Source organism: Streptosporangium sp. NPDC049078 (assembly GCF_040648855.1).
Classification (GTDB): domain Bacteria; phylum Actinomycetota; class Actinomycetes; order Streptosporangiales; family Streptosporangiaceae; genus Streptosporangium.
The window spans coordinates 269,398-327,068 of sequence record NZ_JBEZEL010000009.1 but is presented as its reverse complement, the minus strand read 5'-3'; the positions used below and the strand labels follow the sequence as shown (position 1 = coordinate 327,068).

The window sequence follows — 57,671 nt, the reverse complement described above, 5'->3', positions numbered from 1 at the left end:
TAATAACCCAACTACTCGACTTGTCGTCAGCATAGATGCGAACTCTTCGCTTGAAAAGCGAACGCTCTCTCGCAGGTCAGGAGTGTGGCGGTGCGAGACCTCCGGCGCCCTCCGCAGCCAGTCACCGCACCACCACACTCGTCTACCGAGCCCGCCCAGCCAGCAGCGCCGACCAGACGGCCCGAGCTTCGGTGACCCCCCACACTCGACTGTCATGGACTTGATGATTACCGTCGCGCCGGACGGTCCGCCGGATGAATCCTTGCCCGGCACCAACGTGAAGTTCGTAGATCGTGGCCCGGCACACGCACGTCCACGCCTCCGGGTGCGCCCGCCCCAGAGCCCCGTTCGGCTTCCGCCACTCCAAACGATCATGATCACGCTGGGCCATGACCACGTGCGGACTGATGCCGACGCACTCATCAGACAGGATCGGCACGATGAGCCCCCGCCATCACATCGGGCAGGGGATGAGCCCTCCGAAGGTCGGTGTAGCGGAACGCCACCCGCCGCGCGGCCCGGTCAGGCTCCGCCGCAGCGTGCCAGGCATACAGCACCCGGCCGTGCCTGGCATCCAAGCGCCCCGTACTCCACCAGAAGACCAAGCCGTCCGACCAGACGGTCAATCCCGTCCAGACCGACACCACGGCCAGCCCGTAACCGCCGTTGACGTCGGCATCGATCCCGCACCGCTCCAGCTCCACCTTCAAGGACTCCGCCGCGCCCACCGGAGAACAGACGTCGCCGAGGACGAGGCGTCCCGCAGGTGGTAGGGCGTTCATGCGCGGGAGTTCGTGATCGGAGCGGGGGCGACTGCCTGCCCCTGGCACAGGGAGCAGTCGTCTCGGACACGGATGAAGGACAGGGCCGATCCGCGCGGACCGCCGATCAGGGCACGCCGCTGGCTTACGTACTTCCACCCTTTGCCGTCGCATGAAATGCATGCCTGCCCGGTCATGACGTGTGCCCCTCAAGTCGATGCTTCGCGCTCAGTGGACCCGCCTCCAGTAGACGTCTGCTCGACTAGAGGAGTAAGCGCGTAAGACAGTTATGACTCCTCTAGAGGAGTTCGTCAAGCGTTATCGCGCAGGCAGCTCATACGAGAGCACATAGGCATCACTCGACATCACCGTGTCGCACACCTCCACCGCACGACCATCAGCGGCATAAGCCGTACGCACCAGGTGAAACACCGGAACACCCGGCGCCAGCTTCAACGCCCGCACCTCATCCCGCAACGGCATCCGAGACCGAATCTCCTCCACGAAACGATCCAGCCGAAACCCCAACTCCTCCAGCCGCGCGTAGATCCCACCCGGACCACTGTCCGGCTGCGCGATCCGCGTATCCCGCGCGATCTCCGCCGGAATGTACGACACAGCCGTCTCCACCGGCTGACCGTTGATCAGATACCGGCGCGACCGGACGATCACCTGATCTTCCGAGCCGATCCCGAGCAGTCCGGCGACCTCCGCAGAAGGCCGCCCCTCGGTGATCTCGATGGAATCGACGGTCGGCCTCCCACCCGCACCCTCGGTCTCCACGATGAACGCGGCCTTGCCCTGCTCACGATGACGACGCGCGAACCGGTCAGAAGCCAGCCGCCGCACCGGAGGATGAGAGCGGACGAAGACCCCGCGCCCATGCTCGGCCACTGTCAGCCCTTCGCCCTGGAGGACCTGGAGCGCGTTGCGAATGGTCATCCGCGCGACGCCGTAGTGTTGCATGAGCCGAGCTTCCGAGGGCACCTTGTCACCTTCGGCCAGAGTGCCTTGCTCGATCGCCTGCCTGATGTGATCGGCGATCTGCCGGAAGACGGCCCGATCGCTGGTCGGGTCCAGATCCGGAAACGGCAGCTCGGCCACGACCAACAACTCCTCAACTCGTACATACGTGTACCGCAGTCCGAGAATAGCGATCAGCAGCCCCGGAGGACATCCGATGGATCACCACCACCCGCAGCACTCCGTCAGCGTGGCAGGCGTGATCATCGACGACCAGGGCCGCGCCCTCCTCACCCAACGCCGAGACAACGACCACTGGGAAGCACCCGGCGGAGTCCTGGAGCGCGACGAGGACATCACCACCGGCCTACTCCGAGAGATCCACGAAGAGACCGGCCTGCACGTCGAGCCCGTCACCCTCACCGGCGTCTACAAGAACATGACACGCGGCATCATCGCCCTCGTCTTCCGCTGCAAAGTCATCGGCGGCCACCTCACCGAAACCGACGAAACCCGCGCGTTCCGCTGGGTTACCGCGGACGAGGTCCAAGAACTCGCCTCCGAGGCATTCGCCATCCGCGTCCTCGACGCCATGCACCACGACCACCCGCCAGCCGTACGCCAGCACGATGGGGTCCACCTGCTTGAGCCCCTCTAATCTGCGGGTATCCCCACGAGGCACCAAAACCGTGGCCCTGGCGCTCTACACCCGGGAGCGATCCAAAACACCTTCCGCACCGATAAGATCTCTTTGTGAGCAAGCCAATACACTACGGCCTGAGCCAGACTGACGGCGGGGTTGCCGAGCACCTCGTCCTGGACTTGCTTTTCGAGTACGACTCGAAGCACCGCGGCCGCCCAATCCGGCTTCGAGAGCTGGCGGAGGCGACGAACCGCACCGGAGATATTCCACTGTTCGAAGAGAACGCAAGGCTCATCATCGAGGGCCTGCACAGTCGGCACACCATCGTGGTAGAGCCCACGACCACCACCATCCAGGACTGTCGCCTGAGCCTGACCCACAACGGCAGACGAGAAGCGGAACGCGCCCGTACTCAGCGCGAAACCCGTGATGCGAACCGCGACGCCTGCCGTCATGCTCTCCTCCACTGGCTGGACCAGGAGGAATACGACGACTCATATATCAACCTGGCTAGATTCTTCACGCACCCGTTGTCTCATTTCTGGGGTTACCCCTTCGAAATCAAGCACTTCGACCATGCGTTGAGCTGGCTAAGCGACAAGGGGCTGGTCGTGCCCTATGCCGCGCTTGGCCCGAACTCAACGGCGCGGATCACTATTGAAGGCGCCGACTGTGTCCAGCAGCACCCATGGAACATCTACGCATACCTGAAGGGGAAGACCGTGAGCGGTAACCAGAACATCCACGTCGGCGGGGACTTCACTGGCCAACTCGGCGTGACCGGGCACGGAAACGTCACGCAGACGCAGGACCAGAAGGTCGATATAAAAAAGATCATGGAAGTGCTTGAAGGGGTTCGATCCCAGATCCCATCGCTGGGTCTAGAAGAGCAGGACGCCAAGGGGCTACACGAGACCATCGATGAGATCGAGGAGAAGGGGAATAACGGCACCTTGGATCAAGAGGAAAAAGGATCTCTCCTGAAGCGCATCACAGGCTATCTCAGCAACGCGTCGGCGGTGCTCGGGCCGATTTTCTTGGCAGGCGTCCAGAACCTGCTCGATTCCGGAGCGTAGCCGCTGATACGTGTCGTACCGCGATCACTGCCGAATTGTTCTTAGTAGGTATCAAGCGGCGGCGCACCGCGCCGCCGTACGCCCCGCGCCGGCGCTCCCGCGCCGCGCATGCGGCCTGGGGGCCGGTCACGGCGCGGGCGCCGCGCGGGGCATCGCCATGGGCACACCCCGCCGTACGTCAGTGCCTCGCCAACCACCGGCCCGCCGCCGCCCAAGCACTACGAGCAGGTTCCCCCTCATGCTGCTCGCGCCGGTTGCGTTCCGCATTCGCATGGTGCACCCCCCAGACTCCGAAGCCAAGTGCTATGAGCATGGCCAGTATCAGCAGAGCGAACCCGAGCGTGAGTGACGAACTCATGAATACCGCTGCCCCCATAGATAGGGCTGCCGGAATGAAGAGGAGGAACTTCCGCTCACGCATGAGGTAATTGTGCACCTTGGTCGCTTTCGTCGGACAAGCTTCTTCGCTTTCGGCGGGGTTTCAGCTCCAGGATGATTGGGGCTCATGGGGAGAGGGTCTGAGTGTGGTTGAGGTAAGGATGGGCCATCACACCACTACAGGTTCCGATCGCGCTGTGGTTGATCACCACACGGGGTTGAGGGCGATCGACGGGCCGGGACTTCGTTCCTCAGCCCCGGCCCACCGAGCACCGCGCAGAAGATCGGCGGCCGTGCCCGTTGCGTGCCCGTCAGGAGGGTCACCAAGGGGGAATCACGGGGACTCGCGGGCAAGACGAAACCGCCCCTGACCTGGAACGCGGCAGGTCAGAGGGTCGCGTACCGAGATCTTGTAAACTGTTGTACAGCGTTGAAGCTGGTACCGCCCTTGAACGATCCGGTGCTTGGTTCCTCAATACCGGCTCGCCGGATCGGCAAGAATTCTTCTTTGATTATCCTCACGGGTCGTCACAAGGAGCGCCACCGGTCGGCGCTGAGCCGATAGAGCACCGCATGGCGGACCGGACTCTCCGCCGGAACGAGCGGGTAATCGAAGTCATCCGCCGGATCTCGGGTCATTCCCAGCCGCTCCATCACCGCACGGGAACGGATATTGGACACGGTGGTCATGGACACGATCTCCGTCAGTTCCGCCACCTCGAAACCGTGGGCCAGTGCCGCGCGGGCCGCTTCCGTGGCGTAACCATGGCCCCACGCGGAACGGGCCAGCCGCCAGCCAATCTCGACCGCCGGCGTGAAGTGCGCCTCGAAGGTCTGCACCGCCAAACCGGTCCAGCCGATGAACTGTCGCGTCTCGCGGACTTCGAGCGCCCACAACCCATAGCCGTACCTATCGAATCCCGCCTCGATGCGATCGACCATTCGATCGCTCTGCTCCGGGGTGAGAGCCGAGGAGAGAAACTCCGTGACCTCAGGGTCGGCGTTCAACGCCGCGTAAGGCTCCCGGTCGGTCTCCTGCCACCGACGCATGACCAAGCGTTGGGTCTCCAGCATGAAACTCTCCATCGACGTGATCGGATCCAGCATGAGTCGCACATCCTAGGAGGCAACGGAAGGTTTCAAGATCCGGACTATGTGCGGATTGCCCGCGCTGGACCCGACGAGGCATCGCTCGAAGGCGCCAGGTCAGAGCACTGAGAAAGCCAATAAGCGCCCTCCACTTTTAATCCGTAGGTTCTGGGTTCGAGTCCCAGGCGCCCTACCCCAATGAACTGGGCAGACTTCCCATTTTCCATGATCGGGAAGCCTGCCCAGTTGCATTTCCAGTTGCAGTTACGACCAGTTCGTTGCCGTCAGCCGTCCCACAGTGCCCGCCGCCTCGATCGCCAGTGCCTCCGTGATGTGGGTATACCGCTTGGTCGTGGTCAGCTGGGAATGGCCGAGGACCGCCTGAATCACTCGGATGTCCACCCCTTGTTCAAGCAGGAGTGTCGCGGCCGTATGACGCGCGTCGCGAACGCGGGCGTCCTTGTCGATCTCGGCGAGTCGCAGGACTTCCTGCCAGCCGTCCCAGTCGTCCCCGGCATCGATCGGGCTTCCGTCCGGCGTGCACCACACGAGATCCCAGTCTTTCCAGCTTCCCCGCCGCTTCCCGTTCGAGCCTCTGAGACTCCTTGTGGCGCTTGAGAAGGATGATCAGGGTAGGAGGTAAGGCGATGGACCGTTTGCCCTTGCCCTTCGGCTTGGTGAACGTCCGCCCCCGGCACGGTTCGGGCAGGCAAGAGTGGGGTGCCCCGATCTTCCCGGACACGGACCCAAGTAGGGGGCGCTCGATGAAAAACAGAACGTAGAGCCTCTTGAGGAAGACCGTGTCGACGTGGAACAGATCGCATGCCCAGATGCCCTTGGCCCGCGCCTTCACGGTGCCGGCGCAGCAACGTCACATTCCGGCTCGTGATCGGCCCATCGGAGAACAGCCGGGCCGCCGCCGAAATCGAACGCTCGGCCCCCAATCTGGCCCATGCGCCGTTGCTCCGGCGGGCACTCACCCGGCCTGGCGGCCGCTCCTATCATGGAAACGAGGAGGCGAAAGACGTCGCGGCCCTTGTCGTACCCCCGCGTAGGGACCGTCTGGGAAGGAGATCGACATGTCAGTGCGGTTGAACCACACTATCGTGGCAGCCCGTGACCGCGAGGAGACCGCCGCGTTTCTGGTGGAGATTCTCGGTCTGCCGCCCGCGACGGCCTTCGGGCCGTTCCTCGTCGTCGATCTCGGCAACGAAGTGTCTCTCGACGTCGCCGGAGCCGATGGTCCCGTGCATCCCCAGCACTATGCCTTCCTGGTCACTGAGGAGGAGTTCGACCAGATCTGGGGCCGGATCAAGGACCGCGGACTCACCTTCTGGGCCGACCCGTTCCACCAGCGGCCGGGTCAGATCAACACCAACGACGGCGGTCGCGGCCTGTACTGGTCCGACCCCAACGGCCACAACCTGGAGATCATCACTCGCCCGTATGGAGGGTGAGCGGAATCTGAGAGATTGGGTCCGACATAGATCCTCACGACTTTTAATCCGTGGGTTCAGGGTTCGAATCCCTGGCGCCCCACCACTTATGACCTAATTTGACCGGTGGTTTTGGGCCGGTTTGGGGCCTCGGCGGCGAGGCGAGATCGGCCGTGGTTGCTCGCCGGTTACTCATTGGTACGTCCCCGCGCAGCGGGAACATCGCCGCGGGCCCTCACACGAAGCCGGACGCGCATGACGGCCACAGAACAACCCTCGAGAGCGACCCGGCGGGGCTCTCTCCTCTCTGAACAGCCCGGCTAAGGGTCAATCCCTGGCCAAAGACGGTCGGCAGAGGCGATCTCAGCGGTACGGAACTGCACCGGCGCGGAACGCGATGATGACCGCATGCACCCGGTCGCGAGCTCCGATCTTCGCGAACACCCGCCCTACGTAGTCCTTCACAGTCGACTCCGCGAGATGCAGGCGCGTGGCGATCTCCGCGTTCGTGGCGCCCTCGCCGATTGCCACGAGGATCTCGCGTTCCCGGTCCGTCAAGGCCGTGACCGCGGCGAGCGCCAATGACCGATCCTCGTTGTCGCGCCACGACAGGGGTGTCGCGGCGAGCCGGTCGAGCAGACGCCGAGTGGCGCTCGGCGCTATCACCGCATCTCCAGCGGCGATGGCCCGGATCGCAGAAAGGATCTCCGTCGGCTCCGCGTCCTTGGTCAGGAACCCGCTCGCGCCCGCCTCCAGCCCCGCGATCACGTACTCGTCGACGTCGAACGTCGTGAGGAGAAGGACTCTGGTCTCGCGTAGGCCGGCAATGATCTGCCGGGTGGCCTCGATGCCGTCTGTCCCGGGCATCCGCACGTCCATGATGACCAGGTCCGGGCGCAGCCGCTCCGCCTGACGGATCGCATCGTCGTCGATTTCCCCGCGCCGTTCGGCCCGAGGAATCCGGTCACCACCCCGGGACGGACGGTGAACGACAGGTCGTCGACGACGGTCTTCTCGCCGTAGCGTTTGGTCAGATCCTGAGAAACGATCACCCCCCACGCCAGGAATCCGTCGACGGTGTGACATCTGCCCTCAGTACCAACATGGGTGTGTCCGTGGTACCGACCTCCGATGACCGCAGTACCGGTGATGACGCTCGGCGCGTTCCCGACTCACGTCCCGGTGGGCTCGAGACCCGCGCGCAACGCCTCATGTGAGAGTTGACCGAGGTGAGGTCCCGTGACGACGTCGACGACGGTGAGAGCCATCGCCAGGGCGCCGTCGATGGCGGCGCGTTCCGCGGCCGGGCCTGTCGCGTCCGCGGTGAACTCGGGGGTGTGCGGCCAGGACGTACTCCCGAGGACCGCGATAAGAGGGTGAATCGATGGCACCGCGTGCGACACGTTTCCCATGTCGGTGGACCCGGCCGCGGGGCGCGGCCGTTCGCGTATTTCGCGGCCGAGCGATGCAAGGCTGCGGTCCCATGCGGCTGCCAGGATCGGATCCTGCCGCATGTCGGCGTATGTCGGCTCCGCTTCATCCCAGCTCCATGTGCATCCCGCCGCCGTCGCTCCTCCCTCGAAGCAGGTGAGAATTCGTCGTCGTGTCTCCTGCAGGTCCTCAAGGGTGTCGGCCCGAACCTCGACACGCACGGCGGCCGCGGCGGGGACGACATTGGTCGTCTGCCCGCCCTCGGAAACGAACGCATTGGCGCGAACGCCGTCGGGGAGATGCTGGCGGAGCAGACCGAGGGCGACGAGTCCGATTGTCGCCGCGTTTGAGGCGTTGTCGCTGCTCGGAGTAGGCCCGCCCGTATGCCCCGGCCGGCCTTGGAACATGATGTGCAATCGGCACACGGCCTGCGTGCGGACATCGAGGCAGCGGACGTCCTCGCCGGGAGCACCGTGCACCATGAGGGAGAACGTGACGTCGTCCCACGCGCCCGCATCCAGCATGATCACCTTTCCGCCGCCGTGCTCCTCCGCGGGGGTGCCGAGCAGCTTGATACGGAGGCCGATTCGATCGGCGACAGCCGTCAGTGCGATGGCCGCGCCGACGGCTGCCGCGCCGATGATGTTGTGACCGCACGCGTGACCGATGCCGGGGAGCGCGTCGTACTCGGCGCAGATCGCCACGGTCACGTCGCCGCTCCCATAGGTCGCCTCGACCGCGGTGTCGAGTCCATACGCGCCGATCGCGACGTCGAAGCCCGCGGCCTCGAGCTCTCGCGCGACGAGGGTCGACGCGTGGCGCTCCTGGAAGGCGATCTCGGGAACTCGGTGTATCTCTCGGCTGAGTGCGATCGCGGACTCCTCCCATTCCGTCCGGGAGGCGAGGATCGCCTCCCGGACAGAGTTGGACGATTCCGGATGGGAAGGGCGTTTTGCGATGGTCATCTTTCCTCGATCGGCTCGGCGGTGGGGGATTCGACGGTGGATGTCTCGTCGGTGTCAGGTTCTCTCGCCACGCGCATCCGCAGGGCGAGGGCGGAGAGCGCCAGGGAGATCACCAGGCAGATCCCCCAGACGGCGAAGAACGACAGGGGCGTCGAACTCACCGCGGTCGATCCTTCGACGCTCCGCGTGGTGACGAAGAGGGACATCACCAGCGCGAAGACGGCGCCCGCGACCGCGCCCGCCGCAGTGCGCGCGGTGTTGAACAACGCCGAGGCGATGCCCACGGAATCGGCGGGTGCGTTGCGCACCACGATCGAGGGGAGGACGGCGAGGAGGACACCGGCGGAAAGACCGCCCAAGGCCATCCAACCGATGAACATCGCCGTCGATCCGGAGAAGATGATCATGAGGGCGAAGCTCGCCCCCGCGACGACGCCGGCCAGCGCGACGGCTCTCGGCGGGGTGACCCACCGCGCAAGGCGTTCGCCGAGCAGCGTCCCGGCGAACGCGGCGATCGCGTAGAGCACGATGATGGCGCCGGCACCGGCCGGGGGCAGACCGAGTCCGTACCCCTCCCGGGCCGGATCGCTGAGAAGCCAGAGGAAGCTCGCGGTCTGCCCGCCGTAGGTCTGCGCCCCGAAGAGGGCGGATACGACGATCGGCAGGCCGATGCCGCTCTTCGCCAGCATCGACAGATCGACCAGGGGGTTCTCCACCCGGCGCTCCACGAACACCCAGAGCGTGAGCACGACGACGCCGCCGAGCACCAGAGAGAGGGTCCTCGCCTCGAGCCAGCCCCAGGCGCCGCCGTTCGAAATTCCCGTGAGGGTGGCGAGGAGACCGGCCGTGAGCAGGATCGCGCCCGCCCAGTCGATACGGCCTTTCTTGCGCACGGTCGTCTCGGGCACGAGAAAGATCACCACCGGAACGCACAGGGCGATGAAGATCGCGGGGAACAGCAGGACCACGTTCAGGTTCTGCGTCGAGGCGTACAGCAGGCCAGAGGCGAGTGAGCCGACAGCCGCGCCGAGAGTGAGGGCACCGACCAGGACGCCGATGTTCCTGCTTGCCGACTTCACGTCGCGGGAGCGGACGATCGCGAACTCAAGCGGCAGGAAAGCCGCCAGCGGCGCCTGAAGCGCGCGACCGAGAAGGAACAGCTCGAAGGTCGGCGCGAAGGCGACGACCAGCGAGCCGACGGCAACGAGTGCCGCCGCGACGACGAGGAGCCGCTTGTGGCCGAACATGTCCCCGAGCTTCGCCAGGATCGGGACACACGCGACCGTGACCAGCATGTACATCGCGTTGACCCAGTTGAGGGAGCCCGCGCTGACGGAGAACTGCTGCCCGATCGCCGCGAGCAGAGGCGAGAACCACCCCTGCAGCATGCCGCTCCCCAGCTCCATGACGACCAGAAAGCCCACGACACCGAACGGCGATCGGGAGCGGAAGGCGAATCGCATCATCAATGACTCCAGTGTCAGCGCGGACATAGACGCTTCGTCTCACGCAGGCGCTCGCGCACGCCGTCGCGCAGGTTCACGGGGCGGTGCCGCGTGTCACGGTGACGGTGGAGCCGATGCCGCCACCGGCCGCGGTGATCGCGCTCGGCGTCGCGGTTGCCCGGGTAGACGAGGTGGGTGCGGGCGTCGATCAGGCCCGGCGTAACAAGCGTGCCGCCGAGGTTCTCCACGTCCTCGCGGTGACCGTATCGCCGAGATCATGATCAAACTATTTCAGTCCGGTTATGTGCTGATAGTCGTGCACCAACGACACTAAAGTGACAGTTTATGGACAAAAAAGACATTAATCCGCAGATTCGCGGCCTGGATGAGATCGACAGGCGACTGATCCACGCGCTTCAGATCCATCCTCGGGCGCGATGGGCGGCGATCGCACCAATCGTGGGGGTGGATTCGGTGACGCTTTCCCGCCGCTGGGAACGCTTGTCCGGCGACGGTCTTGCCTGGGTCGCCGGGCATCCGGGGGCTGACGCTCGCGGACCCTCCGCGATCCTCGAAGTGGAATCCCACCCTGGTTCGACCCTTGAGATCGCTCGGGCATTGGCGGCCGACCGGGAGGCGTTCACCGTCGACCTCACAGCAGGCGGCCGCGACATGCTGGTCATCGCGGGCGCCGAGAGCCTGGACGCCCTCGGCGAATACGTCATGACCCGGATGCGTCGGCTTGAGGGCGTCCGCGCGACGCGGACACATCTCCTCTCCTCGCCGTTCACCGACGCGGGTCAGTGGCGACTCCGCTCGCTGAGCGCCGCCGAGACCGCCGCGGTCAAACGCACGGTCTCGGCCGACGCGCCCGAACCGGCGCGCATCGACTCCCAACTTGAGCGTGAGCTCCTGAAACTGCTCGGTGTGAACGGGCGTGTGACCATCGCCTCGATGGCGAGGGTTCTCGATGTCAGTGAGCGGCGCGTGCGGGAGACCATGGCTTCGATGGCGAGCAGCGGCCGCCTGGTGGTTCGTCTCGACCTCGCGCGGGCGCACTCCGGCTGGCCCGTGCACGCATGGTATTTCCTGCGGGTCCCTGCCAGGTTGACCGCTCGGGCGGGGACGGCCCTCGCCGGCATCAGCGAGGTCCGCCTCGCCGCCTCGACAATCGGCCCGTCCAATCTCGTCCTCTCCGTCTGGATGAAGACGCTGGCTGACATTCAGCGGCTCGAGGTGGCGATCGAGGAGAACATCCCGGAAGTGGCTATCGCGGATCGATCGTTGGTGCTGCGGACGCTCAAGAAGGAGGGGCGCCACCTCGACGCGAACGGGAACGCAACCGGCGATTTCACGCCGCTTCCGATGTTTTTCCCGCATGCGGGAGCGCCTCTGCGATAGAAACCTGCATCGGATGGATCGGGGACGCCATGGTGCGTACGGTCCTCATTCATGACTGTCTCGGAGCCAACTGTCGGCGTGTTCGACCTTTTCACGATCGGTATCGGCCCTTCGAGTTCGCACACGGTGGGCCCCATGAGAGCCGCCGCCGAGTTCGTTGATCGTCTCACCGGCGAGACGATCATCGATCGGGTGGACAAGGTACGCGTGGAGATCTTCGGTTCCCTCGCCGCGACCGGTGCCGGACATGGCACATTCAGTGCCGTGCTCCTCGGGCTGGAGGGAGTCCGGCCCGATGCGGTGACCCCAGCGGAGATCACCGCAAAGCTCGCCGTGATCGAAGACACAGGGTTTGTCGCTCTCGGCGGCCGTCATCGCATCCACTGCCGCGTCGAAGACTTCGTCCTCCGCCCGCTGACGGTCCGCGCCCGGCACAGCAACGCGCTGTCCTTCACCGCGTTCGACTCCACCGGCGCGGAGCTTGCCACGGATACGTACTACTCGATCGGTGGCGGCTTCGTCGTGCGTGACGGTGACGAGAAAAACGCCGGACCTCCGGCGGCGCGTCGGCCCTTTCCGTTCCGCACCGCGGCCGAGCTGCTCACCGTCTGCGAGGAGACCGGGTTCAGCATCGCCGAGGTAATGATGGCGAACGAACGTGTCCTGCGCTCGGAAACCGACATCCGGCACTTACTGCGAGGTCTGTGGGATGTCATGGAGTCGTGTGTCCGCTCGTCGATCGCCCGCGACGGCATTCTGCCCGGCGGTCTTGGCGTACGTCGCCGCGCCGGGGAATGGGCCGCCCGTCTCGCCGCGGAAGACCCCGACCACGCCAACGGATACTGGCAGCAACGAGTCAACCTCGTCGCCCTCGCCGTGAACGAGGAGAACGCGAGCGGAGGACGTATCGTCACGGCACCTACGAACGGTGCCGCGGGCATCATCCCCGCCGTGCTGTACTACGCCTTGCACTACACGCCGGCCAGTAGATCCACGACCACCGGCGGAGACGACATCGTCCAACGGTTCCTGCTCACCGCCGCGGCGATCGGCACCCTCTACAAGGCGAACGCGTCCATCTCCGGCGCAGAGGTCGGCTGCCAGGGCGAGGTCGGCTCCGCCTCGTCGATGGCCGCCGCCGGCCTTGCCGAGATCCTCGGGGGCACCCCCCAGCAGGTCGAGAACGCCGCCGAGATCGCCATGGAACACAATCTCGGCCTCACCTGCGACCCTGTCGGCGGACTCGTCCAGATCCCGTGCATCGAACGCAACGCCATCGCCGCGGCCAAAGCCATCAACGCCGCGAACATGGCGCTCTGGGGGGACGGCGAACACCATGTCTCCCTCGACCAGGTCATCGCGACCATGCGGGAGACCGGCGCGGATATGAGCGACAAGTACAAGGAAACCGCCCGCGGCGGCCTCGCCGTCAACGTCGTCGAATGCTGATCGGCGCCAATACACCCCAGCCGGATCATCAGTCCAGGAGAAGCGAGCCCACATGCACTCCCGTACCGTGTTCAAGAACGGCGTCGTCTTCGATGGCACCTCCGTCTCCGACGCCGATGTCGCCGTGGCCGGTGACCGCGTCGTCGCGATAGGCGTGGACCTGGATGGCGACGAGGTCGTCGACTGCACCGGAATGTCGATCGTTCCGGGCCTGTTCGACTGTCACGTCCACGTGATGGCGCGCGATCTCAACGTCGCGCGCACCGAACAGCAAGCCTTCTCGCTTCAGTACTTCGAAGCCGGTCGCAATCTGTCCCTGCTACTGGACCAGGGCATCACCTCCGCGCGAGACGCTGCGGGGGCGGACCTCGGCATCAAGCAGGCGATCGAGCGCAAGCTCATCGAGGGGCCGCGGCTGCAGATCGCCATCGTGATGCTGTCACAGACCGGAGGGCACAGCGATCTGCATCTCCCATCGGGCGGAGAACGCTCGGTGCCGATGATGCTCGAGCATCCCGGCCGACCACGCTCGATCGTCGACGGCGTGGACGGCCCCGGCGGCGTTCGGCGTGGCGTCCGGGAGGTCCTGCGCGCCGGCGCCGACGTGATTAAGATCGCTACGACTGGCGGGGTCATGTCGCTGGGAGACAATCCTCGGCATTCACACTTCCGTGACGACGAGCTCGCAGCCATCGTGGCGGAGGCTGCGGCAGCCGAAACCTACGTCTTCGCTCACGCGCAGGGGACCGAGGGGATCAAAGCGGCATTGCGTCACGGGGTTCGCTCGATCGAGCACGGCTACTATCTCGACGACGAGGCGGTCGCCCTCATGCTGAAGAACGAGGCCTGGCTGGTCCCGACGCTCTCGGCGACGCGTGCGATCATCGACGCGGCGGCAAGCGGGGTGCCGATACCGGCCGAAAGTCTCGCGCTCGCCCAAGAGGCGCTCGAGGCTCACCGCGCGAGTTTCGCGCTGGCGGTCAACGCCGGCGTGAAGATCGCGATGGGAACGGATACCCCGCCGTACTGGAGCCCGTCCGCCAGTAACCTGGACGAGCTGGGACTCATGACCGAGGCGTCCTCCATGTCGGAGATCGAGGCGTGGCGAGCCGCGACGTCGAGCGCGGCGAAGCTGCTCGGACACGACGATCTCGGCGTTATCGAGCCGGGCGGGCTGGCTGACATCGTCGTCGTGGACGGCGACCTGCTCGATCTTCGAGGCCTTCGCGGCCGGATCCGTCAGGTGTGGCTCGCGGGTGTTCGCGTCCGCTGAGAGCTCGTACAGGGAACGGATCCCGGCGGGGATCCGTTCCCTGTACTAATCCGAGCCGGTCAGGAAGGCCGCGATCAGCGCGGCGGCCGATTCGGGTCGTTCGTTCTCCCATGCGTGACCCGCGTCCGCGAGCTGCAGAACGCTGGCGCCGGGGATCTCGTCCGCCATCGCCAGGACGTCGGCGACCCGTATCGTTGCGTCCCGTCGACCGTGCACCACGAGGGTCGGCGACGTGACGGAGCCGAGAAGGCCACGCGTGTCGAACCCGCGCGTGGCGGCAAACCGTCGCACGAGCTGCTCGCTCGCGGACTCCGGCGTCTCCCCTTCCGAATCCCGCGGTCTCGCAGCGGCGCGGCCGACGGCGGGGGCCATCTGAGCCAGAAGAGCTCGGGCTCGCGCGTGATCGCCCGTTTCAAGCGCCCCGAGAAGGGCACGGACGCCGTCAGGAAGCCGGGCGGGATCGAAGAACCGATTCGTGGAGCCGAGGATGAGCCGGTCCAATCGATTCGGATGCCGCAGTGCGAACGCCTGCGCGATCATTCCCCCGTAGGAGGTGCCCAGGACGTGGGCCTGGTCGAAGCCGAGAGCTGAGATCAGCGCGGCGAGATCGTCAGCGAGATCGTCGATCGTGTACGGCTCCGGGGCGAAGACACTGGCACCCCGATCGCGCTGATCGTACGTTACGACCGTGAACGTGTCGATGAGGTAGCGGCGGAATGCGTCGAAGAGGTCCTGCCCGATCTGCAGTCCGTGGACGAGGACGACCGGGGGCCCTGCTCCGTCGATCCGGAAGGAAGTGCGGCCACCGTTGGTAACGGTGACCGCACCCTCACCTCCGGTCACCGTCTCACCAGACCTTGCGCTGGCGTGCGTCCGCGACCAGATCAGGGACGGGGATCAACGCCTTCGACCCGACCGTCGCGAGCGACTGCTGCGAGAAGTGGAAACCGAAGTCCTCCGCGACGAGCTTGCGCCAGGGGCGGTTGACGATGTTGTGCGTCGCCCATCGTGCGAATCGCGGCCGCTTCATGATGTCGCGCGCGAGCTCCCACGCCTTGGGCAGCAGTTCCTCGCGGGGCAGGACGTCGCTCACGAGCCCGTACTCAAGCGCCTTGGGTGCCGGGATGGAGGTGCCCCCGTAGATCGCGTAGGCGGCGCGCTTGCTCCCCATGAGATGCTGCAGCGCGAGCGCGAGACCGTCACCGGGGGCGGTGCCGGCCATGAAATGGGGATCCATGAAGTCCGCGTCCTCGGCGGCCAGGGTGACGTCGCACATGAGTGCGAACTCGGTGTGAATGCCTGGCCCGTTCACCGCGGCGATCGTGGGGATGTCGATGTTGTTGACGAAGTTCTCGATCAGCTTCCAGGCGTCGATCGTCTGCTGAAAGATGAAGTCGGGCTCCTCCTCGACCAGCGGCTTCGGCCACGTCTGTCGCGGGTCGCCCTGGAACCAGGTCTCGCCCGTGCCGGTGATGATGAGCACGTGGTTCTCGGAGTCGTTGCCCACGTCCTGCCACACGCGGCTCCACGCGTTGTGGGCGGCCCAGTTGTGGACGTACGGGCCGCCGTCGGTGTGGAGCCGCAGCTCGATGATCCCGTTCTCGCGACGCATCTTGAAGAACGCCGCGTACCTCTCGGAGTACTCCTCGAACGTCGTGGGGGGCACGTGACCGGCCCATCCGAAGCTGGACGCATTCGCCATCATGGCTCCTTTCGCCGAAGCGAGCCGACCTCGCTCGTTAATGAGACAAAGTATCTCTTTAACTGCCGTCGGCGGTCCCCGCCACGCGGTGCGCAGAGAACGGCACTCGAACGCGCGCACCTGCGAAGATTTCGCGCCCTATACGGCACCTCCTTGCCGCAAACCGGCGAGGACCATGCCGACGATCTTGTCCGCGTCGTCTCTGGTGAACGGTCGAGTCCGGCGGACAAGGAACCACTGCACAGGTCCGGCGAGCATCATGTTCACGAAACGCGCATCGACGGCCGGGAGCTGACCAAGGGCCGCTGCCGCATCGAGCCGGAGTTGCAGATCATCCGTGCGCCGCTCAAGGAGTTCCAGGCCTATCTCGCGCAGGCCGTCGCTCTCGTCGGCCCTCCGCATCAGGATTTGCAGGACCGCGCGACCTTCCGGAGTGGCGGAGGCCTCGGCGAAGGCACAGACGAACGCGACCAGATCGTCATGGATGTCACCGGAGTCGTGGAGGGGGACAAAGGTCTCCGCGAACCGCGCGAGTATGTCGCGGAACAGGTCCCCTCGATTCGGCCAACGTCGGTACACCGTCGCCCGAGCGACCTGTGCTCGCGCGGCGAGGTCCTCGTACTGGAGGCCGTCAACCCCCTTCTCGGCCAGGATCTCGAGCGTGGCCGCCCACAGACGCTCGCTGACCAGCCGCGTGCGGCCCCCCGGCCGGCGTGCCGGTTGTAGTTCTGCACTCATTCTCGTCGCATCGACGCGGATCCGGCCCACCTGCGTGTTCTGTCGACCGGTACGGCCGCATCGATGACTCTCCCTCCGCTTCTCGTCGGCGACTCCCGATCGTAGTGACCAGACGATCATGCAACGATGTCGCCCGGAACGTTCGCAAGATGCTCAATCCCGGCAGTTTCCCGCGTCGAGTCGCCGACCACAGCCACTTTTCTGCAAACGCTAGGGGCGTTAGCCGGGCAGGCCGACAATGTCCGGAATCTCAGATCGATGCCTCGATCGAGTCCAGATTCAGGGAAGTGGCCATGACTCAGACACCCACGAGCCCCTCCGAGACCGAGACTCCAGGCAACGGGTGGAGCGGTCGGATCCTCTGGTGGGTCACCATCCTAATCGTCGCCAACACGGTGGTTGACACGGTCATCGTCGCACCATTGCTCGTGCTGCCGCAGATGTCGGAGTTCTTCGGAACCGACCAGAGCGCGTGGCTCAACGCCAGTGCGATCCTCGCCGGCGCGATGTGGGCACCGCTCCTCGGCAAGAGCGCCGATGTCTTCGGCAAACGCCGAATGCTCGTCCTCGCACTACTCGTGGGCGGCATCGGCGCGCTGGTCTGCCTCCTGGCCCCCAACATCGGGATCTTCCTGGTCGGCCGCGTGATTCAAGGCGCCGCCGTCGGTTCCGTGTTCATCACCGTCGTGTTCATCCGCCAGGTCTTCCCGCCCCGCGTCGGTATGACGTCCGTCGGCATCGTCACCTCTGGCTCTGCGATCCTTGGCATCGTCTCGCCCTTCCTCTTCGAGATCGTCGTAGGTGCGTACGGTTTTCGCTCGGTCTTCGTCGTGTCCGCCGTGCTCGCGTTCTTCGCTGCGCTGACCGTCCGCATCTTCTTGCCCGAGTCGCCGATCAAGGTGAGAAGCCGCGTGGACGTCGCCGGCGCCGTTCTTCTCGGGGCGGGCCTCGCGGGCATCCTGGCGTACATCAGCCTGGGTCATGACCTGGGCTGGATGAGCGCCGGCATGATCGCCCTGCTCACTGTCGGGATCGTCCTCCTTGGCGCATGGGTCCTGACGGCGCTGCGCCTGCCCGAACCCGTCATCGATCTGCGGATGCTTACTCGTCCTGTCGTAGCCACCCTGGTGGTCGTTGTGCTCGGCGCCGGCGCCTACCAGGCACTCCTTCAGCTGGTCGGGCTGATCGCGCAGACCCCCGTGGACGAAGGGCTGGGGTACGGGCTCGCCGGCGCGTCGGGTGCGCTCGGCTTGCTCTTCGCCGTGCCGTCCTTCGGCGCCATGACAGGCGGGATCCTCGCCGGATGGCTCGCCGGACGGATCGGCCCAGCCCGCACACTCGCCGGCGGAATGGTCATTGGCACATTCGCCACACTCGGGCTGCTGTTCTCCACCTCCGCCTTCCTCCCCGCCGTCATCTCCGCCGGACTCCTCGGCTTCACCGCCGGGGCCGTGATCACCTCCGGCTTCAATCTGTCGACAACGCTGGTGAGCGAGGAGAAACAGGGGATCGTGGCCGCTCTGGTCCAGGTAATGCTTGGTGTCGGCGCTGTGATCCTCAACATCATCGGAGGAAGCATCCTCCGGGCGACCTCCCTCACCGGCAACGGCGAGCCGGTGAACTCCGCGGCGGGAGTCTCCCTCTACATCCTCGTGACGCTCGTGCTGTTCGCCGTCGCGACCATCGTCGCGCTGGCGATCTCCCGCCGTCGACCACACGACCGTGGCGCAACGCACGGAAACGCGGCTCAGCCCGCCTGAGCCCTGCCCGCGACAAGAGCATCCTCGGAGATGCGAACAGACATACCACCCTCCGTCAGCTCCATAGCCAGGTCAGCCGCGGCAACCCGGCCGGCATGCGCTCTCGGCTGTCATGTCTCCTGTTTCCGTTACAAGTCCTACGGCCGCACGCGGGGGCCGAGCAGGTCGTCGGAGGAGCCGTAGCCGGTCGCGCAGGAAACGGCGTTCGGCGTCGGTGGGTGCGAGGTCGAGGGCCGCACGGTAGGCGTCGGCCGCCTCCCGCGTACGACCGGCGCGTCGCAGCAGGTCGGCGCGGGTGGCGTGCAACAGGTGGTAGTCGTCGAGCTGTCCGGTCCCGGCGATCGCGTCGACCAGGGGCAGCGCCGCCTCGGGACCGTCGGCCATGCTGATCGCCACGGCCCGGTTCAGATCCACGATCGGGCTCGGTGCCATCCGCGCGAGCCGCGTGTACAGCCCGACGATCTGCGGCCAGTCCGTCTGGTCGGCGACCGGCGCGGTGGCGTGACACGCCGCGATGGCCGCCTGGAGCTGGAACGGCCCGGCGCGGCGCCGCCGTAGTGCTCGTTCGCAGATCGCGGCCCCCTCCGCGATCTGCGCCCGGTCCCACAGCGAGCGGTCCTGCTCGGCGAGGGTGACCATGTCGCCGTCCGCGTTCGTACGCGCCGGCCGCCGGGCGTCGTGCAGCAGCATCAGCGCGAGCATGCCGTGCGCTTCCGGCTCGTCGGGCATCAACGCCGTCACCACCCGGGCGAGACGGATGGCCTCCAGGCACAGCCGGGCCTTTTCCGGGTCTCCGTACCCTTCGTTGAAGAGCAGGTAGAGCACGTGGAGTACGGCGGGAAGGCGGTCCGGCAGTAGGTGCGCGGGCGGCACCCGAAACGGAATGCCCGCGTGCGCGACCTTCTGTTTGGCGCGGAAGAGGCGTTGGCCCATGGTGCGTTCCGGCACCAGGAACGCACGCGCGATCTCGGCGGTGCTCATGCCGGTCAGGCTCCGCAGGGTCAACGCCACCTGGGCTTCGAGGCTCAGCGACGGATGACAGCAGGTGAACATGAGCTCCAGGCGCTCGTCGGGGATCTCGCTGTCGCTCGAGTAGGGCGACGGTTCCAGGTCCAACGCGGCCACCTCCCGTAGTTTCGCCGCCTCGGTCGACGCGCGACGCATCCGGTCGATCGCGCGGTGGCGTGCCGCGGTGGTGAGCCACGCCAGTGGCTGATCCGGTACGCCTGATTCCGGCCACCTCTGGAGTGCCTGCGCGAACGCGTCCTGCGCACACTCCTCGGCCAGGTCCCAGGCGCCGCCGGTGAATCGGATCATGGTGGCCACGATCCGACTCCACCCGTCGGCGTAGATCCCGGCGATCCGGTCCTTCACCCGAGCCACCTGAGCTGTCATCGACGTCGTCCGCCTCGGCCGTCAGTCCTCGCCGTCGGGCCAGAACGGACGCAGCTCGATCATCCCGGCCCACGCCATCGGGTGCCTGGACGCGACCTCGATGGCCTCGTCGAGGTCGCCGCACTCCAGGACGTCGAAACCGACTATCTGGTCCTTGGTCTCCGCGTACGGGCCGTCGGTCAGCAGCACCTTGCGGTCGCGGACGCGAACCGTGGTCGCGTCGCTCGCCGGCCGGGTGCGGTTGCCCATCAGCCGGATCCCCTTGCCGTCCATCTCCGTGACCCAGTCCTCCACATCCGGGGCGCCGTCGTCCTGGCCGGGCGTGTAGGCCGGGTCGGTGCACACCAGCATCAGGTACTTCATCGGGTTGCTCCTGTCGCGTAGCCGGCGGTGACCATCACGGCGATCGTGGTGGCCGTGTTTCGGCACAGGGCGATTGTGCACCGGTGGCCATGCCCATGCGTGTCCATGGGTGCCCTCCTCTCCCGTGCGTCATGTGGATGACGAACGGGAAAGGCCCTCCACTACAACCCACACCAAGATTCTTTCGCGCAGCCGGCCGGGTGGGCGTGTCCCGCGCGCGGACGGGGCGGCGACTCTTCACGTGGAGACCTTCTCTGGGCCGGACCACACGATGACGCCGAGAGGTCACGACGGGCCACGCCTGGCGGTGCTCGGCGAGCGGGCGCTCGACGAAGAGCTTCGCGAGCACGGCCGGGGTCTGCTCCCCGTCGGCCCACAGGATCTCGGAATGTACGTCGTCGAGGAGCGGACGCGGCATCGACGGCCGCGCGGGTGGTCTCGTCCGCGGAGTCCTACGGGTGTCGGTACGTGTCGATGCTCGTGTGCCTATCGCAGTCGTCTTTCGTGATCCATATCTGGATCCTGTTGTGGCGGAGCCGGCGTTTCCAGTGGTGGCCGCTGCGGTTCCGCCGTCCATGAGCGGAGCTTGTCGGGGTTGCGTACCGCCCAGATGCGCTTGATCCGGTCGTCTGCCACTTCGAACGCGTAGACCGACACGGTGACGCCGTCTTCCTGGGCGATCAGGCCGGGCCGGCCGTTGACCGTACGCTCCAGGAACGTCAGGTCGTGGAGCCTTCCCTCAAGCTGGACCAGGGAGCGCACGATCCGCTCGGCGCCTTCGACCGGGCGGAGCAGCGCGCCGGCGACGCCGCCGCCGTCGGCGGTCGCCGTGGCGCCGGGGTCGAGCAGGGCGACAAGGGCGTCGATGTCCTTGGCCTCCCATGCCTGTTTGAACTCCCTGACGATCCTGGCCTGCCGGGCCGCAGGGGTCGTGGACGCCCGCGCGGCACGGATGCGGCGGCGGGCCGAGGATGCCAGCTGGCGGCAGGCCGCCGGGGTACGGCCGACGATCTCGGCCACCTCGGCGAAGGAGTAGCGGAAGACGTCGTGCAGGACGAACGCGACGCGCTCGGCCGGGGTCATCGATTCGAGCACGACGAGGAAGGCCATGTTGACCGACTCGTCGAGAGTGACCCGGTCGGCCGGATCGACGGTGATGCCGGCCGGCCGGCCGCCGAACCACTCCGTACGGTCCGGCAGCGGCTCGGGGATCCACTCGCCCACGTAGGTCTCTCGCCGGGCCCGTGCCGAGGTGAGCACGTTGAGACAGATCCGGCCGGCGACCGTGGACAGCCAGGCGCCGGGGGACGCGATGTCGTCCTGCTGCTGCCGGGTCATGGCGTACCAGCGGGCATAGGTCTCCTGCACGACGTCCTCGGCCTCCGCCAGCGAGCCGAGGAGCCGGTAGGCGAGATTGATCAGCCGACGCCGCTCGCCCGTGATCGCGCTCAGGCTTGGATCGAGCGGTATGTCTCCTGGCTCGGGCTGGGTGGTCATGGTGTCCCCCGACTTCTCTGGTCGCGGTCGGCTGTCAGTAGGACGACAAGACAGCTCTTCGAAATGTGAGCTTGACGCGTTGTCTCACATTTCGAAGCGCTGTCTTGTCGTACGGGTCAGGCCAAACACCTTTCCACCGGTCGTCTCGCCGACCGGCTTGTCGAGACAGCGTGAGGAGAACACTTGATGGTTACCGCGGCCAACAGGCTCCGCGCGATCGTGTCGGCCCGGCCCGATGCGACGCATCGGACGGGGCATCGGACGGGGCCCGCCGACTGGGTGCTGCGGGCCGTCGTCAGCGCGCACGTGGTCGCGATCGCCGGTCAGCCGGTGTTCGCCGGGGTGTACATGAGCGGTGACTACGACGGCTTGCGCTGGCATGCGGCCGGTGCCGACGTGGTCACCTATGTCGGCTTTGTGCAGGTGATCGTGGGGGTCGTGATCTGGGTACGGAGGCGTCAGGCCTGGCCGTTCCTTGCCACGTCGGCGCTGATGGCGGCCGAGTCGGTGCAGTACTTCGCCGGGCTGGACGGCGCCCTGTGGTTGCACTTCCCGCTGGGGGTGATGACCGTCGTCGCGCTCGTCGCGTTGTTCGTCGCCGTGTGGAGCCGGCCCCTCCGGAGGCGACAGCACCCCCGGAACGAGCGGGAGCGGATACGGAGCTCGCGGGAGCCGAAGCGGCAGGGGGCCGACGATGCGTGAGCCGTACGACGACCGATCCGGCCGTGCCCGTACGGTGACCAGGCGTCGGGCGCTGGGCATCGGCGGAGCGCTCGGCCTGGTGGCGGCCGGCGGGCTGTCGGCCTCGGCCGCGCTGGCCCGCCGTACGCCGTTCACCGGGGCCGAACTGCGCAGCGCCGTGCCGCTGCCGCCCGCGTTCCAGGTGCCGTTGCCGCTTCCCTCCGTGCTGGCGCCGGTCAGCACTTCGGGCGGGGTCGACCGTTACGAGATCACCCAGCGCGAGGCGACCGTGGAGATCCTGCCCGGTGTCAGGACGCCGCTGTGGACGTACGAGGGTTCCTTCCCGGGGCCGACGATCGAGTCGCGCCGCGGTCGGCCGGTCACCGTGACGCATCGCAACGACCTTCCCGTACCGACGGTCGTGCATCTGCACGGCGGCCGGACCCCGGCGGGGTCCGACGGATATCCGACCGACCTCGTCCTGCCCGAGGGCTGGCCGGACGCCGTCCATGTCACGCGCACGGGTCCGGGCGGGCCGGGACACGTCATGCACGACCCGCGGGCGGTGGTGACCAGGCTGTCGCGGGACTACACGTTCCCGCTGGATCAGCGGCCGACGCTCCTGTGGTACCACGACCACCGGATGGACTTCACCGCCCCCGCCGTCTGGCGGGGCCTCGCCGGGCTGCACGTCGTCCGTGACGATGCCGAGGACTCGCTCGGCCTGCCCGCCGGGCGGCGCGAACTGCCTCTCATGATCGTGGACCGTGCGTTCGCCGCCGACGGCGGCCTCGACTACCCCGCCCTCGATCCCACGTCGCGGGAGCGGCCGGGCGTGCGCGAGCCGTACCTTGCCGGGGTCCTCGGTGACGTGATCCTGGTCAACGGCGCCCCGTGGCCCGTGCACGAGATCGACGCGGCCCGCTACCGGCTACGTGTACTGAACGCCTCCAACGCCCGGCACTACGAGCTTGAGGCGATCACCGACGACGGACACCGGCTCGACCTCGTGCAGATCGGGGCCGACCAGGGGCTGCTCGCGGCGCCGGTCGTCCACCGGTTCCTGCCGATCGCGCCGGCCGAACGCTACGACGTGGTCGTCGACTTCTCCGGCGTCCCGGTCGGCGGCCGCGTCAGAGTCGTCAACCGGCTCGGCTCCGGCCGCACCCGCGACGTGATGGCCTTCCGGGTCGCGCGCGAGGCCACCGACGACAGCCGCATCCCGCGTGTCCTTTCCACCGATCTCCCGACCTGGCGCCGGTCGGACGCCGTCAGGGTGCGCGACCTCTCCTTCCGCACCGGGCGTATGCACGGCGGTCACGGATGGCTGATCGGCGGGCTGCCGTTCGACCCCGCCCGCTCCGACGTCACCACCGGACTCGGCGACGTGGAAGTGTGGCGGCTGATCGCCGACGTCCACCATCCCGTCCACCTGCACCTGGTCGGCTTCCGGGTGCTCTCGCGCCGCGACCGGCCGCCTCTGCCCCGCGACGCCGGTCTGAAGGACACCGTCTCCCTGCGGCCGGGCGAATCAGTGGAGATCATCACCCGCTTCGACGGCTATCGCGGCCGCTATCTCTTCCACTGCCACAACGCCGAACACGAGGACATGGGGATGATGGCCAACCTTGAAATCGTCTGACGCCACCGCGCCGCGGAAGGCCGGTTCCACAGGCCGAACTCCCCTGTGTCGCCGGGCGACCATGCCGGACCTGCCGTTCCTTACGCTCCGGGAAAGTCAGGTCGCGGAGCCTGTCCTCCGGTGAGGTCGGCGCGTCGCCTCACATTCCGCGGGGCTGTCTTGTCCAACCGGCGAGACACCGTCCAGCACGCAGGAGGGCACCCACGGCAGGTATGCGGATCGCCGTACACGTGATCGTCCGCGCGGCGGCCACTTCGTGAGGGAAGACCGACTCCGCTCATTCGCAAAGCCTCAAGAACCGCCTGAAGTCGAGAAGGAAAGGCCTCGCCATGTCCACGCACGAAGACCACACACCCCGCAAGGTCGTCGTCATCGGTGGTGGTTACGCCGGAGCACTCGCGGCCAACCACCTGCGGATGCGTGCCGACGTCGACATCACCCTTGTCAATCCCCGCCCGGATTTCGTCGAACGAATCCGGCTGCACCAGTTCGTGGCCGACACCGGCGAGGCCACGGTGGACTACGGCTCACTGCTGGGAGAGGACATCCGGTTGGTGGTCGACAGCGCCACGCGCATCGACGCCGCCGCCCGCACAGTGCGGCTGGCGTCGGGGCGCGCGCTGGTCTATGACTACGTCGTCTACGCCGTCGGCAGCATCGCGGCGATACCGTCATCGGTATCCGGAGCGGCCGAATTCGCTTTCCCCATCGCTGAACTCGAATCCGCCCAGCGGCTGCGCGCCCGGCTGGCCCAGTTGCCGTTCGATGCTCCGGTCACTGTGGTGGGCGCCGGATTGACCGGCATCGAGACGGCCGCCGAGCTGGCCGAACAAGGACGCACGGTCACGCTGGTGTGTGGCCGATCCCTCGCGCCGGCACTGAGTGTGCCCGCTCGCCGATCCGTGGCCACGTGGCTGGCCCGGCACGGTGTCACCGTGCTCGGGGCCGGCGTGGTGACCGAAGTCCGGCCGGATGCGGTGGTTCTGGGCGACGGTGAGATGCGTGCGAGCGCACTGACCATCTGGACGGCCGGTTTCGGCGTGCCGGATTTGGCGTCCGTGAGCGGGCTGCGGACCGACGCGCTTGGCCGGCTGCTCACCGACGAGACGCTGACCAGCGTCGACGACGACCGTATCGTCGCGGCCGGGGACGCCGCCGCACCGTCGGGCCGGCCGCTTCGGATGAGCTCCCAGGCCGCTCAGCCGCTCGGGGTGCAGGCTGCCAACACCGTGTTGAGCCGCATCGCGGGAACCGAACCGGCAGTGATCGACCAGGCCCTCACCGGATCGTGCGTCAGCCTCGGCCGGCGCGCCGGCATACGGCAGCTCGCCCGCAAAGACGACACGGCGGTGAACCTCTACGTCGCCGGGCGCATGGCCGCAGTGATCAAGGAGGCGACCTGCAGGCTCGGGGTGTCGAGGATCCGCCGTGAGGCCCGCAAGCCGGGTTCCGGCTTCTGGCCCAAGGGCGGCCCACGTCCCGAGCAGCCCGCCTCCGCTCCGCGAGGGGTCGCGTCCCCGTGACCACCGACGAGCACCCCGGACGGTTCACGGGGGGTGACGAGCATGCGGGCGAATGTCGCGTTCAGCGGCCCCACCGGGCCGGCAGCCCTGGCCGGCCACTTCGTTGTGGAATCGATCGCCACCTGCGACTTCGAACCGAAGTCGCTCGCAACGCAAGGAGAATCTCATGAACATGGCGGACCGACGTGACGAGGAGGCCGCGATGCGAACTCGAACGACCATGACGTTCCAGCACGCGACGGGCGAGAAGCCGACCTCCGCAGCACGAAGCGGCTGGAATCGGGGCAGGATCCGCCCTGTCGCCTTCTGGGCCACCACGTTTGTCATCGTCTTCGAGTTGGTTGCCGGATCGGTGTGGAACCTTGTGCCGATCGAATGGGTGGAAGCCCAGTTACGCCACCTGGGATACCCCGAATTCTTCGCCTATGTTCTGGCCGCGTGGCAGGCGGGCGCGGCCATCGCGATCATCGCGCCCGGGCTGCCGCTGATCAAGGAATGGGCGTACGCGGGCGCCTTTTTCCTATGGTCGAGTGCCGTGGTGTCGCATCTGACGGTCGGCGACGGTCTTCGGACGTGGGGGGTGCCGCTGGTGTTCGGGGTGTGCGCCGTCGCCTCGTGGGCGCTGAGGCCCGACGACCGCAGGCTCCCGGGGACGCGGTTCCGGCGGGAGCGCCGCATCGACGCCGGACAGGATGAGGCAGGTCCGCCGGAAGCCCGCACTCGCGCCTGGGCCGTTCCGATCGGGCTCCTTGTCGTTCTGTACGCCGTTTCGTTTCTCACGCTGCCCGCGGCCGAAGCCATGACGCACGGGTGGGCGGTTGAGCTCGGCTGGATCGACGGGTAACGGTCCGTCTCCGTCGCGTGCTGCACCGTTGCGGGCGCGCGAAACGGTGCCGCACGCGACGGAGACGGTTCGCCCGCTCTCGCCCTTCGGCTTGATGAACAGCCCTCCGCCCACACGCTCAGAGCAGGATGCCAGGTCGTAGGTGGCACCGTTGGCGCGGCCCACACCCGCCCACACGCCTCAGCGGGATGGGGCGTCTTGGCGTCGTCCGGCGCACGGAAACCCGCGCAGGAGCCGTCATCCCGGCACACCACGCCCATCGCCGACGCCCACGCAGAGCGGAAGTGCCTGGATGATCAGCTTGCTCGTCGTTTCGACGCAGGAGTCGTCGACGGTGCGGCCGGTGTTGAGGACGCGCCACTGGGTGAGCCCGACCAGCAGGTCGAGGGCGAGGTCGAGGTCGAGGTCGGCGGGTAACTGGCCGCGTTCCATCGCGCTCCTCAGTAACCGCTCGCACGCGGCCCTGCGCGGTTGCCGGATCGCGGTGTCGAACGCCTCGGCGAGTTCGGGGTTGCGAGCGGCCTCGGCTGTCAGATCGAGCACGATGCACATGACCGCGGGATCCGACAGCGTGTCCGCCACCGCTCGGACGTAGGCTCGCACGTCGCCGTTCAGGTCGCCGGCTCCGCCGACCGGGACCTGCCGGGAGGCGACGACGTCGATGAGGTCGACCACCATCGCCTCTTTCGACGACCACCGCCGGTAGAGCGCGGCCTTTCCCGTACCGGCCCGCCGGGCCACCGCGCCCATTGACATCCCGGCATAACCTGTCTCCGCCAGCTCGGCGACCGCCGCCGCGAGGATGGTGTCGGTGACTGTCCGGCGCAGTACGGCTGCGCCGCGACCGCGCGGGCGGATCTCGGCCATGTCGGCGACATTAACACGAGACGGAACGGTTGCGTCCCAGCTTCTGGGCCGCTTATCCTCCAAACGGAACGGATAGGTTCCGTTCCGGAATCGGGGGAAGACATGACCGACGTAGACGTACTCATCGTCGGAGGCGGACCGACCGGACTGACGCTGGCCTGCGAGCTGGCCCGGCGCGGCGTCACCTTCCGGGTGATCGACAGGTCTCCCGAATTCCACCGTCAGTCCCGGGGCAAGGGCATCCAGCCGCGCAGCCTGGAGGTGTTCGACGATCTCGGCGTGGTCCAGGACTTTCTGGACGCCGGGACGTCCGAGATGCCGGCGCGGATTCACATGGACCGCCGGTTCGTCGCGGAGCTGCACCTCCTGGCCGGTATCCGTCCGCGGCCGGATGTGCCGTACCCGACGCTCGTCCTGCTGCCGCAGTGGCGCACCGAGCAGATCCTCCGCGCCCGCCTGGCCGAGCTGGGCGGCCACGTGGAGCGCGGCCTGCGACTGGCCGACCTCAAGCAGTCCGACAGCCAGGTCGTCGCACGGCTCGCCACGGGTGAGATGATCCACGCCTCCTACCTCGTAGGCTGCGACGGCGGCGGCAGCGCGGTACGCGAGGCCGCCGGGATCACCTTCCCCGGGCTGGTGTCGGAGACCGAGCACTACCTGCTCGGCGACGTGGAGGTCGACGGTCTGCCCCGCGACGGCTCCTATGTCTGGTACGCAGCGGACGAGTCCTCCGTGGGCCTCGCGCTGCTGCCCGGTACGCTGTCGTGGCAGTTCGGCCTCACCGTACGCCCTGGCGAGGAGGGCGCCGGTCAGGAGCCCTCACTTGAGCTTTTCCAGCGCCTGTTCGAGCAGCGCACCGGCCGGACGGACGTGCGCCTGCACAACGCCACCTGGCTGTCGCGCTTCAGCTACAAGGTACGGCTCGCCGACCGTTACCGTGCCGGCCGCGTCTTCATCGCCGGAGACGCCGCCCACGTCCACCCGATCGCGGGCGGGCTCGGCATGAACACCGGCATCCAGGACGCCTACAACCTCGGCTGGAAGCTGGCCCTCGCGGTACGCGGCCAAGCCCCCGACAGCCTGCTCGACACGTACGAGCTGGAGCGCCGCCCGGTGGCCGAATCCGTGCTCAAGGCCAGCGGCGCCGGCATGACCGCGCTGTTCTCCGCCAAACCTCTGATGACCTTCCTGCGCGACCGGATCATCCTGCCGTTGATGCGCAGCCCCGCGGTGACCAGGGCGATCGTCGGCAGGACCTCCCAGCTCAACGTGAACTACCGCGCCTCCGAACTGTCGGTCGGCGACAAGGGCAAGGTCCGTCCCGGTGACCGGGCGCCCGACTCGCCGTGTCGGCACCCGGTGACCGGCGAGCGGTCGCGGCTGTTCGACCTCTTCCGCGGCTCCCACTTCACCCTGCTCCAGTTCGGCGCGGTGACGCCGGATCCGGCCGAGCGCCTGAACAGGCTTCACGGCGACGACATCCGCGTCTACCGGCTGGAGCCAGGACCTCCGAGCAAGCGCTACGGCGCCGGCGGGGGCACGCTCGTCCTCGTCCGGCCGGACGGCTATGTGGCCGTACGGACCCGGTCAGCCGATGCGGTGGTCGACTACCTGAGGACGATCCTGGTCGCCTGAACCGGGACGAACCGCCGGCCGGTCGGCGCCGTCCTCGGCGGAGGTGACCTTCACAAGGACCACGTGGCGTGCCGGACTCACCATCCGGATCGGGCAAGCTCCCCCCGAAGCGTCGATGCCCGCGTCACCGGGCTGTCGCCGGCGGCGGATAGGTTGTGTCCGTGATCGACACGCGCGTTTCGCCACCCTTCAGCGGCGACGAGTTCACCATGCTCACCAACTGGCTCGAATGGCACAGGGCCACCCTCGCCGTGAAATGCGCGGGCCTGACGGACGACCGGTTGCGTCTGCGCTCCGTGCCGCCCTCGGCCATGTCCCTGCTCGGCCTGGTCAGGCATATGGCACACGTCGAACGCGTCTGGTTCCGCCGCGTGCTGAACGGCGAGGACATCCCCAAGCTCTGGGACAAGGACCGCGACAACGACGCCGACTTCAACGAGGCCGACACCGCCTCCGTCGAGGAGGCCTTCGCCACCTGGCGGACCGAGATCGAACACGCCCGCGTCATCTCCGCGGCCAAACCGCTGGACGCCTTCGGTGACCGCAACGGCCAGGACTGCACCCATCGCTGGATCCTCGTCCACATGATCGAGGAGTACGCCAGGCACAACGGTCACGCGGACCTGCTGCGCGAGCGCATCGACGGTGCCACCGGCGAATAACGGGCCCGGTGCGAGATCGGGGAGCCGGTTCCGGCCGCGATCGTCAGACGGCCCGGAACGCCGAGTACGACCATGCCGCCGAGCGGCCCGGAACGCCCGGCACATGACCATGCCGCCGCACCACGAGAGCGGCCAACCTGGTACGCGACCGGATCATCCCTGTCGTCCGTTGCCGCGTGATCCTCCGCGGTCGGGGGCACGAGGTGCTCGTTTCATGTCGGAAGGCCGGGCCGCGTCGCGCGGCCCGGCCTTTCTGCGGGGTCCTGTCCCCCTGACTCGGGGTCCCGACCTCATGGATCGGCTGCTCCTGTGGATCGAGGACTCGCCCCCCGTTGTTCGGGGTCCTGCTCCCGTGGCGACGGACGCCGTGTTGCCGAAGGGGCGTGCTCAGTTCTCGCCGCGTACCAGTTCGGGGCGGAAGGCGATGATGAGTCCGAGGGTGGCGTACCCCACGAGCAGGTGGGTCGCGGCGACGACGCCTCCGAGCGAGGCGCCGAGGATCCCCATCGCGGGGATGGACACGATCGCCCAGCTCTCGGCGACGAGCGGCCAGACGCGGGCGAGTCCGCGCCACCGGCCGGCCACCACGACCTTGATGCCGATCACGAACATGCCCAGCATCGAGAGCGGCCAGAAGATGTCGAGGATGCCCAGCCAGAGTTCGTCGCGGGCGGCGGGGAAGAGACCGTGGATCAGGCTCCACACCATGGCCGGGGCGAGGAGCACCCGTTCGACCGTCAGCATGACGCGGGCGGTGCGGGTCACCCCGATCGCACCGGTGCGGCTCATGAGCGTGATGAGGGCCCAGAGGCCGAACTGGAAGGCCAGGCCGCCCAGGTCGGTGAGCGTCCAGCCGATCTCGGAGGTGGGCTGGAAGCCGTAGACGAAGCTGAGGGCCGACCAGATGAGCGTCCCGGTGGAGAGGCACAGGGCGAGGCGGCGCACGGTCGATTCGGACGGCTGCGCGGACGAGCCGGCGTCGCGGGTGGTCTGCTGCGTGTGGTCGCGGAGGGTCTCGGTCATCGTTCTTCGTTCCTTGTCCGGTTCGGCGGTACGGAGCACCGCCTGTGGTTCGGCGGTACGGAGCACCGCGGTGACAAGGACGATCCTGGTGATCCGCCGACCCAGGCCGTCAGGGCGTCGTGTCCCGACTCCGGCCCCCTCTGGTGTCCCAGGACAAACGGGACGCGCGTCCTAGGGACATCCCATCCCTGGTGAGGCACACTCATCGGGTGCAGTTTGTGATGGTTTGCCGGTCTTTACGATCAAGGCCCGGCCTCGCGTTCCTCGTGGCCGCCGTGATCATCGCGGTGGCGACGGCGCTGCTGGACATGCGGGTGCCGCAGGCCCACCGCACCGTGATCGACCTGCGGCCCGGTGGATTCGACGCGATGGCGGGTGTCGCGCTGGCGGCGGCCGGCACGGTGGTGCTCGCCAGGTATCCGCGGCATCTTCTCGGCTGGCTGATGTCGGCCTTCGGCCTCTGGTGGAGCGTGGACGGCCTGGCCGCCACGTGGCTCGCCTACGCCACCGTGCCCGCCCTCCCACTGCCCGGCGCGTCCGCGGCCTTCTACGTCTTCAACCGGCTCGGTGCCGCTCTGGCGCTGCTCCTCCCCCTGGTGCTGTTCCTGTATCCGGAGGGGAGACTGCCCCAAGGACGGTGGCGGATCGTCTCCCTGGTCAGCCTCGCCATGACCGCCCTGCTCCCGCTCACCCTGATCGCGGCCCCGTCCGGCATCGCCCAGGAGACCTCCGGCGCCGGGCCGATGCCCGCGCCGCTGCGGACGCTGAACCTCGACCCGCTCCATCTCCCCCTGCCGGACGAGATCTGGACCGGCCTGCTGCTGGTCGCGCAGTTCTGTCTCCCCCTGAGCTTGATCGCGCCGTTCATCCTCGTGGTGCGGCGCTACCGTACGGCGACCGGGATCGACCGGATGCCCATGCGCTGGCTGCTGTGGGCGGCCCTGGTCGACCTGATGGTCATGCTCGCCTTCCGGCTGCTCCCCAGCTGGTTCGGCTCCTTCGGCATGACCGTCGCCGTCACCCTCACGGCCGCCTCGGTCGCGATCGGGATCGCGTACCCCGAGCTCGTCGACATCGACCGGCTGCTCGGCGGGACCGTCGTCTACGGCATCCTGCTCGCGCTGACCACCGTCCTCGACCTGCTCGTCCTCGGCGGCGCCGGCCGGCTGCTCGGGGCACACCTGAACGAGGGCGAGCGTCTGGTCCTCGCCGTCTTCGCGGTCGCGATCGTCTACGCCCAGCTACGCCACCGGCTGTGGCGGCTGGTACGGCGCCGGGTGGTCGGAGACCGGGACGACCCCTACCAGGTGATGTCCGGCCTCGCCGAACGGCTGGAACGCACCGACGACTCGGAAGCCCAGCTTCACACCCTCGCCAGAACGGTGGCCCAGGCCTTCCGCACCCGGTACGTGGGCGTGGAGATCACCCAGGTCAACGGCGAACGACTGCTCGTCGAAGAGGGCGAACCTCCCACCGAGATCCGCGCCCTGCCCATCACCTATCGGGGCGAGCGGATCGGCCGCCTGTTGCTGCCCCGCCAGGCCGCCCGCCTCAACCGCCTCAGGGACAGCGACGAACGACTCCTCGCCGACCTGGTCCGCCAGGCCGCCGCGGCCGCCCGCGCCGTACGCCTCGCCGAGGAGCTGCAGCAGAGCCGCGAACGCATCGTCGCCGCGGTCGAGGACGAGCGACGGCGCCTGCGCCGCGAACTCCACGACGGCCTGGGACCGACCCTCGCCGCGGTCGCGTCCCTGATCGACACCGCGAGGATCACCGGGCGCCGGTCGGCGGAGAAGGCCGACCCGATCCTCGGGATCGCCCGCCAGGAGCTCACCGGCATGCTCACCGAGGTGCGGCGGCTGGTGCACGGCCTGCGTCCGCCCGCTCTCGACGACGTCGGCCTGGTCGGCGCGATCCGCCAGCTCGCCGAACGGCTGCGCCCCCCGGAGCTGACCGTACGCGTCGAGGAGCACGGTGAGCCGACCGGCCTGCCGGCCGCGGTCGAGGTGGCCGCGTACCGGATCGCCTCGGAGGCGGTCACCAACGTGGTCCGCCACGCCCGGGCCGGCGAGTGCGTCGTCACGCTCACCCGCGACGTCGAAGCCGGGTGCCTCGACGTGATGATCGTCGACGACGGCGTCGGCTTCGCCGCCGAGGCGGTGACCGGCGTGGGACTGGTGTCGCTGCGCGAGCGGGCCGCCGAACTCGGCGGCTCGGTGAGCGTGGGCCCCGCGACACCGAGCGGTACGCGAGTATGGGCGCGGCTGCCGTTGGCGCCGTCCAGGCAGGCACCGGCACTGATCACCACTGGAGAAAGCGGGATATGAGCCCCGAACAGCCGATAAGAGTCCTCGTGGTGGACGACCACCCGGTGTTCCGTGAAGGCTTCGCGGCACTGCTCGGCAGCATCGACGAGGTCGAGGTCGTCGGCACCGCCTCGTCCGGCGTCGAAGCCCTCGAACAGGCCGCTCGGACAGAACCCGGCGTGGTCGTGATGGACGTACAGATGCCCGGTATGGATGGAATCGAGGCCACCCGCCGCCTCCTCCAGGAGCGCCCCGGGATCGGCGTCGTGGTGCTCACCATGTCCGAGGAGGACGGCACCATCTTCGACGCGCTGCGCGCCGGCGCCCGCGGCTATCTCCTCAAGGGCGCCGAACCCGACGAGGTGGTGCGCGCGATCACCACCGTCGCGGGCGGCGGCGTGGTCTTCGGCGCGGTGCTCGCCTCACGCATCGCCGACTTCATGACCGGGAAGCCGCAGGCCGGCACCACGGCGTTCCCCGGCCTGACCGCGAGGGAGCACGAGGTCCTCGACCTGGTGGCCGCCGGTCTTTCCAACGGCCAGATCGCCGCACGCCTGTTCCTGTCCCAGAAGACCGTGCGCAATCACGTCCACGCGGTCCTCACCAAACTCCAGGCGGCCGACCGGGCGGAGGCCATCATCCGCGCGCGGGACGCCGGCCTCGGCCGCTGAAGTCCCCGGAGCCCGTGGAGCCGGTGAAGCCGCGCCGTTCGTGATCGGAGCCTGTCCGACGGACGAGGATCGACCGCGGGTTCGGCGGGCACGTCCGAGACGACCCGATCGACGCGCGTCACCCGGTCGAGGTCGCGGGCCGGCGGCCGTCGGCAGACTCGGAGGCGCCGGTCCGCCAGCTGGTCCAGCCTCGGCAGAGCACGTACGCCACCGCGGTCGTCGCCACGACGAAGAGGTCGATGAACGCGGTCTGCATCGCGTCGGGCTTGTCCCACATGACGAAGCAGTAGACGGTGATCGCACCCTTCTGGAAGAGCAGAAGCTCCCACAGGCCCCACTGCCTGCGCGGTGCGACGGCGAGTATGGCCCATATTCCCGCGAAGACGATGTAGGCGAGCGTCCGCCAGGCCTCGGTGACGAGACGATCGTCGGAAACGTTGGCCGTGATCATGATGCCGCCCGCGAACGCGACGAGCGCCGCGACCGCGTTGACGGCCATCAGCGTGCGCCCGATCCGATCCGCCAAGGGGGACGGGCGTCCGGCTGTGGGGCGGATGCCGGCTTCGGTAGTCACGAGAACTCCTTGTGGTGAGGGGTATCGCTCCGGGGTGAGCGCTGCGGGCGGCAATGACCGTTCATAACCGCTCAGCGGCCACGGCCTACGGAGGGTGCCGAACGACGGCACCGGACGGCCGCCGCACACCCGTGCTGTTCGGCAACGGCCATGACAACGACGCTAATGACATCGACCCGGATTTAGCAGTGCCAGATTTACCTAACAGTGTTAATCAAACAGTACGGTGTCGGGCATGAAGGACGACTCCGCGACGCCTGACGCCGACCCGGTACCGCTCCGCCGGCGCCGGCGGGCCACCGCGACCCGCGAGATCCTCGACGCGGCACAGGAGCAGATCGCGCTGCACGGCCCCTTCGGCCTGTCCCTGCGATCGATCGCCCGCGGTCTCGGGATGACGGTGCAGGCGCTCTACCACTACTTTCCCAGCCGCGACGAGCTCGTCACGGCACTGATCACGGAGGCGTACCACGAGCTCGCCGACGCCGTCCGGTCGGCGGTCGACAGCGCACCGCCGCATGGCGACCTGCCGAGGTTCGTCATCGCCGCGGAAGCCTTCCGAAGATGGGGGCTGGACAACCCCTCTCGGTTCCAGCTCCTCTACGGGACACCGCTGCTGCGTTACGAGGCGCCCGCCGACGGCCGCACGACCGCCGGTGCCCGCAGGATCGGGACCGTCTTCTACCGGGAGTTGTTCGGTGCGTTCACTCACGAGCAACTGAGCCGCACCGAGGTTCCGCCGCTGAGCCCCGCGCTACGTGCCCGCCTCGAGCAGATGCCGCCCGAGATGTTCGGCGGGCTTCCGCCGCAGGCCGCCGTCCTCTTCGTCAGCGTCTGGGGCCACCTGCACGGTCTCGTGGTCCTGGAGGTGTTCGGGCACACCTCCTTCATCGGCCCGCTGCAGGCGGAGATCTTCCGCGGCGCCATGCACAACCTGTTCTCCGACACGCAACGGCGGATACCCGCCGACTGATCCCGACCGGCCCGACCGGCGGGCGAAGGTCACCCTCTCGCAGGTCAGGAAGGGTTTACCTGCCGGGACGATCGGGGGACGTCAGCAGTCCTCCCCCATCGTGGCGCGGGTCTGCTCGGCCGACAGCGGCGGGACGGGCAGCGGCCGGGCGGCGACGGCGCGCAGGCCGTCCAGGGCGAGGGCGAGGTGCCGCCGCCAGGCCCCCGGCGCCACCCGGTACGTCGCCTTGATGATCGCGGTCACGCCCCGGGCCACGAAGGCCACGTCGGCGAGGGTGATGTCGTCGCGCAGGTCCCCGGATCGCTGCGCGCGTTCGAGGATCCCGCTCATCAGGCCGTACCCGCGCTCCCAGTCCACGGCCGCCCCGCGCGCGGCGAGCTCGTTGTAGCCGAGGTCGACCGCCTGTAGCTCGCACACGCCGGTCAGGAACGCGACGAATCCTTCCCAGGCGTCGTCCATGGTCAGCGCCTGCTCGGCCAATCCGTCCACGATCGCCATTCGATCCGCGAAGGCCGCGTCCACCAGGGCGCCCCGGGTGGGGAAGCGGTTGTAGAGCGTCCCGATGCTCACCCCGGCCGAGCGGGCGATCTCTTCGAGCGGCACGTCGAGCCCGTGATCCGCGAACAGCCGCCGGGCCGCCCGCAGGAGTCGCTCCCGGTTCTGTGCCGCGTCCTTGCGCATGCCCTCGATCCTAGCTAAGTTGAGGTCGATCTCAACTTGAGGAGTGCCTCAACTTATGACCCGGACCATCGTGATCACCGGTGGCACCAACGGCATCGGCAAAGCCCTCGCCCGCCACTACGCCGAACAGGGCGACCAGGTCGTCGCCGTGGGCAGCACCGAGGAGGGCGAACGCCGCCTGCGCGAGGCGGCGCCAAGCGCCCGCTTCGTCAGGTGCGACCTCGGCTCACTCGGTCAGACCCGAGACCTGCTGAAACGGCTCAACGCCGAGTACCCGGCGATCGACGCGCTGGTGATCGCCGCGTACCGGCACAATCCGGTGCGGGTGGAGACCGAGGACGGATTCGAGCGCACCTTCGCCCTCTACGTGCTCAACCGCTGGCTCATGGCGGAAGGGCTACGCGGCCCGCTGGAGAAAGCACCGGCACCGGTGATCGTCAACCTGTGCGGTGCCGGGCAGGGCAGCCGGATCCACTGGGACGACCTCCAGATGAAGAACAGGTACCGGGGATTCGCCGCGACCCTGCAGGGAGCCAAGGCGTGCGAGTTGCTGGGGACGGTCTACGCCTCCGAGCGCATCAAGTACGTGCTGTACAACCCGGGCGTCGTCGCGACCGCACTGCACGAGCCCTTCAGGCAGCCGATGCGCGGTCTCGTACGAGCGGCCTCCGCGGTGTTCGCCCAGCCGGTCGCGAAGGCCGTACCGCCGATCATCGCGCTCATCGACGAGCCGCCGGCCGAGCCGCTCACGGTCTGGAAGAGGGGCAGGCCCGTCGATCTCACGGTGGACCCGGACGAGGCGTCGCGGCTACGGGAGACCGTCCGCGACCTGGCCCAGCCCGCCCTCGGGTAACGGTCACCGGAGGATGACGCGTTTCCGAGCCGGCCGGGAAGTGCGATCGGAGACCGCCTGACGAACGATCGGCTCCTCACCCCGACCGATGCGGGGAACCTGCCGCCGATCTCCCGGTCCTTCGGCTGCCGGGGATCACCCCTGCGACGAACAGTACGGGCTCGCCCGCCCGCGACCCGACCCAGCCACCTTCCACGGGCAGCAGCCGGTCCACGTGCTGCGCCCCTGGGCAGGGCACGATCCGGTCGATGGTGAGAAGATCGCCGCTCACCGGGCCTGCCGCGCGGACGGCTGCCTCCAGAGCGGCGGGCGAGATGCCGTGGACCGGCGGGAAGGGTGTCGTCCACAGGTCGGCGGCCGTCACGACGGGCAGCGGGTCCTCCGCCGTTCCGAGAACGAGCCCCGACCAGGCCAGGCGGCCACCGCCGCGCGCCTTGACCGCGGACGGGGCGGGGACCAGGGGAGAGAGCGCGGGAGGTTCCGGCCGGTGAGGAGGGAGCGCCGGCGGCTCCGGTTCGTAAAGCAGGCGCATCGAACCGGCGACCGCGCCGTCGGCGGCGGTGATCGTGACGTTGACCGTCCAGCCCTCCTCCGTCGTCTCGCCCACCGCCGACGTGGTGAACCGGCCGCCCTCCAGGACCAGCGCCGACAGGTGCACCCGCACGTCACGCACCGAGGCCAGGTGCTGCGGCGGCCAGCCGGGCGGCACCACCCAGTCGGCGACCGAGCACGCCTGCTCCACCAGCACCGACACCGGCAGCGCCGGTCGGCCGTCCACCGTGAAGTCGGTCAGGCACGGATGGGAGCCCTGCCGGTGGACGATCGAGCCGCGCAGTGAGTGGAAGGGCCGGAAGTCCTCGACGTCGCCGAGGAAGTGCGCCAGGCCGTGCAGCCGGGGCAGGTCGGGGTGGCCGGTGAACAGCCAGAAACCGCGCAGCTGCGTGGGCACCAGCGCGCCGCCCACCTGACCGATGAACATGACCTCGCCGGTCCCGCCGGAGCGCAGCTCGTCGATCCAGCGGCGCACGCCCTCGGCGGGGTCGAGGGTGGACACGTACCGGACCGCCGCGTCGTAGTTGGCGATCACGCCCAGGCGCTCCCACGTCGGCCAGCAGAGCGTCTGAGTCGGCAGCCCGTAGGTGTTCCGCGCCCAGAATCCCAGCCTCGGCAACGCCTCGTTGCCCGCCGCGTAGTCGATCTGGCCGATCATGCCGCCCATCCGGCCGGCCAGCGACCCCACGTTGCAGAAGACCTTGAGCGCCGCCCGACGCTCCGGGGTGGCGAGCACCGCCCTGGTCAGGGACTCGAACCCCGACACCTTCACCTCCACGGTGCGCACGACCTCCTCGGGGCTCTTCATGTCGAGCCTGGTCGGCACGTCGATGCCCGCGTTGTGCACCACCACGGTCGGAGCCGGGAGACGGGCGAACAGGGCGTCCACCTGTTCCTGCCGAACGCAGTCGCACGCCTCGTACGCGATGCGCAGGCCGTCCCGCTCGGCGGCGGCCAGATTGGCTGCGACCTGGCGCAGCTCCGACTCGCGCTTGAGCGCCGCCCGCGTCTTCCTCAGCGCGTCGGCGGTGCGGGCGGCCGCGATCCGGGCGTGGCGGTGGGCGGCGTAGCGGTCGTCCGGCAGCGTGAGCCAGTCCGCGGTGGGCAGCTCGTCGCGGCCCGTCACCACGACGCGACAGCCGAACCGCTCGGCCAGTCCGCGCGCCAGGGCGAAGCCGACGCCTCGCGCGCCTCCCGAGATCAGCACCACGTCGTCGGCGTCCAGGTCCAGGCGCGGCTGCGGTTCCGGGCTCGGCAGGGCGGTGAGCGCGTGGCGCACGCCCCGCCGGTAGCCGATCTCGAACAGGTCCCACGCCGCCAGCTCGGACTCCAGAAGCCCTGCGAGCCCGTCCGGGTCGGCGGTGTCGACGTCCAGCACCTTCACCGCGAGGTTGGGCAGCTCGCGTGGCAGGCACTTGGCGAACCCCGCCCAGATGCCGCCCAGGGGCGTGTCGATCCGCCCGTCGTCGTAGCCCATCAGGCCGCCCAGGTGGGTGACCGCGACGTAGCAGCATCGGTCGGCGCGCGACTCCGCCCGCCAGGAGGCGTAGCGGCGCTGCACCATGCGGGTGGTCCTGCCCAGCGCGTCCCGCCACTCGCCGCCGCCGAGCCGGTACGGGACGCCGGTGACGTTCAGGTCGACGATTCCGTCCCAGTCGTCGTGCTCCGGCTCGCGACCGGGGGCGCACACGTCGGCGCCGAGACGGCTCGCCAGCCGCACGGCCAGGTCCGGGTCCGAGCCGATGACCAGCAGCCGCCGCGCCACGGGGGACGGTGGCGGGAGCGGGTGGGGCACCGGCTCCCAGACCATGCGGCGCACGGGCCTGACGAAGGAGCCGGTCTCGAACGACACCAGATGCGGCCGGACCGCCGTCACGGTCACGTCCGTTCCCGCACGACCGCCGGAAGCCCCGAGCTGGGGAAGAGCGTGATGTAGTGGCCGCTGCGCACCTGGCGCGTGCCCGGCAGCCGCAGCCGGTAGCGCCGCGACAGCATCGCCACCGCCGTCACCAGCGTCGCCATCGCCAGTCCCTTGCCGACGCACATACGCCGCCCGCCGCCGAACGGCAGGAAGGCGTGCTTGTGCCGCTCGTCCTGGGCGTCGCCCAGGAAACGCTGCGGGTCGTACGCCTCCGGGTCCGCCCAGTGCTCGGGCGAGCGATGCGTGCCGTACACGCTGAGCAGGACCGTCGTGCCCGCGGGGACGTGCCGCCCGGCCAGGGTGTCCGGCTCGATGGCGTCGCGGGGGAACTGCCAGACCGGCGGGTGCAGGCGGAGAGCCTCGTTCACCGCCGCCGTCGTCTGGGGCAGCTCGCCAAGCCGTTCGAGGTCGGGCGGCCCTTCGGCCAGTACCTCGTCCACCTCGCGCTCGACGGCGCGGCGGGCCTGCGGGTGGCGGGCCAGCTCGTACATGGTCCAGGCCAGCGCCTGGCCGGTGGTGTCGGAGCCGGCCAGCAGCAGCGTGCGCAGGTTGTCCGACACCTCCGCGTCGGACAGTCCGGCGTCCAGCAGCAGTCCGGCGGCGTCCGTGCCGTGCTCGCCCGCGGCCCGCCGCTCCTCGATCACCTGGCTGACGATGGCGTCGAGCACCCCTTCCGCCCACTTGCGGTCGCGGTGATAACGCGTCGGCACGAAGGACGGGATCAGCGCGGAGATGCCCTTGATCGTGCTGGTGTACATGACCTTGTTGGCGATCCCCGCGGCCCGGGAGTAGTCGGTGCCCGACAGGTCTCGGCTGATCAGGGCCATGCCCATCACCCGTGCGGACACGTCCATCAGGCCCGGCGCGACGTCCACGACCGCGCCCGAGGCGGCATGCTCCGACCAGCGCCGCAGCAGTTTCTCCGTGGCCGCGATCGCCTCGCGGGCGCTGCCGGTCACCCGTTGTGGGGTGAAGGCCGGCTGCACCGCCTTGCGCGGGCCGCGCCAGCCATCGGTGTCGAGCGTGAGCAGGCCCGTTCCCATCGTGCCGACGAACCCCTTGTAGAGGGTGCCCCGCCGATAGTTGTCCGGGTTGACGCGCAGCACCCGCTCGATCGCCTCCGGCTCGGTGACCTGGACGAACGGGATGGGCAGCTGGACCGACACCAGCGAGTCGCGCTCCTGCATGCGCAGCGTGTAGGCCAGCGGGTCCTTGAAGTAGGGGATGGCGTCGCCGATCACCGGCAGCCCTCGCGGGCCGTGGGCGACCGGGCAGGTCCCTTCGGGGGTCATCGGCGCTCCTCGCGGTCGAATCTCTCTCTGTCGACGTACTCACCGGTCTCCTGGTCCACGTAGCCGACAATGGCGCCGACGATGTCCTTCGCCTGTAGCAGCACCTCACCGTTCGACGCGACCGCGATGGCCCGGTTGTCCGGTTCGGGGTCCTCCAGGTCGAGGTCGACCGGGGTGACGTACAACTCCACCGGCTCGGTCAGCGCGGCCAGCGTCAGGTCGGTGTGCCCGCCGTACAGGTCGACGCGGCGGATCGAGCGGGGGATCGCGACCGGCGTCCAGCGGCCCCCCGCCCGCTCCAGGACGGCCACTCGCACCAGGCCGTCCAGCGTCACGGACGGGACCAGCAGGTCGGGAAACCATCGGCGCAGCGCGGGCGCGTCGAGTGCGAGCCGGCCGCGCCGCCCCAGCGGATGCGTCCGGGTGTCGGTCGTGGACACGAACACCTCGCGCAGCAGGACGTCGGATCCCGGCATGTGGTACGGATCGCGCAGTGGCCGGCTCCCGTGCTCGTCCCAGTGCGTCCACGAAGGGCCGGGCACCGCCGCGTCGCGCAGCCGCACCGTGACCGAGAAGTGCAGCCGGTCGCGGGCGACCACGACACCGTTCGGGGCGACCACGTCCCCCAGCACCCGCACGGCCACCACCGACTCACGCTCGTCGGCGCGCACCAGCCTGGCGGTGAGCCGCTTCACCTCCGGCCGGTCCGCGCGGTAGACGCGCAGGAACGACTCCAGCCGCAGGTCCTCGAAGACGGCGGGCACCCGGTCGGGCACGAGCGAGACCGCGGCCTGCGCCGCCAGCTCGGGGACGAACGTGCCAGGCAGTGTCGGGTAGCCGCGGACCCGGTGGAGGTCGAGGTATCCGTCCCGGTCCAGGGAGAACGTCCGCTCGGCCACCAGCTCTGCGGCGTCGTGGCGCAACGTCCGGTCGATGAACGGCAGGGGCCGCTTCGCGCCCGCGGAGAACTCCAGGAACTCCGGTACGGCGGCCCTGATCGCGGCCCGCTCCTTGGCGCCGAAGAACACGGTGACGGGCGCGTCCGGGGCGGCGGCCAGCTCGGCCATGAAGTGCTCGACGCCCTCCTCGGTCGGCGTCGGCGTGAACTCCCCGCTGCCCTCCAAGAAGTCGCGCATCAACGGCGACGCGCCCAGGCCGATGTCGCGCCAGAGCGTCCAGCCGATGGTGAACTCCTCGGCGGCGTTCACGGCGGCCGTGTTGAGGAAGTCGTTGGCGGCGCCGTAGTCGGTCTCGCCACGCTGGCCCGTCAGCCCGATGAACGAGCCGAAGTTACACCACAGGCGTGGCTCGCGGCCCCGGGTCGCCTCCTTCAGGTTCAGGTACGCACGCACCTTGAGGTCGCGCACCGCCCGGAAGTCCTGGACGGACTTGGCGGTGACGTCGGAGGCCCGGTTCGTACCCGCGATGTTGAGCAGCAGGTCGATGGGGCCGTCCACGGCGGCGAGGGCCCGCCCGACCTCGTCGCCGTCACGCAGGTCGCAGCGCAGGTAGCGGACGCGTCCCGGCCCGCACAGCCGTTCCAGCCCGGCCAGCGTACGCCGGGTCTGCCGCGCCTCGCCGAGCCGGTCGTACCGGGCGTTCGCCTCCGGCACCGAGACTCCCCGCCGCACCTGGACGCGGATGAACGCGCTGCGGTCGAGCTCCTCACCGGCGTCGTCGGGCAACTCGGAACTGCCCAGCACCACCAGGCGCGGACGGTGGCGCGCGGCCAGCGCCTCCAGTATCGGCGCGCCGATGCCCCGCGCCCCTCCGGCCGCCACGACCAGGGCGTCCTCGCCCAGCGCCGGGACCTCGGACGGCGGGGCCGGGGTGGGCACCGCTCTCGGTGTGAGCCGCGTGCCTCCCGCGTGGTAGGTCACCGGGATGAGCCGCCGCGCGCCCAGCTCGGCGCTCACCGTGGCCAGCACCTCGTCGAGCGGCACGTCCTCGTGCACGGTGGCCAGCACGTCGGCGCCGGGGAACTCCAGCGCCAGGCTCTTGACCAGGCCCGTGAACAGGCCCGTGAACGGCAGCGGCACGCCCGCCTCCGTCACACCGCCCACGACGCTCACCACGAACGAGCCGCCGTCCAGATACGCGGCGCACTCCTTGGCCTTCAAGAACACGCGTTCGTGCAGGTCGAGCAGCTCATCGACCGCTTCCGACCGGCGAGCCGCGCGCAGACGGGGGTCGGTCGCGTCCACAAGCACCCTGACGTGCGCGGACACACCGTCGTCGCGGCCCGTCCTGAAGCGCGGTGCGTTGGTCAGCACGACGGCGTCCGCCGGGATCGCGGGGGGTGCCGTGCGGACAGGGCGACGCGGGTCGGGGGCCAGCTCGAACACGTGACGGTCCAGCAGCCGTCGCGGTTCGTGCTGTGCGGCGGCCCCCGGAGACCGCGCGTCCCGCACGGCGGCCCCGGCCTTCCGCGGGTCCCGCGTGTCAGGTCTCCTCAGTTTGATGAGGCGCGCGCCGGCGCCGGGGTCGGGCCTGAGCTCGATCGCCCCGTCTCCGCCGCCCTCCAGGAACGCGATCAACTCGCGGGCGCCCTGCGCGCCCAGCAGATTCGCCCTGCTCATGCCGTGGCCTCCAGCCTGTCCTCGGCGACCGCCTCGACGGACACCACGGCCAGCACCGGCAGTCCCTCGGCCAGAGCCAGCGACTCGCGGGTGACCGCGAACAGGAACGTGCCCTCGCCGATCGGCCCGCAGCCGAGCAGGTCGCCCCACGACCGCAGGCTGTTGCCGTTACTTCCCGCCACCAGAACGACGTCCACGTCGCCGAAGTCCAGGTAGCGTCCGGCCAGGTCGAAGGCGTCGGCCAGCGAGGCGGCACCGCCGTCCACGGCGATGTTGAGCCCGCGCAGGTCGAAATAGCCACACAGGCGGGCGGCGATGACGTTCGGCATCTCACCGGGAAAGGAGTCCTCGTCCGGCGGCCCGATGAGCCCCTCCACGCGCTCGCGCAGCTCCACCGCCCGCTCGCCCGCCAGGTGGTCGAGCTCGTCCAGGTAGGCGCGCACGGCGTACAGGACGGCGTTGCGTGTGGGACCGGTGTGGCCCACGACCACGCCGGTCGTGCGGCTGTGACGGGCGCAGAACTCGCGGACGCGCGGCTCCAGCCGCTGCATGCACTCGATGATCATAAGCTGGGTACGGTCGGTCGCCCGGATCGTGGACGCCGGCAACCGCAGGCGGGCGAACGGCGGATGCGGATAGCGGTCGCCGAACGAGTCCGGCCGGAGGTGCCGTCCGCGCGCCCACGCGCCTACCTGCTCGTTGTCCTCGGCCCCCGGCGTGTGCGCCGACCAACCGACGATCACCATGGGCTCGTCGTTCCTGACCCCGTAACCCGCTCGTGCGGGCCGGTCCTGGAGGAACTCCTGCACCAGCAGGTGCGCGTTCGTGCCACCGAACCCGAATCCGGACACGGCAGCCGTGCGCGGCCCATCGGGCCGGGACGGCCACCGCACCGGCCGCGTGGGAACGGTCAGATTGCAGGTCGCCAATCCGAAGGAGTCCGGCGCGGCCGAGAAGCGATGCTGGGGAGGGATCGTCTCGTGCCGCAGCCCCAGCAGCGCGTGGATGACCGACACCACGCCCGCCGCCCAGCCGGTGTGGCCGATCAGCGACTTGTTCGAGGTCACCCGCACCTGACGGGTGCCGGCATAGGCGGCGCGCAGGCTGAGGAACTCGGCCTCGTCACCCGCCGGGGTGCCCGTGGCGTGCGCGATCACCCAGTCGACGTCATCGGCGCCGACACCCGACTTGTCGAAGGCGCGGGCGATCGCGAGTTCCTGGCCCGCGCTGGAAGGCGCGTAGATCGCTTTGCCCTTGCCGTCCGCCGACAGCCCGACGCCCGCGATGAGGCCGTGCACGGTGTCGCCGTCCGCCAGCGCCCGCGACAGCCGCTTCAGCACCACGACGCCGGCGCCGTCGGAGAACAGCACGCCGTCCGCGTTCCTGTCCAGGGCGCGCACCTCGCCACCACGCGACAGGCCGTGGAGCTTGGAGAACAGCACAGAACCGCCGGGGGCCAGCGCGAACGCGCCGCCGCACACGGCGACCTCGGCCCGGTCCGCCAAAAGGTCGCGTACCCCCAGATCGACGGCGTAGAGGGATGACGAGCATGCGGTGTCCACCATGAGCAGCCGCGTGTCCGCCGGGAGCAGGCCGTCGATCGCGCTCGCGCCCACCCGGTGCGGGAGCGGCTCCGACCGGAGGGCGTCGCCGTGCGGCAGCACACCGGGGCCGCCGAGCTCCAGGTCCACCAGCGCCTCCACCAGGTGCTGGCTGCCGTCGGGGGTGTAGCCGAAGCAGGCGGTGAAACGATCGGCGTCCCGCCTGGTCACACCCTCCAGCGCCTGGTGGACGCTGTGCCGCAGCCACAGCGTGGTGTGGTCGAGCCCGGCGTCCGGGCGTTCCGCGGCCAGGGCGGGGTGCGGGGTGAAGTCGGTGATGAAGCCGGAGCGGCGCTGGTAGGTCTTGTCGGGGGCGCCGGGGTCGTCGTCGTGGAAGCTCGCCAGCGGCCAACGGTCCGGTGGGACGTCCACGAACAGGTCGGCGCCCTCGGTGAGCAGCCGCCAGAACGCGTCGGGATCGTTGGCTCCCGGCACGGCCAGCCCCATGCCGACCACCGCGATCGGATCCACGCCCTGGATCCGCTCTGTGCGCGCCTCGGGCACGGGTCTGAACTCGGATCCGGGTTCCGGCCCGGGTTCCGGCCTGGGTTCCGGCCCGGGTTCCGGTCGCGACCGCGCGGGCTCCGGCCCGGGGTCCGGGGACAGTGCCGCGCGGTGCAGCGACAGGCCGCCGTCCGCGACCACCGTCTGTCCCGTGACCCAGGCCGCACCCGGCGACGCCAGCAGCAGCACCAGGTCCGCCAGGTCGGCCGGGGTCGCCAGCCGGCCCATCGGGGTCGCGGCCACGGCGTTCGCGCTCATCGAGTCGAAGCCGGGGAACATCCGTCCGACAGGGTTGTCCAGCAGCCCTGCGGAGGCGGTGTTCACGCGGATCCCGTCCGGCGCGAACTCGGCGGCCAGGTAGCGGGTCAGCGCCTCCAGCGCCGCCTTGGACAACCCCACCGGCAGATAGTTCGCCGGTGTGTACGCCGCCCCGACCGAGGAGACGTTGACGACGCAGCCCTTGTCCGAGCGCGCCAGCAGCGGACGGGCTGCGCGAGCACACCACAGCGCGCCCTTGACGTTGGTTTCGTACGCCTGGTCCAGGTGCTCCTCGGTGAGCTCGTCCCAGCCGACGAAGGTGCCCGTGGCGGCGTTGTTGACCAGCAGGTCCAGCCGTCCGTACGCCGAGGTCACCTCGTCGAACATCCGGCGCACCTGGTCTTGCTTGGCCACCGACGCCCGGATCACCCGGACGCCGCCGCCCAGCTCGGCCGCGAGCTCCTTGGCCGCGTCGTAGGAGTGGAAACAGTTCAGCACCACCGTGGCGCCTGCCTCGGCGAGCGAGCGCACGAGGTGCGTTCCCACGCTGCCCGCCCCGCCCGTGACGAGGGCCACCCGGCCCTCGAACACCGTCATGCCGCGTCCGACTTGGCCAGCGAGTCGACCGTGAAGTCCACCACCTGACCGAACGTGCGGTAGTCGGACACTCGCAGGTCCTCGGGGCGCCTGCCCAGCTCGAAAAGGAGGTTGAGCCGGCTCATGAGCTCCACGCGCTTGACCGAGTCGACACCGAGGTCGGCCTCCAGCTCGGCATGGTCCTCGAAGACCTCCTCCGGGTACTCCAGGGCGGTGGCGTAGAGGTCGCGCACGCGGGCGGCGATCGCCTCCCTCGACTGCGAGGCCGCGCCTCCGGCGGAGACGGCGGTGCTTTCTTCGACGGCCACCTGAGTGGTGGGGACATCGACGGTCACCGGCCGGACGACGGCGCTGTCGGCGGAAATCGTCCGGACAGCGGGGTTCTCGATGGTCGTCGACCGAGTGACGGGATTCTCCGCGGTCACCGACCGGGAGGTGGCGGCGGGAGCCAGGAAACGTCCGGTCTCCCGCAACGTGTTCACGTCCTGAAGCAGCGGCGTGCACACGGACGCGGCCCGGTGCGCCGACCGCACCCGTGACGTCAGTGCCCGCCCCGCGCCCACCTCCACCCAGACGCCCGCGCCGGAACGGTGCAGCCGCTCGACGGCCGCGCCGAAGCGCACCGGGGTGACGAGGTGGGAGGCGAGCAGTTCGCCGAGGTCGTCCGAGTCGCGATAGTAACGGCTCAGGATGGGCGAGAAGACGGGCACGTCCAGCTCGCGCCGCCCGTACCCGGTGAGCCTACGGCCCAGTTCCCGCCCGGCAGGGGCGAGCAGCGGGCTGTGGAACGGGTGCGGCGCGCGCAGCTCGGTGACGGAAAGTCCCACGGCGTCGGCGATCGCGGACGTGCGCCGCAGCGCGTCGGCCGGCCCCGCCACCACCGTCTGATCCGGCCCGTTGTCCACCGCGATCACGGCCCCGGAGGTGGGCAGCAGATCCAGGATCTGCTGGGTCCGCTCCGCCGCGCAGCCCAGCGCCAGCAGCCCGCCGCCGCTGCTGTCGTGCTCGCGCAGCACGATGATGCGGTGGCAGAGGATCTCCGCCCCCTCGGCGATGTTCAGCGCGCCGCCGGCGACCAGTGCCGCGATCTCGCCGAGGCTGTGCCCGACGAGCACGCTGAACCGTGCTCCCTCCTCGGTGAGCGCGCGGTGAGCCGCGGTGGACGCGGCGAACACGGCCAGCTGCAGGACATCCGGCGCCTCATTCAGCAACCGCTCCGGGGAATCACCGGAAAAAGCGCGATCCAGGCCCTTGCCCAGCATTCCCCTGGCCACTTCGTCGATGATTTCAATCGCTTCTGTCGCACCATTTCCATGGTCCTTCAACCATCGCAGGGCGTTCGGCACATATGCGCCTTGACCCGGGAAAAGGCCGACCACTATCTCTACGGTGCCCAGCATTTCCTTTCCCTCCCCGAGCATGAAGAACAGGCAAACGCGTCGCCCATTGCAGTCCCCACGAAAAAATGCGTGCGAGGGATTGACTCTTTTGACGACAACCGCGATCATGATGCACTGGGCACCCCTAAGGTTTTAACTACATTCGTAGATCATGGTTCAAGTCGCCGGGGAACGGCCTGTAGCCGGTGGAGCATCCCGCGGCGAGCTTCGCCTTGACCTACGATCTGGTCGTGTCCCGGAATGCCGATCCGACCGCGCTCGCCGGGAAGAACCGGCCGCTCCGACGTCTTTCCGAGCCGACCGCGAAGTACCATCGGTCAATGACCGAAATGACCGAAACCACGCCCGGCTGGCTCGCTCCGGAAGAACTGGAGGCGACCCGCGCGCGGATGCCGATCCTCTACGTCGACGCCGTCCCCGTACGGGTCGACGAGACGGGAACGGTCACGCGCGTCGGCCTGCTGCTGCGCATCGGAGCGGACGGAGCGGTCAGCCGCGCCCTCGTCTCCGGCCGCGTGCTTCACCATGAGCGCGTCCGCGACGCGCTCATGCGGCACCTGGAGAAGGATCTCGGTCCGACGGCACTGCCCTGCATCCCCCCTTCCCCGCAGCCGTTCACCATCGCCGAGTACTTTCCGACCCACGGCGTCACGCCCTATCACGACCCCCGGCAGCACGCGGTCTCCCTCGCCTACGTCGTCCCGGTCACCGGCGACTGCCGTCCCCGTCAGGACGCCCTCGACCTCGTCTGGTTCACCCCCGAGGAGGCTTCCTCACCGGTGGTGCAGCAGGAGATGCTCGGCGGGCAGGGCCTCCTGCTGAAGCAGGCCCTCGCACACGTCGGCTGCCTTTCCTGACCGTCGCACGCCCTGTCGCACGCCCTGGGGAAACGACCGGTCGTCGTACTCGGGCCGGTGCCGCACGCATCGGCCGCTTTCCCGGCCGCCGCACAGGTCGATCACCTTCGGCGACGTACGGCCATGATCCTTTTTCCTGGGCTGTGGCGGGTCTGGGTCATGACGGTCTGGGTATGAGGGCTTCACCGACGCCTACGGGTGGCCCTCGCCGAGCCGGCCTTCCCGGGACAGGAAGCGATGGATGCGTTTTCATGCGGATTTACACATTCACTCGAAATACGCGCGGGCCTGCAGCAAAGAAAGCGACCTGGAGCACCTGACGTGGTGGGCTCGGCGCAAGGGCGTCGCGTTGCTGGGCACCGGTGATTTCACGCATCCGGCGTGGTTCGAGCATTTACGCGAAAATCTCGTACCGGCGGAGCCGGGGCTGTTCCGGCCCCGCGAGGAGATGGCCCCGGAGGCCCTCGGACCGCTGCCCGCCGGTGTCGGCCCCGGTGAGGTGCGGTTCATGCTGTCCGCGGAGATATCCACGATCTACCGGCGCGGCGAGCACACCCGCAAGATCCATCACCTGGTCTACATGCCGGGCTTCGACGAGGCCGCGACGTTCAACGCCAGGCTCGACCGGATCGGCGACCTGAGCTCGGACGGACGCCCCATCCTCGGCCTCGACTCCCGTGCCCTGCTGGAGATCACCCTGAGCAGCGGTGACGGCGCCTACCTGGTGCCCGCCCACGTCTGGACGCCGTGGTTCGGCGTCTTCGGCTCGAAGTCGGGCTTCGACACGATCGAGGAGTGCTACGGCGAGCTCTCCGGCCACATCTTCGCGCTGGAGACCGGCCTGTCCAGCGACCCTGCCATGAACTGGCGGGTCTCCGCCCTCGACCGCTACCGGCTGGTCAGCCACTCCGACGCCCACTCACCGCCCATGGTCGGCCGCGAGACCACGGTGTTCGAGACCGACCTCGACTACTTCGCCGTCCTGCGGGCGCTCCGGACCGGGATTGGGTACGCGGGAACGACCGAGTTCTTCCCCGAGGAGGGGAGATACCACGTCGACGGGCACCGCAGGTGCGACGTCCGGATGGGTCCCGAGGAGACGCGCGGGCGCGACGGGATCTGCCCCGTGTGCGGGAAGCCGCTCACGGTGGGCGTGCTGAACCGGGTCCAGGAACTCGCCGACCGGCCCGACGGTTTCCGGCCAGACGGCGTCGCGGGCTTCCGCAACCTCGTACCGCTGCCGGAGATCGTCGGCGAGATCCTCGACGTGGGGTCGAAGAGCAAGAAGGTCCTCAGGGAGGTCGACAGGCTCACCGCCGCGCTGGGCCCCGAGCTGGGGATCCTGGAGGACGTACCGGTCGAGGACATCGCGGACCTCTCACCGCCGCTCGCGGAGGCCGTCGGACGGCTGCGCCGCGGCGAGGTGATCAGGGAACCCGGGTACGACGGCACGTACGGCGTGATCCGGCTCTTCGAACCGGGCGAGCTGGAGCGGGCGCGCGAGGAGACCGCCCCGACGCTTTTCTAGTGGGCCGTCACACAAGCTTGCCGGGGAAACCAGACCTGAAGAGAGCCGGTCACCCGGTCGTGACACCCGGTCGACGTTCGGAGACGGGCCACCAGCCCCGCCTGCCAGGCACTACTTTCCAGGTCCCCGCCTTCGAGACACCGCTTTTCCGGCCCGCTGCCCCGACACCCAACCCCGCTGACCGCGACCTCCCGGCCTCCCCGCGGTCCCGATCTCCGTGACCGCGCCCCTCGATTCCGTGCGTGCGGCCTTCCTGGACTCCGGATCACCGCAGCGCGCTCATCCTCGCGAGGGCGGCGGCGAAGAAGGACCGCGGGGCCTGTGCGGCCACGACGAACGCGTCGGCCGCGGTGTCCACGTCGGTGAGGCGGGGCATCAGGGCGACGCTCAGCCCGGCCTCCTCCAGCCTCCGCAGCTGGATCTCTCCGACGGTCGGCTCCGACCTCGGGACGCCGAGCAGGAGTGCGGGCTCGGGAGCGCGCAGCCCGAGCAGCCAGAACCCGCCGGCCGTCGTCGGGCCGAACACCGCGTCGTAGGCGCTGAGCATGGACAGGGCGTAGACGAGCATGTCCGGGGTGACCTGCGGGGTGTCGGCGCCGATGAGCACGACCGGTACGGGCAGGAGCCGGTGGGCGTCGTCGAAGGCCGCGGCGAGCCGCTCGTCCGGCGCTTCCCCGCGCTGCGGCAGCACCGTGAAACCGTGGGGAAGCCAGGGGCCGGGGGCGCCGTCGAGCGCGAGCACCCTCCTGTCGACGGGAACGCGGGCGACCGCGCGCAGCGTGTCCTCAAGGGCGGCGGCGGCCAGCGCGGCCGCCTCACGCGCGGTGAAGGGCGGGATCAGCCGGGTCTTCACCTGTCCCGGCACCGGCTCCCTCGCGATCACCACCACCTGCCCCTCGGGCGGCCCGCCCTGGGACGGTACGCGCCGCGACGGCCCGCCCCAGGCTCGTCGGCTCCTGGACGCCTCGCCATGAGGTGTCTCGTTCCCGGTGTTCCAGATGTGAGGGAACGGGCCGGTGCCGTACCGTCCGCTCCCGGCACGGCTCATGCGTCCGCTCGATCGGCCATGACCCGGCGCGTCAGAACCGCCTCCCCGTACGGGCACTGCGGCACCACGTCGATCTTCATCGTTCGACGTTAAGGCCGGTGGGCGGGCTCCCTCGTGAGGGCGAGGACGTGCTGCCAAGAAATGACCGGTTCAGGCCCATGGTTGGAGAATGTTTGGGAATTCCGGCGCGAATACCCCTACTCGCCACGATCACCAACCGGCGTCGCGCCCCCCGAGCTCTTTCAGGAGCGCGTTCGGGAGAACTCCCTACATGCTCTCGGTGAACGTCCGGGAGTTGCTCTCGCTGCTCTGGTAGCTCTGGTAGCCCGGCCCCCACGTCCAGGTCTCCGTACGATCGCCGTTTTTGACGGTCTCCCTCCCGAAGAGCGAGCATTCGCCCGACACGGCGGGAGTGGGCGGGATGAGGGCGGCGGACGCGACCGGCGCGGCGAGCACCACCGTGGAGGCGGCGAGGGCGGCGCCGGTGAGGGCGATGACAGCGGTGATACAGCGGGCAACAGGCATGGGTTCTCCCATGACGTGCGGATGATCCGACGGAGATATCACCTTTTTTCCGGAAAGCCGAACCACGCCGACCATCAAGATTCACACCGAGTCACATTCGGATCATCCGGATTTGTCCACCGCCTGGAATCACACCTTCCACGACCAGGGGATAAATCATCTCAAATACGAAATTTCGGGCATTGAAAACAGGTGAATTTTATCGCTTCTCGCAAAACACCTGCATCACCCGGCACTGGCGTATAACCTCGCGAAGTCTCAACACGCGAAAAAGGACGTGGCGTGGCAGGATCATGGGCGGAGCTGCCGACGGGACGCGTCGTGCGCGTTCGCGGCGCGGACCCCGACGCCATCGCCCTTTCGATCGACCCGCTTCCCGACGACGCGCCGGCGATTGTCACCTACTACGCGGGTGGCACGCGATCCGCGGGGGAAACGGTCTCCTCGGTACTGAGTGAGCTGGAAAAAGCCGCCGTCGATCTGTTCCCCGCGTGGCTGCCCGGCGCCGAGGGCATCGGCGGCCCCGGTGGCGCGGGCGGGCGCGCCGTACGCGTGCTCGCCCTGCGGGCCGCGTCCGCGACCGAGCACTTCGGCCCCTTCCTCGCCGACCTCGCCGAGCGGGCGCTTCACGAGGTCGAACCTCCCCCGCCACAAGGGGCGTCACGGGAGGCCACGGCCCGGGAGGCGCTCCGGGCGTCGCGGGAGGCGGCGACTCGGGAGGCACTTCGCGGGGCGTCGCGGGCCGCTCGGGAAGCGCTACGAGGAGCCTCTCGCGAGGCGAGAGCGCGGCGCCCCTCCAGATTCACCGCCGAGACGCGGGCCGCCGGCCTGGGGCGAGTGATCGCCGCCAGCTTCGGCCGGTCCCGCGCGGCGATCCTCGTACACGTGCCCGCAGACCTCTCTCCCTCGGCGGAGGAGGCGCTCGTCGCGGGGTGCGAATGGCTCGCCCACCACGGTGGCCTGGGAATCTGGCTCGTCGGCGCCCCCCTGGCCACCGTGGACCGGATCGCCGTGACGACCCTGCGACTGCCGGCCGAGGTGACGGACCTCCTCCGCGGCCTACCGGAACCGGCGGATCCCCAGCCCGAGGCCCGTACGGCGCACACGGTCACCTACCCGGCGTTGGCGGGAAGGCCGCATCCGGCGAGCGTCGCCGAACGGACGCTGGAGGCCGCGCTCGCCACGTGCGACTGGGCGACGGGACGCGCGTGGAACCAGACCCACCGGCCGCACCCGCTCGTCAACCCCATCCGGGTGGACCTGCTCTGGCGGGACGAGCGGTGCGTGATCGAGATCGACGGCCCCGAGCACCACTCCCCGCGCGCGTACGCGGCGGACAGGCAACGAGACGTACGGCTCCAACTCGACGGCTACGCCGTGCTGCGCTTCACCAACGCGCAGGTCATCACCGATACGAAAACTGTGCTTCACCAGATAAGGCGATTTCTCCGGGACCGTCGCCCCGGAGCGTTGGAAGGATTAGAACATGCCCGATAAAGCACTTTCACTGCCGGAAATCGCCGCACTGCTGGTGTTGATGATCGAGGCGAGAGAGATCAATAATCGGGATCTCAAGGAACGTCACGGTCTGGAGCTCACCGGAAAACCACGCGTGAAGTTGAACGACCTGAAGCTCGTGGAGAGCCGGAAAGGACAGCGCGGTGCGTTCTTCCACACACTGACCGACGCCGGATGGGCCTGCCTGAACACCGAGCTTCGGACCGGGATCGTCGTCCCGAAGGGCTCAAGCTCGGAGAGGGCCGCGCTCCGCGCCGCCCTGTACATCCTGCAGGGCGTCATGAAGCGGACCGACGACAATCTCGCCGACGTCTTCGACGGAAACACCGCCCCCGTATCCGAGGACTCTTCCGGCGACCCCACACCGGCACCCGCGGCCTCCTCGGACGAGCCCGCGCCCACAACTTCCGCAGACACCCTCGCAAAGGCCCCCACGGCCTCGGCTTCTGTAAACACCCCTGCGGAAGCCCCCACGGCCTCCGCTTTCGCAGATACCTCCGCAGCTTCCCTGGCGTCGGCGGCTCCGGACGTCGAGCAGCGCATTCGTGCCGCCTACCGCGAGCTGGCCACCAAGCCGGACGCCTGGGTGAGCCTCACGAAGCTCCGCCCCCTGCTGGGTGAGGTGCCGAGGGCGACGGTCGACGAGACCCTCATCCGGATGAACCGCATGAAGGACGTGAACATCGTCCCGGAGTCCAACCAGAAGATGCTCTCCAAGCAGGACAGGGAGGCGGCGGTGACCATCGGCGAGCAGGAGAAGCACCTCCTCTGGATCGAGGCGTGATGAGGAACGAGGAGCGCAAGGCCCTGACGGAGCTCAAGCTCAGGCTGAACTCGGTGCTGGCCCTTGACGACGTGTGGAACACCTCGCCGTTCCACGTGAAGGGCCTGCACCGCCACACCGGCCAGCTCCTGCTCGACGGACTGGGCGAGGCCGGGGAGAGCCGAGGTCCGAGCCCGATCGGCGTGGTCGTCCAGGGCCAGCGGGGTACGGGCAAGACGCACCTGCTGGGCTGGGCACGCGCCCGGGTCCTGCGGGAGGGCGGATACTTCATCCTGGTGAGCCTGCTGGACTCCAAGGACTTCTGGGAGAGCGTCGTGGTGTCGATGCTCGACAGCCTCTCCCGCAAGGTCAGGGAGGAAGACGGGGCGAGCCAGCTCAAAACCTTCCTGGAGCACCTGTCGGAGCTGGTGGAAGTCCCCCGGATGGTGCGACGCGCGGTGACCGGGAACACGGCGCTGACGAGGGAGGCCCTCGACGCCTTCGTCGAGGCGCTGCACCGCTTCGACGGACCGCTGTGCCTGGACACCCAGAACACCGTACGGGCGCTCGTCCTGCTCGCTTCGGGTGGCCTCGCGACACAGGACATCGGAACCTCCTACCTTTCCTCAATTCCCGAGGAGGAGCCGGGTGAGCGCGCCCAGTGGGGCATCCGGCGGGGCGAGAAGTCACCGCAGGAGATCGTGAAGGACATCTCGCGGCTCATGGCACTCACCGGCCCCTCCGTGATCGCGATTGACCAGATCGACACGCTTATCGCGCAGTCCTCGCTCGCCGGTGTCAACGACTCGGAGCAGGACTGGCGCCTAGCCCTCGTCGTCGAGCAGGTCGCGGGTGGCCTGATGGCGCTGCGGGAGGTCACCCGCAGGACGCTCACGGTCGTCTCCTGCATCCCCTCGACCTGGATCCTCATCGAGAGGCTCGCGACCGACACCGTCCAGGACCGGTTCAGGAAGACGGTCCAGCTCATGACCATTCCCGACGCGAAGGTGGGCCGCGAGCTGGTCGAGCGGCGGTTCGCCGTGCCGTTCCGGAGGGCCGACTTCACGCTGCCCTATCCGACGTGGCCGGTGCTGCCGTCCGCGTTCGAGGACGCACCCGACTTCACCCCACGACAGCTGCTGAAGGTCGTCGACCGGCACCTCCACTCCTGCCTGGTCGACGGCAAGATCAGGGAGCTGGAGAGCCTTCACGCCCGTCCCGCCCTGGATCCGACCCCCGTTCCCGGGCCCTCTGTCTCCCCCCAGGAATTCGCGGCGCTGGACGCCCGCTTCGCCGTGCTGCGAGACCGGGCGGACGTGACCTCGGCGACCGGTCCCTCGACCGAGGACATGACGATGCCCGCGCTGCTCTCGGCGGGACTCAACGCCTGGATCGCCGAACAGGGCGACGCCGGACGCCTGTTCAGCCAGGATCCCCCGCCGAGTTCGAAGCCTCCCCTGCACGCGCGTCTGCGCCGCAGCCTGGACGAGACCACCGAGGACGAGGCGCACTGGTGCTTCCGCGCGATCGCCACCAAGCACGCCAACGCCGCGCTGGTCCGCCTGCGCAACGCCTCGGTGGCGGCGGGCCTGGACGCCGGGGTCCCGAAGCGGAAACTGTTCGTGCTGCGGAACGCGGAGTGGGCGAAGGGACCGCGCACCCGGGAGGTTCTCGCGGAGTTCGAGCGGGCGGGCGGCAGGGTGCTGCGTGTGGACGACGAGGACCTCAGGATCCTCACGGCGCTCCGCGACCTGTTCGTCGAGGACCCCGCGAACCTGCATGCCTGGCTCGTCTCGCGGAAGCCCAGCGGTGACGTCAAGCTGTTCAGCGAGGCGCTGGGTGACGGGTGGACCGTTCCCGGCGAGCCATCCGGCCCCGAAGGTCCGCCCTCTCCCATCACCTCCGACGAGCCGACCGGCCAGGTCGCTCTCGAAGATGCCGAGACGGCGGGGCACGCCGCCGTACTCGCCGAGCCCGGACACACCGCCACCGGAGGACACCCCGGCCAGGCCGCTTCCTCACCGCGGGTCTCCCCCGTGGCAAGACCCGCTCTGAGGCCCGACACGGAGTCCGACGCGAGCCCTCACACGAGACCCGCGAACCACGGACCCGTGAACCACACGGACCGCCGTACGGGAACCGGCACGGAATCCAACACGAGCCCTCGTACGAGACCCGACGCGAACCACGCGCCGGCCATCACCCTCGGCAGAGCGATGACCGACGGCACCCCCCTCGACCTCGACCTGGAGTCGCTCAGGAAACACACCGCGATCTTCGCCGGGTCCGGGTCGGGGAAGACCGTGCTCATTCGCGGCCTGATCGAGAGGTGCGCGCTCCAGGGCGTGTCGGCCATCGTGCTCGACCCCAACAACGACCTGGCACGTCTGGGAGACCCCTGGCCGTACCCGCCGGCACACTGGGACGCCGATGCCCCCGCGAAGGCCGAGAGGTATCTCGCCGACACCGACGTCGTGATCTGGACGCCGCGTCGCAGCGCGGGACGTCCCCTCAGCTTCCAGCCCCTGCCCGACTTCGCGAGCGTCCTCGACAACCCCGACGAGTTCACCGAGGCCGTGGAGGTGGCCGTCGCGTCCATCGTGCCGAGGATCAAACTGGACGCGAGAACGACCAAGGCCCAGCTCGGGCAGGCGGTGCTCAGGGAGACGCTCAGACACTACGGAAGGCAGGGGGCGAGCAGCCTCAGGGGGCTCATCGCGATGCTGTCGGCACTGCCGGACGGGGTGAGCGAGCTCGACAACGCGGAGAAGATCGCGTCCGAGCTGGCCCAGAGCCTGACCGCGGCCATGGTGAACGACCCGATGTTCGGTGGTGAGGGCGCGCCGGTGGATCCCGGGCTCCTGCTCACCCCTCCCCCTGGAAAGAAGGCTCGCGTCTCGGTGATCAGCCTTGTCGGGCTGCAGTCGGACTACCAGCGGCAGAGCTTCGTGAATCAACTGCAGATGGCCCTCTTCGCCTGGATCAAGAAGAACCCGGCCGGTGACCGGCCGCTGGGCGGGCTGTTCGTGATGGACGAGGCCCAGACGTTCGCGCCGTCCGGCACTATGACGCCCTGCACGCACAGCACGCTCGCGCTCGCCTCCCAGGCCCGCAAGTACGGACTTGGTCTCGTGTTCGCGACCCAGGCTCCCAAGGGCCTGCACAACCGGATTCCCGGTAACGCCGCGACCCAGTTCTTCGGCCTGCTGAACAGCCCGATCCAGATCTCCGCCGCGAGGGAGATGGCCCAGGCCAAGGGGAGCGACGTCACCGACATCTCGCGGCTGCGGACGGGCCAGTTCTACGCGGCCTCCGAGGGGGCTGCGTTCGTGAAGGTGCAGGTCCCCATGTGCCTGAGCCACCATCCGAAAGACCCGCTCAGCACCGAGGAGGTCATCGCGAGGGCGGGGAGACCGGTGGCGGACTTCCGCTGACCTCGCCGATCGAGCGCAGGACGGCGTCGGGGACGACGAGGTCGGCGCGGAAGCGGGTGGTGGCGATGAGGTCGGCGTTGCGCTGGTCGGTGCCCAGCGCCCAGGCCGCGGCGGCCTCGGGGTCCTTGCCGAAGCGCTCGTGCCGGGCGACGAGGCGGCGTACGCGCTCGTCCGGGTCGAGGTCGCAGTACCAGACCTCGTGGAGCCACGATCGCACGCGTGCCCAGTCGCCCCGGTCGAGCAGCAGGTAGTTTCCCTCGGTGACGACGAGCCTGGCGGCCCGAGGGACCGGGATGCTTCCCGCGATCGGCTGCTCCAGGTCACGTTCGAACGCGGGCGCGTAGACCATGTCGTCCTCGTCCTCGCGCAGGCGGCGCAGGAGCGCCGCGTATCCGGCGGCGTCGAAGGTGTCGGGCGCGCCCTTGCGCTCGCGGCGCCCGAGCCGGTCGAGCTCGACGTCGGCGAGGTGGAAGCCGTCCATCGGCACGTACGCCACCCACTCCCGCTCCGGCAGTCCCTCCGGAGGCGCCGATCGCAGCAGGCCGACCAGGTGCTCGGCGAGGGTGGTCTTGCCCGCCCCTGGGCTCCCGGTGA

Annotated in this window: 47 protein-coding genes and 2 pseudogenes (1 of these 49 running past the window's edge); 22 read left to right on the top strand and 27 right to left on the bottom strand. The window is 69.0% G+C overall.

Translation table 11 applies throughout. From position 1 onward, the window contains the following. Positions 1-422: 422 nt before the first annotated feature. The gene (locus AB0B90_RS17765; protein ID WP_362923438.1) at positions 423-782 is read right to left on the bottom strand and encodes a hypothetical protein; all 360 of its coding nucleotides are present in this window, start codon (positions 780-782) and stop codon (positions 423-425) included. Between the two features lie 297 nt (positions 783-1,079). After that, positions 1,080-1,865 carry a GntR family transcriptional regulator gene (locus AB0B90_RS17760; protein WP_362923436.1) on the bottom strand — a complete coding sequence of 262 codons (786 nt, stop codon included), beginning with the start codon at positions 1,863-1,865 and terminating at the stop codon, positions 1,080-1,082. 76 nt (positions 1,866-1,941) lie between these two features. On the opposite strand from AB0B90_RS17760, the gene AB0B90_RS17755 reads away from it, so the two are divergent. Beyond that, positions 1,942-2,382 (top strand): NUDIX domain-containing protein, encoded by a 441-nt coding sequence (locus AB0B90_RS17755; RefSeq protein WP_362923434.1) that lies wholly within the window; start codon positions 1,942-1,944, stop codon positions 2,380-2,382. Between the two features lie 95 nt (positions 2,383-2,477). Continuing rightward, a complete protein-coding gene (locus tag AB0B90_RS17750; RefSeq protein WP_362923432.1) occupies positions 2,478-3,443 on the top strand; it encodes a hypothetical protein in 966 nt (321 codons plus the stop codon). Between the two features lie 906 nt (positions 3,444-4,349). Here AB0B90_RS17750 and AB0B90_RS17745 read toward each other — a convergent pair. Together AB0B90_RS17745 and AB0B90_RS17740 are read right to left on the bottom strand one after the other, a co-directional pair. Further along, positions 4,350-4,928 (bottom strand): GNAT family N-acetyltransferase, encoded by a 579-nt coding sequence (locus tag AB0B90_RS17745; protein ID WP_350941370.1) that lies wholly within the window; start codon positions 4,926-4,928, stop codon positions 4,350-4,352. 246 nt (positions 4,929-5,174) lie between these two features. Then, on the bottom strand, positions 5,175-5,459 hold the full coding sequence (locus AB0B90_RS17740; RefSeq protein WP_362923430.1) for a tyrosine-type recombinase/integrase: 285 nt from the start codon (positions 5,457-5,459) through the stop codon (positions 5,175-5,177). 530 nt (positions 5,460-5,989) lie between these two features. On the opposite strand from AB0B90_RS17740, the gene AB0B90_RS17735 reads away from it, so the two are divergent. After that, positions 5,990-6,367: a VOC family protein gene (locus AB0B90_RS17735; protein WP_362923428.1), complete on the top strand. Its 378-nt coding sequence runs from the start codon at positions 5,990-5,992 to the stop codon at positions 6,365-6,367. 342 nt (positions 6,368-6,709) lie between these two features. On the opposite strand, the gene AB0B90_RS17730 is transcribed toward AB0B90_RS17735, so the two are convergent. The 5 genes and pseudogenes from AB0B90_RS17730 to AB0B90_RS17710 form a co-directional block, all read right to left on the bottom strand. Then, positions 6,710-7,225, bottom strand: a complete 516-nt coding sequence (locus AB0B90_RS17730) for a response regulator transcription factor (protein WP_350941373.1) — start codon at positions 7,223-7,225, stop codon at positions 6,710-6,712. A 32-nt stretch (positions 7,226-7,257) separates the two neighbouring features. Beyond that, a pseudogene (locus AB0B90_RS17725) lies at positions 7,258-7,398 on the bottom strand (ATP-binding cassette domain-containing protein); the annotation flags it as partial. Positions 7,399-7,518: 120 nt separating this feature from the next. Further along, positions 7,519-8,742, bottom strand: coding sequence for an amidohydrolase (locus AB0B90_RS17720; protein ID WP_362923426.1), 1,224 nt, complete (start codon positions 8,740-8,742; stop codon positions 7,519-7,521). Then, positions 8,739-10,208, bottom strand: a complete 1,470-nt coding sequence (locus AB0B90_RS17715) for an MFS transporter (protein WP_362923424.1) — start codon at positions 10,206-10,208, stop codon at positions 8,739-8,741. Before AB0B90_RS17715 ends, AB0B90_RS17720 begins: the two co-directional genes overlap by 4 nt. 76 nt (positions 10,209-10,284) lie before the next feature. Then, positions 10,285-10,441 (bottom strand): annotated as a pseudogene (locus AB0B90_RS17710) (imidazolonepropionase); the annotation flags it as partial. A 91-nt stretch (positions 10,442-10,532) separates the two neighbouring features. Here AB0B90_RS17710 and AB0B90_RS17705 point away from each other — a divergent pair. The 3 genes from AB0B90_RS17705 to AB0B90_RS17695 are packed head-to-tail and all read left to right on the top strand — an operon-like array spanning position 10,533 to position 14,310. After that, complete coding sequence (locus tag AB0B90_RS17705) at positions 10,533-11,588, top strand: Lrp/AsnC family transcriptional regulator (protein WP_362923422.1); 1,056 nt, start codon at positions 10,533-10,535, stop codon at positions 11,586-11,588. A gap of 51 nt (positions 11,589-11,639) precedes the next feature. After that, positions 11,640-13,037 (top strand): L-serine ammonia-lyase, encoded by a 1,398-nt coding sequence (locus tag AB0B90_RS17700; protein ID WP_362923420.1) that lies wholly within the window; start codon positions 11,640-11,642, stop codon positions 13,035-13,037. Positions 13,038-13,089: 52 nt separating this feature from the next. After that, entirely contained in the window at positions 13,090-14,310 is a 1,221-nt protein-coding gene (locus AB0B90_RS17695; protein WP_362923418.1) for an amidohydrolase family protein, read from the top strand. A gap of 45 nt (positions 14,311-14,355) precedes the next feature. Here the strand turns inward: AB0B90_RS17695 and AB0B90_RS17690 are convergent, their stop codons facing one another. From AB0B90_RS17690 to AB0B90_RS17680, 3 genes are all read right to left on the bottom strand, one after another. After that, on the bottom strand, positions 14,356-15,153 hold the full coding sequence (locus tag AB0B90_RS17690) for an alpha/beta hydrolase (RefSeq protein ID WP_362923416.1): 798 nt from the start codon (positions 15,151-15,153) through the stop codon (positions 14,356-14,358). 4 nt (positions 15,154-15,157) lie between these two features. Continuing rightward, a complete protein-coding gene (locus AB0B90_RS17685; protein ID WP_362923413.1) occupies positions 15,158-16,012 on the bottom strand; it encodes an enoyl-CoA hydratase/isomerase family protein in 855 nt (284 codons plus the stop codon). A gap of 138 nt (positions 16,013-16,150) precedes the next feature. Continuing rightward, positions 16,151-16,750 (bottom strand): TetR/AcrR family transcriptional regulator, encoded by a 600-nt coding sequence (locus AB0B90_RS17680; RefSeq protein WP_362923411.1) that lies wholly within the window; start codon positions 16,748-16,750, stop codon positions 16,151-16,153. 293 nt (positions 16,751-17,043) lie between these two features. On the opposite strand from AB0B90_RS17680, the gene AB0B90_RS17675 reads away from it, so the two are divergent. Next, on the top strand, positions 17,044-18,510 hold the full coding sequence (locus AB0B90_RS17675; RefSeq protein WP_350941383.1) for an MFS transporter: 1,467 nt from the start codon (positions 17,044-17,046) through the stop codon (positions 18,508-18,510). Between the two features lie 72 nt (positions 18,511-18,582). Here AB0B90_RS17675 and AB0B90_RS17670 read toward each other — a convergent pair whose 3' ends face one another. The 3 genes from AB0B90_RS17670 to sigJ form a co-directional block, all read right to left on the bottom strand. After that, a complete protein-coding gene (locus AB0B90_RS17670) occupies positions 18,583-19,905 on the bottom strand; it encodes an RNA polymerase sigma factor (protein ID WP_362923408.1) in 1,323 nt (440 codons plus the stop codon). A gap of 21 nt (positions 19,906-19,926) precedes the next feature. Next, on the bottom strand, positions 19,927-20,268 hold the full coding sequence (locus AB0B90_RS17665; RefSeq protein WP_350941385.1) for a YciI family protein: 342 nt from the start codon (positions 20,266-20,268) through the stop codon (positions 19,927-19,929). Positions 20,269-20,754: 486 nt separating this feature from the next. Continuing rightward, entirely contained in the window at positions 20,755-21,765 is a 1,011-nt protein-coding gene (sigJ, locus tag AB0B90_RS17660) for an RNA polymerase sigma factor SigJ (RefSeq protein ID WP_362923406.1), read from the bottom strand. A gap of 186 nt (positions 21,766-21,951) precedes the next feature. Here sigJ and AB0B90_RS17655 point away from each other — a divergent pair, with 186 nt between their 5' ends. The 4 genes from AB0B90_RS17655 to AB0B90_RS17640 all read left to right on the top strand — a co-directional run bounded on the left by AB0B90_RS17655 (position 21,952) and on the right by AB0B90_RS17640 (position 26,455). Then, positions 21,952-22,467, top strand: coding sequence for a hypothetical protein (locus AB0B90_RS17655; RefSeq protein WP_362923404.1), 516 nt, complete (start codon positions 21,952-21,954; stop codon positions 22,465-22,467). Further along, complete coding sequence (locus tag AB0B90_RS17650; protein WP_362923402.1) at positions 22,460-24,088, top strand: multicopper oxidase family protein; 1,629 nt, start codon at positions 22,460-22,462, stop codon at positions 24,086-24,088. Before AB0B90_RS17655 ends, AB0B90_RS17650 begins: the two co-directional genes overlap by 8 nt. Positions 24,089-24,417: 329 nt before the next feature. Then, positions 24,418-25,611, top strand: a complete 1,194-nt coding sequence (locus AB0B90_RS17645; RefSeq protein ID WP_362923400.1) for an FAD-dependent oxidoreductase — start codon at positions 24,418-24,420, stop codon at positions 25,609-25,611. Positions 25,612-25,777: 166 nt separating this feature from the next. Beyond that, entirely contained in the window at positions 25,778-26,455 is a 678-nt protein-coding gene (locus tag AB0B90_RS17640; RefSeq protein WP_362923398.1) for a DoxX family protein, read from the top strand. A gap of 237 nt (positions 26,456-26,692) precedes the next feature. Here AB0B90_RS17640 and AB0B90_RS17635 read toward each other — a convergent pair whose 3' ends face one another. After that, entirely contained in the window at positions 26,693-27,322 is a 630-nt protein-coding gene (locus tag AB0B90_RS17635; protein ID WP_350941393.1) for a TetR/AcrR family transcriptional regulator, read from the bottom strand. A 102-nt stretch (positions 27,323-27,424) separates the two neighbouring features. Here AB0B90_RS17635 and AB0B90_RS17630 point away from each other — a divergent pair, with 102 nt between their 5' ends. Beyond that, positions 27,425-28,957 carry an FAD-dependent monooxygenase gene (locus AB0B90_RS17630; RefSeq protein WP_362923396.1) on the top strand — a complete coding sequence of 511 codons (1,533 nt, stop codon included), beginning with the start codon at positions 27,425-27,427 and terminating at the stop codon, positions 28,955-28,957. A 209-nt stretch (positions 28,958-29,166) separates the two neighbouring features. After that, positions 29,167-29,619 carry a DinB family protein gene (locus tag AB0B90_RS17625; protein ID WP_350943513.1) on the top strand — a complete coding sequence of 151 codons (453 nt, stop codon included), beginning with the start codon at positions 29,167-29,169 and terminating at the stop codon, positions 29,617-29,619. 387 nt (positions 29,620-30,006) lie between these two features. On the opposite strand, the gene AB0B90_RS17620 is transcribed toward AB0B90_RS17625, so the two are convergent. After that, positions 30,007-30,642, bottom strand: coding sequence for a hypothetical protein (locus AB0B90_RS17620; RefSeq protein ID WP_362923394.1), 636 nt, complete (start codon positions 30,640-30,642; stop codon positions 30,007-30,009). A gap of 275 nt (positions 30,643-30,917) precedes the next feature. Between AB0B90_RS17620 and AB0B90_RS17615 the strand changes: the two genes are divergently transcribed. Beyond that, positions 30,918-32,969, top strand: a complete 2,052-nt coding sequence (locus tag AB0B90_RS17615) for a sensor histidine kinase (RefSeq protein WP_362923392.1) — start codon at positions 30,918-30,920, stop codon at positions 32,967-32,969. After that, positions 32,966-33,619, top strand: a complete 654-nt coding sequence (locus tag AB0B90_RS17610; RefSeq protein ID WP_362923390.1) for a response regulator transcription factor — start codon at positions 32,966-32,968, stop codon at positions 33,617-33,619. Before AB0B90_RS17615 ends, AB0B90_RS17610 begins: the two co-directional genes overlap by 4 nt. A gap of 118 nt (positions 33,620-33,737) precedes the next feature. On the opposite strand, the gene AB0B90_RS17605 is transcribed toward AB0B90_RS17610, so the two are convergent. Beyond that, positions 33,738-34,193 (bottom strand): hypothetical protein, encoded by a 456-nt coding sequence (locus AB0B90_RS17605; protein WP_362923388.1) that lies wholly within the window; start codon positions 34,191-34,193, stop codon positions 33,738-33,740. Between the two features lie 235 nt (positions 34,194-34,428). Here AB0B90_RS17605 and AB0B90_RS17600 point away from each other — a divergent pair, with 235 nt between their 5' ends. Next, on the top strand, positions 34,429-35,166 hold the full coding sequence (locus AB0B90_RS17600) for a TetR/AcrR family transcriptional regulator (protein ID WP_350941402.1): 738 nt from the start codon (positions 34,429-34,431) through the stop codon (positions 35,164-35,166). Positions 35,167-35,247: 81 nt separating this feature from the next. Here AB0B90_RS17600 and AB0B90_RS17595 read toward each other — a convergent pair whose 3' ends face one another. Further along, positions 35,248-35,847 (bottom strand): TetR/AcrR family transcriptional regulator, encoded by a 600-nt coding sequence (locus AB0B90_RS17595; protein WP_350941403.1) that lies wholly within the window; start codon positions 35,845-35,847, stop codon positions 35,248-35,250. Positions 35,848-35,902: 55 nt separating this feature from the next. Between AB0B90_RS17595 and AB0B90_RS17590 the strand changes: the two genes are divergently transcribed. Then, on the top strand, positions 35,903-36,700 hold the full coding sequence (locus AB0B90_RS17590) for an SDR family NAD(P)-dependent oxidoreductase (protein WP_362923385.1): 798 nt from the start codon (positions 35,903-35,905) through the stop codon (positions 36,698-36,700). Positions 36,701-36,776: 76 nt separating this feature from the next. Here AB0B90_RS17590 and AB0B90_RS17585 read toward each other — a convergent pair whose 3' ends face one another. The 5 genes from AB0B90_RS17585 to AB0B90_RS17565 are packed head-to-tail and all read right to left on the bottom strand — an operon-like array spanning position 36,777 to position 47,278. Beyond that, entirely contained in the window at positions 36,777-39,134 is a 2,358-nt protein-coding gene (locus AB0B90_RS17585; protein ID WP_362923383.1) for an SDR family NAD(P)-dependent oxidoreductase, read from the bottom strand. Continuing rightward, entirely contained in the window at positions 39,131-40,465 is a 1,335-nt protein-coding gene (locus AB0B90_RS17580; RefSeq protein ID WP_350941408.1) for a cytochrome P450, read from the bottom strand. The genes AB0B90_RS17585 and AB0B90_RS17580 overlap by 4 nt, the downstream gene beginning before the upstream one ends. Continuing rightward, complete coding sequence (locus tag AB0B90_RS17575; RefSeq protein ID WP_362923381.1) at positions 40,462-43,044, bottom strand: KR domain-containing protein; 2,583 nt, start codon at positions 43,042-43,044, stop codon at positions 40,462-40,464. Before AB0B90_RS17575 ends, AB0B90_RS17580 begins: the two co-directional genes overlap by 4 nt. Then, positions 43,041-46,004: an SDR family oxidoreductase gene (locus AB0B90_RS17570; protein ID WP_362923379.1), complete on the bottom strand. Its 2,964-nt coding sequence runs from the start codon at positions 46,002-46,004 to the stop codon at positions 43,041-43,043. Before AB0B90_RS17570 ends, AB0B90_RS17575 begins: the two co-directional genes overlap by 4 nt. Next, entirely contained in the window at positions 46,001-47,278 is a 1,278-nt protein-coding gene (locus AB0B90_RS17565) for an acyltransferase domain-containing protein (protein WP_350941412.1), read from the bottom strand. Before AB0B90_RS17565 ends, AB0B90_RS17570 begins: the two co-directional genes overlap by 4 nt. A 446-nt stretch (positions 47,279-47,724) precedes the next feature. On the opposite strand from AB0B90_RS17565, the gene AB0B90_RS17560 reads away from it, so the two are divergent. Together AB0B90_RS17560 and AB0B90_RS17555 are read left to right on the top strand one after the other, a co-directional pair. Continuing rightward, positions 47,725-48,261, top strand: coding sequence for an NUDIX hydrolase family protein (locus AB0B90_RS17560; protein ID WP_350941413.1), 537 nt, complete (start codon positions 47,725-47,727; stop codon positions 48,259-48,261). Between the two features lie 241 nt (positions 48,262-48,502). Continuing rightward, positions 48,503-49,789: an endonuclease Q family protein gene (locus AB0B90_RS17555; RefSeq protein WP_350941414.1), complete on the top strand. Its 1,287-nt coding sequence runs from the start codon at positions 48,503-48,505 to the stop codon at positions 49,787-49,789. Positions 49,790-50,054: 265 nt separating this feature from the next. On the opposite strand, the gene AB0B90_RS17550 is transcribed toward AB0B90_RS17555, so the two are convergent. Then, a complete protein-coding gene (locus AB0B90_RS17550; protein WP_350941416.1) occupies positions 50,055-50,837 on the bottom strand; it encodes a TIGR04282 family arsenosugar biosynthesis glycosyltransferase in 783 nt (260 codons plus the stop codon). A gap of 267 nt (positions 50,838-51,104) precedes the next feature. Further along, a complete protein-coding gene (locus tag AB0B90_RS17545; protein WP_350941418.1) occupies positions 51,105-51,362 on the bottom strand; it encodes a hypothetical protein in 258 nt (85 codons plus the stop codon). A 282-nt stretch (positions 51,363-51,644) separates the two neighbouring features. Here AB0B90_RS17545 and AB0B90_RS17540 point away from each other — a divergent pair, with 282 nt between their 5' ends. The 3 genes from AB0B90_RS17540 to AB0B90_RS17530 are packed head-to-tail and all read left to right on the top strand — an operon-like array spanning position 51,645 to position 57,077. Then, a complete protein-coding gene (locus AB0B90_RS17540; RefSeq protein WP_362923376.1) occupies positions 51,645-52,859 on the top strand; it encodes a DUF559 domain-containing protein in 1,215 nt (404 codons plus the stop codon). Then, positions 52,849-53,664, top strand: coding sequence for a hypothetical protein (locus AB0B90_RS17535; RefSeq protein WP_362923374.1), 816 nt, complete (start codon positions 52,849-52,851; stop codon positions 53,662-53,664). The genes AB0B90_RS17540 and AB0B90_RS17535 overlap by 11 nt, the downstream gene beginning before the upstream one ends. Beyond that, on the top strand, positions 53,664-57,077 hold the full coding sequence (locus AB0B90_RS17530) for a DUF87 domain-containing protein (RefSeq protein WP_362923372.1): 3,414 nt from the start codon (positions 53,664-53,666) through the stop codon (positions 57,075-57,077). The genes AB0B90_RS17535 and AB0B90_RS17530 overlap by 1 nt, the downstream gene beginning before the upstream one ends. On the opposite strand, the gene AB0B90_RS17525 is transcribed toward AB0B90_RS17530, so the two are convergent. Further along, positions 57,037-57,671, bottom strand: the 3' portion of a protein-coding gene (locus AB0B90_RS17525; RefSeq protein ID WP_362923370.1) for a nucleoside/nucleotide kinase family protein. 112 nt of this gene lie beyond the right edge of the window; only the last 635 of its 747 coding nucleotides appear in the window; the start codon falls outside the window, past its right edge; it ends in the stop codon at positions 57,037-57,039. The genes AB0B90_RS17530 and AB0B90_RS17525 overlap by 41 nt on opposite strands.

Coding starts and splice junctions, on each gene's coding strand:
- AB0B90_RS17765 (WP_362923438.1), bottom strand. CDS start 782: ATGAACGCCCTACCACCTGCGGGACGCCTCGTCCTCGGCGACGTCTGT.
- AB0B90_RS17755 (WP_362923434.1), top strand. CDS start 1,942: ATGGATCACCACCACCCGCAGCACTCCGTCAGCGTGGCAGGCGTGATC.
- AB0B90_RS17745 (WP_350941370.1), bottom strand. CDS start 4,928: ATGCTGGATCCGATCACGTCGATGGAGAGTTTCATGCTGGAGACCCAA.
- AB0B90_RS17735 (WP_362923428.1), top strand. CDS start 5,990: ATGTCAGTGCGGTTGAACCACACTATCGTGGCAGCCCGTGACCGCGAG.
- AB0B90_RS17730 (WP_350941373.1), bottom strand. CDS start 7,225: ATGGACGTGCGGATGCCCGGGACAGACGGCATCGAGGCCACCCGGCAG.
- AB0B90_RS17720 (WP_362923426.1), bottom strand. CDS start 8,742: ATGACCATCGCAAAACGCCCTTCCCATCCGGAATCGTCCAACTCTGTC.
- AB0B90_RS17715 (WP_362923424.1), bottom strand. CDS start 10,208: ATGATGCGATTCGCCTTCCGCTCCCGATCGCCGTTCGGTGTCGTGGGC.
- AB0B90_RS17705 (WP_362923422.1), top strand. CDS start 10,533: ATGGACAAAAAAGACATTAATCCGCAGATTCGCGGCCTGGATGAGATC.
- AB0B90_RS17700 (WP_362923420.1), top strand. CDS start 11,640: ATGACTGTCTCGGAGCCAACTGTCGGCGTGTTCGACCTTTTCACGATC.
- AB0B90_RS17695 (WP_362923418.1), top strand. CDS start 13,090: ATGCACTCCCGTACCGTGTTCAAGAACGGCGTCGTCTTCGATGGCACC.
- AB0B90_RS17685 (WP_362923413.1), bottom strand. CDS start 16,012: ATGGCGAATGCGTCCAGCTTCGGATGGGCCGGTCACGTGCCCCCCACG.
- AB0B90_RS17680 (WP_362923411.1), bottom strand. CDS start 16,750: ATGAGTGCAGAACTACAACCGGCACGCCGGCCGGGGGGCCGCACGCGG.
- AB0B90_RS17675 (WP_350941383.1), top strand. CDS start 17,044: ATGACTCAGACACCCACGAGCCCCTCCGAGACCGAGACTCCAGGCAAC.
- AB0B90_RS17670 (WP_362923408.1), bottom strand. CDS start 19,905: ATGACAGCTCAGGTGGCTCGGGTGAAGGACCGGATCGCCGGGATCTAC.
- AB0B90_RS17665 (WP_350941385.1), bottom strand. CDS start 20,268: ATGAAGTACCTGATGCTGGTGTGCACCGACCCGGCCTACACGCCCGGC.
- sigJ (WP_362923406.1), bottom strand. CDS start 21,765: ATGACCACCCAGCCCGAGCCAGGAGACATACCGCTCGATCCAAGCCTG.
- AB0B90_RS17655 (WP_362923404.1), top strand. CDS start 21,952: ATGGTTACCGCGGCCAACAGGCTCCGCGCGATCGTGTCGGCCCGGCCC.
- AB0B90_RS17650 (WP_362923402.1), top strand. CDS start 22,460: ATGCGTGAGCCGTACGACGACCGATCCGGCCGTGCCCGTACGGTGACC.
- AB0B90_RS17645 (WP_362923400.1), top strand. CDS start 24,418: ATGTCCACGCACGAAGACCACACACCCCGCAAGGTCGTCGTCATCGGT.
- AB0B90_RS17640 (WP_362923398.1), top strand. CDS start 25,778: ATGAACATGGCGGACCGACGTGACGAGGAGGCCGCGATGCGAACTCGA.
- AB0B90_RS17635 (WP_350941393.1), bottom strand. CDS start 27,322: ATGGCCGAGATCCGCCCGCGCGGTCGCGGCGCAGCCGTACTGCGCCGG.
- AB0B90_RS17630 (WP_362923396.1), top strand. CDS start 27,425: ATGACCGACGTAGACGTACTCATCGTCGGAGGCGGACCGACCGGACTG.
- AB0B90_RS17625 (WP_350943513.1), top strand. CDS start 29,167: ATGCTCACCAACTGGCTCGAATGGCACAGGGCCACCCTCGCCGTGAAA.
- AB0B90_RS17620 (WP_362923394.1), bottom strand. CDS start 30,642: ATGACCGAGACCCTCCGCGACCACACGCAGCAGACCACCCGCGACGCC.
- AB0B90_RS17610 (WP_362923390.1), top strand. CDS start 32,966: ATGAGCCCCGAACAGCCGATAAGAGTCCTCGTGGTGGACGACCACCCG.
- AB0B90_RS17600 (WP_350941402.1), top strand. CDS start 34,429: ATGAAGGACGACTCCGCGACGCCTGACGCCGACCCGGTACCGCTCCGC.
- AB0B90_RS17595 (WP_350941403.1), bottom strand. CDS start 35,847: ATGCGCAAGGACGCGGCACAGAACCGGGAGCGACTCCTGCGGGCGGCC.
- AB0B90_RS17590 (WP_362923385.1), top strand. CDS start 35,903: ATGACCCGGACCATCGTGATCACCGGTGGCACCAACGGCATCGGCAAA.
- AB0B90_RS17580 (WP_350941408.1), bottom strand. CDS start 40,465: ATGACCCCCGAAGGGACCTGCCCGGTCGCCCACGGCCCGCGAGGGCTG.
- AB0B90_RS17575 (WP_362923381.1), bottom strand. CDS start 43,044: ATGAGCAGGGCGAATCTGCTGGGCGCGCAGGGCGCCCGCGAGTTGATC.
- AB0B90_RS17570 (WP_362923379.1), bottom strand. CDS start 46,004: ATGACGGTGTTCGAGGGCCGGGTGGCCCTCGTCACGGGCGGGGCGGGC.
- AB0B90_RS17560 (WP_350941413.1), top strand. CDS start 47,725: ATGACCGAAATGACCGAAACCACGCCCGGCTGGCTCGCTCCGGAAGAA.
- AB0B90_RS17555 (WP_350941414.1), top strand. CDS start 48,503: ATGCGTTTTCATGCGGATTTACACATTCACTCGAAATACGCGCGGGCC.
- AB0B90_RS17550 (WP_350941416.1), bottom strand. CDS start 50,837: ATGAGCCGTGCCGGGAGCGGACGGTACGGCACCGGCCCGTTCCCTCAC.
- AB0B90_RS17545 (WP_350941418.1), bottom strand. CDS start 51,362: ATGCCTGTTGCCCGCTGTATCACCGCTGTCATCGCCCTCACCGGCGCC.
- AB0B90_RS17535 (WP_362923374.1), top strand. CDS start 52,849: ATGCCCGATAAAGCACTTTCACTGCCGGAAATCGCCGCACTGCTGGTG.
- AB0B90_RS17530 (WP_362923372.1), top strand. CDS start 53,664: ATGAGGAACGAGGAGCGCAAGGCCCTGACGGAGCTCAAGCTCAGGCTG.